The 56731-nt window shown below is 55.7% G+C and carries 53 protein-coding genes, 1 tRNA gene and 1 pseudogene (1 of these 55 cut by a window edge); 24 read left to right on the top strand and 31 right to left on the bottom strand.

Annotated elements, in window-relative coordinates; all coding sequences use genetic code 11:
- Nucleotides 1-818: the 3' portion of a glycosyltransferase gene (locus O2597_RS06755; RefSeq protein WP_269523502.1), read on the top strand. The gene continues 307 nt to the left of window position 1, outside the view; the window shows 818 of its 1125 coding nt (coding positions 308-1125); the start codon falls outside the window, past its left edge; the stop codon is at nucleotides 816-818.
- Between the two features lie 19 nt (nucleotides 819-837).
- On the opposite strand, the gene O2597_RS06750 is transcribed toward O2597_RS06755, so the two are convergent.
- Nucleotides 838-1989, bottom strand: coding sequence for a response regulator (locus O2597_RS06750; protein WP_269523501.1), 1152 nt, complete (start codon nucleotides 1987-1989; stop codon nucleotides 838-840).
- Between the two features lie 252 nt (nucleotides 1990-2241).
- Between O2597_RS06750 and O2597_RS06745 the strand changes: the two genes are divergently transcribed.
- Entirely contained in the window at nucleotides 2242-4197 is a 1956-nt protein-coding gene (locus O2597_RS06745) for a hypothetical protein (RefSeq protein ID WP_269523500.1), read from the top strand.
- Here the strand turns inward: O2597_RS06745 and O2597_RS06740 are convergent.
- The 10 genes from O2597_RS06740 to O2597_RS06695 form a co-directional block, all read right to left on the bottom strand.
- On the bottom strand, nucleotides 4194-6047 hold the full coding sequence (locus tag O2597_RS06740; RefSeq protein WP_269523499.1) for a DNA topoisomerase IV subunit B: 1854 nt from the start codon (nucleotides 6045-6047) through the stop codon (nucleotides 4194-4196). The genes O2597_RS06745 and O2597_RS06740 overlap by 4 nt on opposite strands.
- Before the next feature lie 57 nt (nucleotides 6048-6104).
- On the bottom strand, nucleotides 6105-6542 hold the full coding sequence (locus tag O2597_RS06735) for a TA system VapC family ribonuclease toxin (protein ID WP_269523498.1): 438 nt from the start codon (nucleotides 6540-6542) through the stop codon (nucleotides 6105-6107).
- Nucleotides 6542-6772 carry a hypothetical protein gene (locus O2597_RS06730; protein ID WP_269523497.1) on the bottom strand — a complete coding sequence of 77 codons (231 nt, stop codon included), beginning with the start codon at nucleotides 6770-6772 and terminating at the stop codon, nucleotides 6542-6544. Before O2597_RS06730 ends, O2597_RS06735 begins: the two co-directional genes overlap by 1 nt.
- A gap of 37 nt (nucleotides 6773-6809) precedes the next feature.
- On the bottom strand, nucleotides 6810-7277 hold the full coding sequence (locus tag O2597_RS06725) for a type II toxin-antitoxin system VapC family toxin (RefSeq protein ID WP_269523496.1): 468 nt from the start codon (nucleotides 7275-7277) through the stop codon (nucleotides 6810-6812).
- Entirely contained in the window at nucleotides 7274-7525 is a 252-nt protein-coding gene (locus O2597_RS06720; RefSeq protein ID WP_269523495.1) for an AbrB/MazE/SpoVT family DNA-binding domain-containing protein, read from the bottom strand. Before O2597_RS06720 ends, O2597_RS06725 begins: the two co-directional genes overlap by 4 nt.
- A 49-nt stretch (nucleotides 7526-7574) precedes the next feature.
- Complete coding sequence (locus O2597_RS06715; protein ID WP_269523494.1) at nucleotides 7575-7976, bottom strand: type II toxin-antitoxin system VapC family toxin; 402 nt, start codon at nucleotides 7974-7976, stop codon at nucleotides 7575-7577.
- A complete protein-coding gene (locus O2597_RS06710) occupies nucleotides 7958-8185 on the bottom strand; it encodes a hypothetical protein (RefSeq protein ID WP_269523493.1) in 228 nt (75 codons plus the stop codon). Before O2597_RS06710 ends, O2597_RS06715 begins: the two co-directional genes overlap by 19 nt.
- 145 nt (nucleotides 8186-8330) lie before the next feature.
- Entirely contained in the window at nucleotides 8331-9464 is a 1134-nt protein-coding gene (locus O2597_RS06705) for an SPFH domain-containing protein (protein WP_269523492.1), read from the bottom strand.
- 38 nt (nucleotides 9465-9502) lie between these two features.
- Nucleotides 9503-10639 carry an SPFH domain-containing protein gene (locus O2597_RS06700; protein ID WP_269523491.1) on the bottom strand — a complete coding sequence of 379 codons (1137 nt, stop codon included), beginning with the start codon at nucleotides 10637-10639 and terminating at the stop codon, nucleotides 9503-9505.
- A 28-nt stretch (nucleotides 10640-10667) separates the two neighbouring features.
- Nucleotides 10668-11468: a hypothetical protein gene (locus O2597_RS06695; RefSeq protein ID WP_269523490.1), complete on the bottom strand. Its 801-nt coding sequence runs from the start codon at nucleotides 11466-11468 to the stop codon at nucleotides 10668-10670.
- Nucleotides 11469-11575: 107 nt separating this feature from the next.
- Here O2597_RS06695 and queG point away from each other — a divergent pair, with 107 nt between their 5' ends.
- Nucleotides 11576-12598, top strand: coding sequence for a tRNA epoxyqueuosine(34) reductase QueG (gene queG / locus O2597_RS06690; protein WP_269523489.1), 1023 nt, complete (start codon nucleotides 11576-11578; stop codon nucleotides 12596-12598).
- Between the two features lie 20 nt (nucleotides 12599-12618).
- On the opposite strand, the gene O2597_RS06685 is transcribed toward queG, so the two are convergent.
- Nucleotides 12619-13527 (bottom strand): DMT family transporter, encoded by a 909-nt coding sequence (locus O2597_RS06685; protein ID WP_269523488.1) that lies wholly within the window; start codon nucleotides 13525-13527, stop codon nucleotides 12619-12621.
- A gap of 73 nt (nucleotides 13528-13600) precedes the next feature.
- Here O2597_RS06685 and O2597_RS06680 point away from each other — a divergent pair, with 73 nt between their 5' ends.
- Entirely contained in the window at nucleotides 13601-14092 is a 492-nt protein-coding gene (locus tag O2597_RS06680; protein ID WP_269523487.1) for a nuclear transport factor 2 family protein, read from the top strand.
- Between the two features lie 75 nt (nucleotides 14093-14167).
- Nucleotides 14168-14491, top strand: a complete 324-nt coding sequence (locus O2597_RS06675; RefSeq protein WP_269523486.1) for a DUF805 domain-containing protein — start codon at nucleotides 14168-14170, stop codon at nucleotides 14489-14491.
- Nucleotides 14492-14512: 21 nt separating this feature from the next.
- Here the strand turns inward: O2597_RS06675 and O2597_RS06670 are convergent, their stop codons facing one another.
- Nucleotides 14513-15217 carry a helix-turn-helix domain-containing protein gene (locus tag O2597_RS06670; RefSeq protein ID WP_269523485.1) on the bottom strand — a complete coding sequence of 235 codons (705 nt, stop codon included), beginning with the start codon at nucleotides 15215-15217 and terminating at the stop codon, nucleotides 14513-14515.
- Nucleotides 15218-15438: 221 nt separating this feature from the next.
- On the opposite strand from O2597_RS06670, the gene O2597_RS06665 reads away from it, so the two are divergent.
- Both O2597_RS06665 and O2597_RS06660 read left to right on the top strand, forming a co-directional pair.
- The gene (locus O2597_RS06665; RefSeq protein ID WP_269523484.1) at nucleotides 15439-18321 is read left to right on the top strand and encodes an FAD-dependent oxidoreductase; all 2883 of its coding nucleotides are present in this window, start codon (nucleotides 15439-15441) and stop codon (nucleotides 18319-18321) included.
- Between the two features lie 94 nt (nucleotides 18322-18415).
- Complete coding sequence (locus O2597_RS06660) at nucleotides 18416-19420, top strand: SGNH/GDSL hydrolase family protein (protein WP_269523483.1); 1005 nt, start codon at nucleotides 18416-18418, stop codon at nucleotides 19418-19420.
- A gap of 9 nt (nucleotides 19421-19429) precedes the next feature.
- Here O2597_RS06660 and O2597_RS06655 read toward each other — a convergent pair whose 3' ends face one another.
- Nucleotides 19430-19795: a DciA family protein gene (locus O2597_RS06655; protein WP_269523482.1), complete on the bottom strand. Its 366-nt coding sequence runs from the start codon at nucleotides 19793-19795 to the stop codon at nucleotides 19430-19432.
- A gap of 951 nt (nucleotides 19796-20746) precedes the next feature.
- Nucleotides 20747-21649, bottom strand: coding sequence for an IPT/TIG domain-containing protein (locus O2597_RS06650; protein WP_269523481.1), 903 nt, complete (start codon nucleotides 21647-21649; stop codon nucleotides 20747-20749).
- A 29-nt stretch (nucleotides 21650-21678) separates the two neighbouring features.
- Here O2597_RS06650 and hemW point away from each other — a divergent pair, with 29 nt between their 5' ends.
- Both hemW and O2597_RS06640 read left to right on the top strand, forming a co-directional pair.
- Nucleotides 21679-22851, top strand: coding sequence for a radical SAM family heme chaperone HemW (hemW, locus tag O2597_RS06645; RefSeq protein WP_269523480.1), 1173 nt, complete (start codon nucleotides 21679-21681; stop codon nucleotides 22849-22851).
- Between the two features lie 195 nt (nucleotides 22852-23046).
- On the top strand, nucleotides 23047-23445 hold the full coding sequence (locus tag O2597_RS06640) for a cupin domain-containing protein (protein ID WP_269523479.1): 399 nt from the start codon (nucleotides 23047-23049) through the stop codon (nucleotides 23443-23445).
- Here O2597_RS06640 and rpoN read toward each other — a convergent pair.
- Both rpoN and O2597_RS06630 read right to left on the bottom strand, forming a co-directional pair.
- Entirely contained in the window at nucleotides 23436-24884 is a 1449-nt protein-coding gene (gene rpoN, locus O2597_RS06635) for an RNA polymerase factor sigma-54 (RefSeq protein ID WP_269523478.1), read from the bottom strand. The two genes, O2597_RS06640 and rpoN, sit on opposite strands and share 10 nt — an antisense overlap.
- A gap of 24 nt (nucleotides 24885-24908) precedes the next feature.
- Nucleotides 24909-25910 (bottom strand): serine/threonine protein kinase, encoded by a 1002-nt coding sequence (locus O2597_RS06630; protein WP_269523477.1) that lies wholly within the window; start codon nucleotides 25908-25910, stop codon nucleotides 24909-24911.
- Between the two features lie 141 nt (nucleotides 25911-26051).
- On the opposite strand from O2597_RS06630, the gene erpA reads away from it, so the two are divergent.
- Nucleotides 26052-26369 (top strand): iron-sulfur cluster insertion protein ErpA, encoded by a 318-nt coding sequence (gene erpA / locus O2597_RS06625; protein WP_269523476.1) that lies wholly within the window; start codon nucleotides 26052-26054, stop codon nucleotides 26367-26369.
- 102 nt (nucleotides 26370-26471) lie between these two features.
- Nucleotides 26472-28157 (top strand): fumarate hydratase, encoded by a 1686-nt coding sequence (locus O2597_RS06620; RefSeq protein WP_269523475.1) that lies wholly within the window; start codon nucleotides 26472-26474, stop codon nucleotides 28155-28157.
- 1120 nt (nucleotides 28158-29277) lie between these two features.
- On the opposite strand, the gene O2597_RS06615 is transcribed toward O2597_RS06620, so the two are convergent.
- The 4 genes from O2597_RS06615 to O2597_RS06600 form a co-directional block, all read right to left on the bottom strand.
- Nucleotides 29278-30288, bottom strand: coding sequence for a substrate-binding domain-containing protein (locus tag O2597_RS06615; protein ID WP_269523474.1), 1011 nt, complete (start codon nucleotides 30286-30288; stop codon nucleotides 29278-29280).
- A 41-nt stretch (nucleotides 30289-30329) separates the two neighbouring features.
- Nucleotides 30330-31337, bottom strand: a complete 1008-nt coding sequence (locus tag O2597_RS06610) for an ABC transporter permease (RefSeq protein WP_269523473.1) — start codon at nucleotides 31335-31337, stop codon at nucleotides 30330-30332.
- A gap of 39 nt (nucleotides 31338-31376) precedes the next feature.
- Nucleotides 31377-32867: a sugar ABC transporter ATP-binding protein gene (locus O2597_RS06605; protein ID WP_269523472.1), complete on the bottom strand. Its 1491-nt coding sequence runs from the start codon at nucleotides 32865-32867 to the stop codon at nucleotides 31377-31379.
- Between the two features lie 349 nt (nucleotides 32868-33216).
- A complete protein-coding gene (locus tag O2597_RS06600; RefSeq protein ID WP_269523471.1) occupies nucleotides 33217-34212 on the bottom strand; it encodes a LacI family DNA-binding transcriptional regulator in 996 nt (331 codons plus the stop codon).
- 331 nt (nucleotides 34213-34543) lie between these two features.
- Here O2597_RS06600 and O2597_RS06595 point away from each other — a divergent pair, with 331 nt between their 5' ends.
- A complete protein-coding gene (locus O2597_RS06595) occupies nucleotides 34544-35590 on the top strand; it encodes an NAD(P)-dependent alcohol dehydrogenase (protein WP_269523470.1) in 1047 nt (348 codons plus the stop codon).
- A gap of 141 nt (nucleotides 35591-35731) precedes the next feature.
- On the opposite strand, the gene O2597_RS06590 is transcribed toward O2597_RS06595, so the two are convergent.
- The 7 genes and pseudogenes from O2597_RS06590 to O2597_RS18715 form a co-directional block, all read right to left on the bottom strand.
- Nucleotides 35732-36286, bottom strand: a complete 555-nt coding sequence (locus O2597_RS06590) for a DUF1439 domain-containing protein (RefSeq protein WP_269523469.1) — start codon at nucleotides 36284-36286, stop codon at nucleotides 35732-35734.
- A 17-nt stretch (nucleotides 36287-36303) separates the two neighbouring features.
- Nucleotides 36304-36900 carry a hypothetical protein gene (locus tag O2597_RS06585; RefSeq protein ID WP_269523468.1) on the bottom strand — a complete coding sequence of 199 codons (597 nt, stop codon included), beginning with the start codon at nucleotides 36898-36900 and terminating at the stop codon, nucleotides 36304-36306.
- Between the two features lie 45 nt (nucleotides 36901-36945).
- The gene (locus O2597_RS06580) at nucleotides 36946-37599 is read right to left on the bottom strand and encodes a hypothetical protein (protein WP_269523467.1); all 654 of its coding nucleotides are present in this window, start codon (nucleotides 37597-37599) and stop codon (nucleotides 36946-36948) included.
- A gap of 1102 nt (nucleotides 37600-38701) precedes the next feature.
- A complete protein-coding gene (locus O2597_RS06575; RefSeq protein WP_269523466.1) occupies nucleotides 38702-39676 on the bottom strand; it encodes a hypothetical protein in 975 nt (324 codons plus the stop codon).
- Between the two features lie 23 nt (nucleotides 39677-39699).
- Nucleotides 39700-39990, bottom strand: coding sequence for a transposase (locus O2597_RS18725; protein WP_425603756.1), 291 nt, complete (start codon nucleotides 39988-39990; stop codon nucleotides 39700-39702).
- 75 nt (nucleotides 39991-40065) lie between these two features.
- Entirely contained in the window at nucleotides 40066-40443 is a 378-nt protein-coding gene (locus tag O2597_RS18720; protein WP_425603733.1) for a transposase, read from the bottom strand.
- 238 nt (nucleotides 40444-40681) lie between these two features.
- Nucleotides 40682-41647, bottom strand: a pseudogene (locus O2597_RS18715) (IS481 family transposase); the annotation flags it as partial.
- A gap of 99 nt (nucleotides 41648-41746) precedes the next feature.
- Between O2597_RS18715 and O2597_RS06565 the strand changes: the two are divergent.
- Both O2597_RS06565 and O2597_RS06560 read left to right on the top strand, forming a co-directional pair.
- Nucleotides 41747-42016 (top strand): transposase, encoded by a 270-nt coding sequence (locus tag O2597_RS06565; protein ID WP_269523464.1) that lies wholly within the window; start codon nucleotides 41747-41749, stop codon nucleotides 42014-42016.
- On the top strand, nucleotides 42013-42966 hold the full coding sequence (locus O2597_RS06560; RefSeq protein ID WP_269523463.1) for an IS3 family transposase: 954 nt from the start codon (nucleotides 42013-42015) through the stop codon (nucleotides 42964-42966). The genes O2597_RS06565 and O2597_RS06560 overlap by 4 nt, the downstream gene beginning before the upstream one ends.
- Here O2597_RS06560 and O2597_RS06555 read toward each other — a convergent pair.
- Entirely contained in the window at nucleotides 42878-43321 is a 444-nt protein-coding gene (locus O2597_RS06555) for a hypothetical protein (protein WP_269523462.1), read from the bottom strand. The genes O2597_RS06560 and O2597_RS06555 overlap by 89 nt on opposite strands.
- 227 nt (nucleotides 43322-43548) lie before the next feature.
- Nucleotides 43549-44640 (bottom strand): GntR family transcriptional regulator, encoded by a 1092-nt coding sequence (locus O2597_RS06550; RefSeq protein WP_269523461.1) that lies wholly within the window; start codon nucleotides 44638-44640, stop codon nucleotides 43549-43551.
- 362 nt (nucleotides 44641-45002) lie between these two features.
- Between O2597_RS06550 and O2597_RS06545 the strand changes: the two genes are divergently transcribed.
- The 10 genes from O2597_RS06545 to O2597_RS06505 all read left to right on the top strand — a co-directional run bounded on the left by O2597_RS06545 (nucleotide 45003) and on the right by O2597_RS06505 (nucleotide 55049).
- On the top strand, nucleotides 45003-45962 hold the full coding sequence (locus O2597_RS06545; RefSeq protein WP_269523460.1) for a sugar ABC transporter substrate-binding protein: 960 nt from the start codon (nucleotides 45003-45005) through the stop codon (nucleotides 45960-45962).
- Nucleotides 45963-46062: 100 nt separating this feature from the next.
- Nucleotides 46063-47541 carry a sugar ABC transporter ATP-binding protein gene (locus O2597_RS06540; protein ID WP_269523459.1) on the top strand — a complete coding sequence of 493 codons (1479 nt, stop codon included), beginning with the start codon at nucleotides 46063-46065 and terminating at the stop codon, nucleotides 47539-47541.
- Nucleotides 47542-47553: 12 nt separating this feature from the next.
- On the top strand, nucleotides 47554-48522 hold the full coding sequence (locus O2597_RS06535; protein ID WP_269523458.1) for an ABC transporter permease: 969 nt from the start codon (nucleotides 47554-47556) through the stop codon (nucleotides 48520-48522).
- 26 nt (nucleotides 48523-48548) lie between these two features.
- Nucleotides 48549-49211 (top strand): cytidylate kinase-like family protein, encoded by a 663-nt coding sequence (locus tag O2597_RS06530; RefSeq protein WP_269523457.1) that lies wholly within the window; start codon nucleotides 48549-48551, stop codon nucleotides 49209-49211.
- Nucleotides 49212-49307: 96 nt separating this feature from the next.
- On the top strand, nucleotides 49308-50780 hold the full coding sequence (locus O2597_RS06525) for a mannitol dehydrogenase family protein (RefSeq protein WP_269523456.1): 1473 nt from the start codon (nucleotides 49308-49310) through the stop codon (nucleotides 50778-50780).
- A gap of 23 nt (nucleotides 50781-50803) precedes the next feature.
- Nucleotides 50804-51541 (top strand): SDR family oxidoreductase, encoded by a 738-nt coding sequence (locus O2597_RS06520; RefSeq protein WP_269523455.1) that lies wholly within the window; start codon nucleotides 50804-50806, stop codon nucleotides 51539-51541.
- A 169-nt stretch (nucleotides 51542-51710) separates the two neighbouring features.
- The gene (locus tag O2597_RS06515; protein WP_269523454.1) at nucleotides 51711-52931 is read left to right on the top strand and encodes a carbohydrate porin; all 1221 of its coding nucleotides are present in this window, start codon (nucleotides 51711-51713) and stop codon (nucleotides 52929-52931) included.
- A gap of 68 nt (nucleotides 52932-52999) precedes the next feature.
- Entirely contained in the window at nucleotides 53000-54151 is a 1152-nt protein-coding gene (locus O2597_RS06510) for a PfkB family carbohydrate kinase (RefSeq protein ID WP_269523453.1), read from the top strand.
- Nucleotides 54118-54369, top strand: a complete 252-nt coding sequence (locus O2597_RS18765; protein ID WP_486599002.1) for a golvesin C-terminal-like domain-containing protein — start codon at nucleotides 54118-54120, stop codon at nucleotides 54367-54369. Before O2597_RS06510 ends, O2597_RS18765 begins: the two co-directional genes overlap by 34 nt.
- 604 nt (nucleotides 54370-54973) lie before the next feature.
- Nucleotides 54974-55049 (top strand) — tRNA-Ile (locus O2597_RS06505).
- A gap of 463 nt (nucleotides 55050-55512) precedes the next feature.
- On the opposite strand, the gene O2597_RS06500 is transcribed toward O2597_RS06505, so the two are convergent.
- Nucleotides 55513-56731, bottom strand: a 1219-nt coding sequence (locus tag O2597_RS06500; RefSeq protein WP_269523452.1) for a P-loop ATPase, Sll1717 family, incomplete at its 5' end; no start/stop codon positions are given.

Genomic DNA, 56731 nt, shown 5'->3' with positions numbered 1-56731 from the left:
CTGCGTATCATGAAAGTCCGAACGTCATTAACCGTTTTCGACGCAGTGCGTTTTTTGATGGAGACCCAGGTGTGATGCAACTGTGGCTTAGCCGGGGCGATTTGGTGGTAGCCCCGCACGATATCTATTTTACCGTTGGTGAAACAGTCGGAAAGCCAGGCTGTAAAATTCCAGATGCGGGCTTGGAGTGGCATTTTATGCCGCCCGCGGTGTATCTTCCTTCCTGGCCGGTGGTTCCTGCTCCAGTTGGCGGGCATTACACCACGGTATCCAATTGGTGGTCCCGTGAATGGATCGAATGGGATGGTAAATTCTTGAGTAATGAAAAGCGAACGGCGTTTCTTGAATATATTCAAGTGCCGAAGGAAACGAGTGCGTCGCTTGAGTTATCGCTGACATTAGGCGACTCTGACCATGAAGATGTCGCCCGGTTCGAAGCCAATTGTTGGAATATTCGGCCTATCATTTCGAAAGACTGGACACCGGCGGCGTATCACCGCTATGTGCAGCAATCCCGCGGTGAATTCAGTTGTGCCAAACCGTTTTATGTTCTGCTCGATACGGCTTGGATTGCTGACCGGACACTGCACTACATGGCTAGCGGACGACCCGCCGTTTTGCAGGACACCGGGCCAAGTTCCTTATTGCCGGGGGACGAAGGGGTGATTCGTTTCCGTTCGCCTTCGGAAGCTGCGAAGGCCCTTGAGGCGGTTGAAGCCGATTATGATCGGCACAGCCGCCGTGCCCGGCAACTCGTCGAGGAACATTTCGATGCGACGAAACTCGCTAAGCGAATGCTTGAACGGGCTTTGTCGTAAGCCTCGTTTCGAAGCGGTATTAGGTGCCGAAGCGTTCCGTTTGAAGGAAGAACTCGGAAGCATCAAGCGCCATGATTTCGGCGGTTTGGCTGGCTTCCTTGCCCGTGGTCGATTCTTCGATCAGGGCGTGCAGGCAATCGCTCAGGAGGATCCGTGGTCTGGCCTGCAGAGTGTCATAGACCGCATCGATACTTGAGGGCAAGGTTGCGCTTTCAGGTAAGCCGAACTGCACGAGCTGGGTGGCGATGTGGCGTAGCACGGTTTTGAGGTCGTCGAGCCGCTGGGCAAAATTATGCAGGTTCAGCGTCCATTGGGCGAATTGCATGTAGAGGAGGAGGTAGATGTCCCCGTTGCGGTGTCCCATGTCGAGGGAGGCCACCAGACGGACGTTGTTGAAGTACTCTTTGAAATTGTGGGCGAGCTTCTGCTGGAAGGCTTTGTCCATGGTCTGAATATCGCGCAGGAAGAGCGTGCCCCCGCAGGCATCGTTCAGGGCGGCGTCCAGTATATCCGAAATTTCCTGCCCGGATTCATCCTTCTGACCGGGCAAAGGAAGCCGTTTACAATCCAATTCCACGTATTCCTGCTCCCTTAGGTGTCCCGCTCGGTGTAGGTGACGTGCGATGAGGCTACAGGCCATACTGTCGTCGCTTTCGATCATGAACGGGGTCTCGTACTGCTGATCCAGGGCCAGGCGTATTAATTTGCGGTAATTCAGGGCATCCTGCGAGCGGCCGAGCAGGGGCAGGCAGGTTTCAAGGCGGTCGGTCGGATGACCGTGGTGTCGGTTCGGGGTATTGTATTCCATTTCGGTCAGGGGGATGTCTTTGAAAAGGGTATTCTGGATCGAGTGCATGATCTGCTGGATCTTCACCGGCTTCACGAACAGTTCGCAGTTTTCGGTGACTCTGGCGAACTCCCGGATTGCTTTGTCAGGGAAGCCTGTAAACAGCATGCAGGGGACTTCCGGGGCCAGCTCGCGGATTCGACGGATGACTGCAATCCCGTCTTCCGGTTCCATCTTGTAGTCCGACATGACCAGGGCATGGCGGGTCGGATCGAAGTGTTCCAAGGCTTCGCGTCCGGAACTGACGCAGTCGAGTTCGCAGGGCAGATGTCCGCAGGCTAGATTGAACAGTTCGAGACAGCTTTTGCTGTCGTCGATGATCAAGAGCGTTTTTTTTTTTCATGGCTACGTTAGCTCATAACGTAACTGAGCGAGGTATAAACTTAGCATTTTTTTTACTGTCCGGTCAATTGCAAAAGCAGATCAGCCGCTCGTTTCATCGTCTTTACCATTATACCACATCGAATCGGGACATCGGCGCGAGTCGCTGTACGGGCTAGGGGGGAGGGTGATTTTTAGTTCGTAGTCAAACCTGTATCTCGTACCGTGAGTTTTTTCTGTTGGTTCCCTGTTTGTATGAAACAATCCCTTCATTCTTCTGCCCTACTGGGCGTTCTCTGTGCTGCTTTTCTTGCCTCCTCGCTCTGTGCGGAAACGGCGACGAAATCCGCGGAGGCCTTGTGCCGGGATTTAATACAGTCCCTCAACCTGCGCGAGCCTCAGGCTTCCGGAAATCAGGATTCCCCGCCAGCACTTCGTCGGCCGGCGGCGATCAGCAGTCTGCGGACGGAACTCGAGCAGCGGGTGCTTCCGGATATCCTCAAGGAGGAGTGGAATCAGCCCCGGCTCGTTCTGCAACGGCAGTTGTCGAACCTGAACGACGCCGAATTTCGTGACGCGGTGCAGGCCTTGCTGGATAAGGTTCTTGAGGAAAAGCAGGCTCAGAAAGACCGTTTGATCGAGCGCTTCAAGGCCTTTGAGGCGCAGGTGGCCGCCGGACTCATGGACTATACCGAGGCGGACGAATTGGACGGGCCCATTCAGAAGGTGAACCTTTTGGAGCAGGCAATCGCACGCGTTCCCTATTGGGATTCCGGGGAGCGGCCCGACTCCAGCCGCATGCGGGACCTGTTGATGAATTGGCAGGAGTATCTGTATTACCGCAGTCGTGGTGACATTGCTGAAGTCAAAAACAGGTTGAAACGGTTGGAAAACCTACTTGGCCGCTATCCTCTGATTGCCCGGTCCCAGATCCTGGCCCTGCGGGAAAGGGCCGGTCCGGACCAGCTTGAGAATGAAATCTTCAAGGCGCTGGATACCTGCCTTGCTGAGATGGACGGACCTGAGTCCTATCCCCAAGTCCTGGATGCCTTGCAGCAGTTGTACAAGCAAAGTGAGCGCAACCACAAAGTGTCTTCCTATCTTTCCGTGACCAAAGCCTTTGTTGAAGCCAGGCAGGCGATTGAGGCCAAGAATCCGGAGGCGGCGTTTTCGAAACTGAACGGGACCCGACATGCCGCGGGCTATGGCAACGATCCGGTTCTCGTCCGCGAACGAAGTCGATTGATCCTTGAGGCCTTGGCCATCGGCTTGGAGCCGGAGCTGCGGCCGAAAGCCGATGAATCCATTGCCCTCTATGTAGATCGTGTGGCATCCGCCTTGGGGGGCCAAGCGGCATGGTCTGAACTGTGGCGGTTTTTAGACCGTGTTCAATTGAGTCAGGAATTCATAAACGCTTCGTGGGTCTATAACGAGCGTCGCTTGACGGCCTCGCTGGTGGCCGGTTTGCGTTATGAAGGGATCGGCCAGATGGAGAGCGCTTATCAGTTCTATGCCTCGGTGATCAAACAAGTGTGCCGATTCAACCAGGCGAAGGGCGCTTCGGATGGCATCCAGCGACTGACTGCTCAAGATCCGGAGCTTCCATTCCGAGCAAAGCAGCAGCAGGAACAATTGGATGCCATCCGCGATATGGCCAAGGAAGCCATGCAGCGTAGCCCGGGGCAGCTTCCCCCGCATCTAATGGAGGTCAATGCATTGGAAAAGTGGATCGAATCGACCGCGCGGGAGGTGCTGGCAAAGGAGTTGGCGCCTTCCATGCCAGAGGCGGATCCTTTTGTTCAAGAAAACGTGAGAACTGCGTCGTCTCCGGCAACCGCAACCCGCTTTGAACTGAGCTATTTGGACGATGCTGAGAATGAGGTCACTGCTGTATTTGGCGAGATGACGCAGGATGCCACCCCGAGCCTACGATTGATTCAGCGTCCGCACCTCGATCTGGATCAGGTCCAGTCGATTGAAATTTTAAACACGGTGCCGCTGGAGGTCCTTAAGAACTGGCCGAGCCGCTTTGCCAGCCGCAGTGAAGTGCCCCGCACGAAATTGAAGATCCATCTGCGCGACGGTACGCTGGTCGAGGACGAGATGTACAGCACCTTGTACCTGAGTTTCCGGGACGCGACCAGCAAGCAGCGGATCAAGCTGCACCCTTGCCGGATCTTGAGCGTCAAGCGTGTGCCCCTGCAGGACTAAGCGCTGATCGGTTCGGCCTCGTCCTTCTCGATCTTCAGGTTTTCGATGATGAATTCCTGACGTTCGGGCGTGTTCTTGCCCATGTAGAAGGTCAGCAGGTCCTTGGTGGTCATGCCCTTCGGGATGATGACCGGGTCCAGGCGAATGTTTTTGCCGATAAAGTGGCTGAATTCGTCGGGCGAGATCTCGCCCAGCCCTTTGAAGCGGGTGATCTCGGGCTTCGGGCCGCACTCCTGAATCGCCTTCTGGCGCTCCTCATCGGAGTAGCAGTAGCGGGTGATCTTTTTGTTGCGGACACGGAAGAGGGGGGTCTGAAGGATGTGCAGATGCCCCTGCTTGATCAGTTCCGGGAAGAACTGCAGGAAGAAGGTGATGAGCAGGAGGCGGATGTGCATGCCGTCCACGTCGGCATCGGTGGCGATCACGACGTTGTTGTAGCGCAGCCCGTCGAGCCCGTCCTCGATGTTGAGGGCATCCTGCAGCAAATTGAACTCCTCGTTCTCGTAGACCACCTTCTTGGTCAGGCCAAAGGAATTGAGCGGTTTGCCCTTGAGCGAGAAGACCGCCTGCGAATTCACGTCGCGGGCCTTGGTGATGGAACCGGAGGCGGAGTCACCCTCGGTAATGAAGAGGGTGGAATCGAGGCGGCCGTTCTTATTGGTGTCGAGGTGAACCCGGCAGTCCCGCAGCTTCTTGTTGTGGACCTTCGCCTTGCGGGCGCGTTCGCGGGCGAGCTTCTGGATGCCCTTGAGTTCCTTGCGGTTGCGCTCGGAATCCTGGATCTTGCCCAGCAGTACCTTGGCCGCTTCCGGATTGCGGTGCAGGTAGTTGTCCAGTGCCTGCTTGATGAAATTGTTCATGAAGGTCCGCACGGTCGGCCCATTGGGCCCCATGTCCTGCGAGCCCAACTTCGTCTTGGTCTGGGACTCGAAGACCGGATCCTCGACCTTGACGCTGACTGCGGCACAGATGGAGGTGCGGATGTCGACGGCGTCGAAGTCTTTCTTGTAGAAGTCCTTGATCGTCTTGGCCAGGGCTTCCCGGAAGGCATTCAGGTGGGTGCCCCCCATTGTGGTGTGCTGGCCGTTGACGAAGGAGTAGTAGTCTTCGCCGTAGGATTCGTTATGGGTAAAGGCGATTTCGATATCCTTGTCCGCGAGGTGGATGATCGGGTAGAGCGGGTCGCCATCCAGCTTGTTTTCCAGCAGGTCGCGCAGACCGTTCTCGGATTTGAACTTCTTGCCGTTGTAGACGATGGTCAGCCCGCTGTTCAGATAGGCGTAGTTCCAGAGCATGTCCTCCACGTAGTCCTCGCGGAAGCGGCACTTGCCGAAAATCTCCGGGTCCGGATCGAAGCGCAGGGCGGTGCCGTTCTTGGCATTCGCGACGGATTTGTCCTTCTTGTCCTCGGTCGTGACTTCGCCGCGCACGAACTCGACCGCACGGGTCCTGCCCTCGCGGAAGGCCTCGATCTTGAATTCGGAGGAGAGGGCGTTGACCGCCTTGATCCCCACGCCGTTCAGGCCGACCGATTTCTTGAAGGCCTCGGAGTCGTATTTCGCACCGGTATTGATCTTGGAGGCGCAGTCCTTGAGCTTGCCGAGCGGGATGCCGCGTCCGAAGTCGCGCACGGATACGTGGGTGCCGTCGATATTGACCTCGATGATCTTGCCGTGGCCCATGACAAACTCGTCGATCGAGTTGTCGATGACCTCTTTGAGCAGGATGTAGATGCCGTCGTCGGGCGAGGAGCCGTCGCCCAGTTTCCCGATATACATGCCGGGGCGCAGGCGGATGTGTTCTTTCCAGTCGAGTGACTTGATGTTATCTTCGGTATAATCGGCGGACATTTAAAGAGTGAAAGTGAAGGTGAAGGTGAGGGGAGAGTTTGAAAGTGGGAAAGTGCTCTATTCGATGACGAATAAATTTTTTGGTGAGGCGGCGGGCACGGCCTTGCGGTTGACGCTCTCGTCGAAGGTCGCCAGACAGGCTTCGTGCGCCGTCGCGAGTCCGAGTAGGTAGATGTCGGTGATCTGTTTCGAGCCTAGAATGTAATCCGTCCTGAAAATCGATTCGTCGGCGAGACTGAGGCGGTCTTCAAAAAAGCGATGATCCTGTGCGGCAATAAAATTCTTCAAGCGCCGAATGACTTCGGCCGGTGCCAGGCGGATCTGCTTGCTGTAGCCGGGGTTCGTCAAGATCCGGACCAAGCCGTTTTCGGTCAGCGGGCAGGTGGCGATGCCTTCCGCTGCTTGCGATTCAAGCCAAGCGTGCGCCCGGTCGTTGAAGATATGGTCGGCGTCGAATAGGGCGATTAAGACGTTAACATCCAGCAAGGCGCGCATCAAATCCCTTCCTCATCCATGAGTGCCTGCACCTGATCGAGCGTGACCGGTTCCCCGCGCGCAGGCAGCATTTCGATACCGTTGCGCATCGTTGAACCGGGCTTCGATCCCGGACTCAAGCCACGACGAGCCAGCCGCGAAAGGACCCGCCCCGTCGTCGTATGCTCACGGGCCGCAATCTCTTTGGCGGCTTTGAGCACATCCGCTTCAATATCAAGGGTGGTGCGCATGCATCTGATGTAATCGCATCAGATGCGATTTGGCAAGTCATGAATTTGAATCGAGGCCAGTTAGATATTCCTTCGCCGTGCACACGGGTAGGCCTCGTTTCAAGAAATTTAGGAAGTGTTTTTTGTTTTCGGTGACGATGACGGATGCTTTCGCATCGAGGGCGACGCGTCCAATATGAAAGTCGTAAATCCGGCCTCCCGAAACCGGTTGCTTTGCCGCCTCGATCAATAAGTTGGCGCTGGGTGCCTGCACTCCAACGACTTGCATCCGGTCGAAAATTTCCTTGTGAACCAATTCGGCGGCGAGTTCCGGTGTGAGGCGGTATTCTTCCGGCAACCGCGTTGTCACCGAATAAAATTCCAGACAGCAGTGCCAGGCCGTAAAGGCTTTAGGGATACTGCCTTCGGCGAGCCGGTCTAGCATCTCGATCGAGCTCTCGGATTGAGGTCCGAAGTCGATGAGACCACCTATCAGAATACTGGTGTCGAGAAAAGGCGCGTTCATCCGGGCCAGCGATTGCGTTCCTCTTCGACTTGTGCCGCGATGTCGATCCCTTTGGTCGATGGGCGGGTGGGACGAGCAATGAGCCGGTTGCCCCGTTTTTCGATTTGTGGTGGGGGCACGTCCCGACTGAGGTGGATGGCTCCGTTTTCAAAGCTGACGGCGATGGGGGTTCCCGGTGTCAATCCCGCTCGCCGACGCAGGTCTGCCGGGATGACAACTCTTCCGGCTTTATCGATGGTAATCGGCATGGTAGATAATATGGTAGACTATGTGCCATTAGTCAAACCGGAACCTGGCTTACCAGATTACCTCGACGCAGCCGGATTCTGTGATCAAGCGGTCTTTCGTGATGAGTGGCAACTGATGGTGTCGGGCGGTCGCGACGATGATTCGATCAAACGGGTCGGATTGATCCAGCGGCAGAGTGTAGGCGCTCGCGGCGATGCTGGCATTGATCCGTAGAACGTTAAAATTCATCTCGGCGAGCTCCAGCGTTTTCGCAAGGGGGTGTTTGGAGGGAATGCGGCCTTTGTGCCATAGCATCGCAATTTCCAGCAGACTGACATCTGCAATACCGAGTTCGTTGCGTGCACAGTTTTGGATACAGTCGAGGGCTCTCGGGCTCAACCGACTATCATTTTCGGCAATCCAGATGAGTGCGTGCGTGTCCAGTAAAGCCTTCACAGAGAGGGCTTCCACTCATCGTCCGTAGTTGTGGGGCCGACAATATCATCCGAAACATAGCCGAAGCACCCCTGCATGCAGCCCAGAAGGCTGCCGCCTTTCGGTTTTTCAGCGGTGATCCGCAGGTCGCCCTCGCGGGTGTGGACGATGACATCTTCGCCCGATAAAACAGCTCGCCGGACTTTGGGGAACTCCCGCAGGAGGGTGCTGACGTTGGTTTCCATGGCTTTAATTTGTCAAATAATTTGTCAAATGTCAATGCGCGGTGCCTCTCTAGACCCAACACAGGGTGGATAGAAGCCGCTGTCGCGTCTTCTCTACGGGAGTTCTCTGGCTAAGACACACCAGAGTCGAGGTGAGGATCGAGGCTTACTCGTCGGCATTGGCACCGACTTTCTCAAGTACGCTTTCGACGTCGAGGAAGTCATTGCTCTGGGTGGAAACGGTGATGTCGCCGAGCTTGAGCTGTTGGACGATTTCGAAAGCCACCAGGTTTTCACCGCCCGGGGTGTTCAAGGCGGTGGCCTTGAGGCGTTCGCCTTCGGCCTGTGCTTCCTTCTCGAGCAGAGTGCCCTTTGCCTCGAGTTCGGCCTTGTAGAGGTCGGCATCGGCCTTGAGCTTGGCGGCGGCGAGACGGGCGTCGGCGTTGATCTGGGCGATTTCCTTGTCGGTCTCGGCCTTCATGGTCAACTGCTTGGCCTTCAATTCCTGCTCGATCACGCGGACCTTGGCTTCGGTTTCGGCGGCGATCCGGTTGGTCTCACCCTTCTTTTCCTCGGCCAGAGCGCGTGACTTGTTCAGCTCGACGTCCTGGTCGGCCAGTTTCTTGTCCAGAATCTTACGCTCGTAGGAAGGGTCGAAGGCGATGTCACGGATCAGGATGTCGATCAGGTCGATACTGCTTTCGGCAAGCTCGCTTTTGAGTTGCTTGGTGGCTTCGGTTGTTTTGACCCGGCGCACATCCGGCGCATAGAACTGCTCGGTCAGCATGGTACCGAAGACATCGCGGATGGTCTTTTGCACTTGGTCACGGACGATGCCCTTGTAGCGCAGTTCGGAGCCGAGCTTTTGATAGAGCTTATGCACCTCACCGGGGCTGACACGGTATTTCACCGTGACGTCGAGGCGCACGGTGTAGCCGTCCTTCGACTTCAATTCCACCTGGCCGGGGCCGCCCACGGGCGTGGAGTCGAGGTAGCGCTGCGAAGTGGAGGAGAGGCGGCTGAAAATACTCTTGGTTTCCTGCCGTTCCTGCTCGGTGGTGAACTCGGTGGTCTGGACGGTGGAGTCGAAGACGTTCCAGGTGTCGAGCAGCGGGATGTCCCGGTGCCAGCCGGGGCCGTAGTCCGCTTCGACCACGCCTTTCGCTCCGAAGACGGCATACTGCTGGGTACGGACCCCGGTCTCACCGAGGTCGATGCGGATGAAGAGGAACTTGGCGGCGATGAAAATACCGGCAACGGTCAGAACGATGAGAAGAGAAAGAAGTTTAATAAATTTCATGATGCTAACTGGGTCGGGAGTGTGTGATACGGATACCCTTAGTTGGTCTTCTTTTTGATGGCTGCGGCTTCGTCCTGATAGGTCAGGCGCTCGGTTTTGCTCTCAATTGTAAAGGGCTGGCCGGTGATCGTCATGTCGCCGACTTTTCCGGCGTAGGCACGTTTGACCAGATTGACACCCCCGATGCCCGCGTAGGCTTCGGCCATGGCGGTCAGCGCCTCGCCCTCGGCCTTGGCTTTGACCAGGATGGCCTGCGAGTTCTTGTCGCGCTGGTAGTAGGTGGCATCCGCGCCGAGCTTGGTGTCGATGACATAGGCTTCCGCCTCGCGGACGTCGCGTTCGGCCTTGGCCTTGGCTTCAACCACCAGCTTTTGCATTTCCCCCGCGTAGGAGGCGAGCACGACTTCCTTCTTCTTGGTCGCTTCGACCACACGGAAGATCTGGTTCTGGCGGGCGGCGTTGGCCTTGGAGATTTGCTCCTCCACTTCCTGGTCGGCCAGCTTCTTGGCCCGGATGCGTTCTTCGTATTCCTTGTGGAAGCTGAACTTCTCGGCAATCACACTGGTGACCTCGATGCCGTAGGGGTTGAGCAGTTGATTGAGCTCCTCCATGGCGGTTTGCGCCTTCAGGTTCCGCACGCTGGCGTCATAGAATTCCTCGGTCGTCATTTCGCCAAAGACGGCGCGGCAGACGGAGCGGGAATAGTCGCGCACCCATTTGTACTTGTAGGCATCGTCCAGGCCGGAAGTCCGGACCACCTCTTCGACTTTGTCGCGCTGAAGCTGATAGTTGATCGTCAGATCAAGGAAGACATCCGAGCCGTCGACCGTCTTGATCCGCAGGTCGTCGCGGCCGCTGCGTTCCCCGCGTTTCGGGTCCGCCACCATTTCGAGGCGCTGCACGGTCATGTCGAGCAGGTGGAAAGTGTTGAGCAGTCCGTTGTAGATGTTGGTTCCGGATTCGGCGATCACCTCAACCTTGCCGCTGACGTTGTTCACCTTGATCCCGACTTCTGTCCCTGAGACCCGCTGCACGCGGAAAGAGACCAGGGAGAAGACGGTCAGTGCGATCAGGGCAAGGAGCACCAGGATCATGGAGCCCTTGTAGCCTTGCAGGAGCGAAAAGGCCGGGTTGGAGGGGCGTCGGAATTGGATGGGAGGTGGTTGGTCGTTCATGTGTTGTTTGTACGGGAGCAATCTTGTGTTAGAGCTCAGGCAGCGGCTTGGCCGGCGTTTTCAGGATCTTGAAGAAGCAAAGGACGGCGGCGATCAGGCCACCGAAGAAAAGAATGGGGAAGGGGAGCTTGGCGGTGACGGCGAGAAGCAGGCAGGCCAAAAGGATGGCGAAGGAGGCGGACAGGCCCTTGATCAGGCGCACCTCGAACTCCTCCCGGATGGCACCCGGAAATTGGCGGATGAAGCGGTCATGGCGGTCGTAGGCGGCCTTGGGGTAGCGCAGGCCTGGCAGTTCCCAGCTGTTCAATTCCGGATTAAAGCGCAGGGCGCCTTTTTGGTTCAGTTCCTCCAACCGGAGCTCGACTTTCTTGAACGGCAGGCGTGAGTGTCCGGCAATCTCACTTGTGGTGACCGGCGAGGGGAGATTTTGTGCCAGATAGACCAGTTCGTGCTCCCAGACGGCTTCGGCGGGCCAGACCTCCTGTTCCGCCATCACCGAGAGCTCGTTTTCGACGGTTTTCCGGACTTCCGCACGGATTGCGGTGAATTCCGGCCCTTCCAGCGGCTCGTTCGAATAGACACAGCTTTGAGGGGCAAAGTGCTGCGGGGGCTTGTTGAGCGAGTCCTCAAACACATAGGCGCGGAGCGAGTCTACGTCTTGGCGCGCCACGCGGTCCGAGGCCGATAGTTCTTCAAGGATTCCTTCAACCTGTGTGAGGCTCAGGGGGAGGAAGGGCAGCAATTGTACCGGATACAGGATGCCGCCCTGCGAGGCAGCAAGCTGCTCCGCCAGGTTTTCCGCGACAACCGTCCATATCGGGTGATTCATTGGCCTGACGTTGTAGAGACTGGGGCAGCCTTGTCAGCCGAAAACCGAAATTTCCTTGGCTTTTGGATGCTGGACTCGGCCGCTCATGTCGGGCATAGATCGACCTAATGGCTGACACAGGCACGCAGATACTGGAACGAATCCGGACGGAGGCCGAGGCATTGGGCTTTCATTCCGTGCGCGTGGCGGCCGTGCCGATCGAACTTCGCCGTGAGTACTACCGGCAGTGGATCGATAGCGGTCAACACGGCAGTATGGCATGGATGGAGCGCAATAATGACCGGCGCCTGCATCCGGAAAATGTCCTACCGGAGCTCCGGTCGATCATCGTGCTCGCCCTGAATTATTACCAGCCGGACCCGGATGATCGCCCGTATCGGGTCGCCAAATACGCATTGGGGGACGACTACCACAACTTCATGCTCAAGCGCTTGAAGAAAATCTGCCGTTTCCTGCGCGAGGACTATGGCGGGGAGCAGCGCCCCTATGTCGACACCGGGCCTCTTCTGGAAAAGCCGGTGGCGGCTGCGGCCGGTCTGGGCTGGCAGGGCAAGAGTACGATCCTCATCGAACCGGGGCGGGGAACTTGGTCCTTTCTCGGCAATATCCTCACCACGCTGCAGTTGCCCGCGGATGAACCGGTTCCGGACCGCTGCGGACGCTGTACGCGCTGCATCGACGCCTGCCCGACCGGCGCGATTACCGGTCCCTACCGGCTGGATGCTTCCAAATGTATTTCCTATCTCACGATTGAACATGACGGGGCGATCCCGCTGGAGTTTCGCCGGGTGATCGGTGACCGACTTTACGGCTGTGACGAATGCCTCGATGTCTGCCCTTGGAACAAGTGGGCGCGGATGACGGAGGAGGGGCGCTTTGCGGTGCGCGAGTTGCCGCCCCTGCGCGAGATGCTGGCATGGGATGAGGCTACTTTCGCCGGGCGTATGCAGGGCTCGCCCATGCGCCGTCTCAAGCTGCACCGCCTGAAGCGGAATATCTGTATTGTTCTGGGCAATACGGGCGGCGAGGCGGACCTGCCTGCCTTGCGCGAGCTTTGCCGGTCGGGAGAGCCCGGACTTGTGGAGCAGGCGGGGTGGGCGATCGCGGCGATTCTCGCACGCGGACAGTAAGCTGCGGCGTGCCGACGGCGCTAGTTGCCGCTCTTCATCTTGATCAGTGCCACCCCGAGGAGCAGGACGACGAGGCAGGCCGCTTTCGGTCGGAAATTCTTTTCCTTGTGCAGGAAGATCCCCCCGAGGAATGTCACGATGACCGCACAACGCCGGATCGGGGAGATCACCGCAATCAGGGCGTCCTCCTGTCCGATTGCGGTGAAATAAAGGAAGTCGGCCGCAAGTAGTAGCAGTCCGATGCAGGGGATGCTCCAGCGCCAATGGAAGATGCCCCGTGGCCAGGCGCCCTTCAGCCAGAGGACATAGAAGGGTAACATGACGAGTACGAGGTAGAGCGAGAACCAGGCTTGGACGACGGCCGGTTTCAGTGCGGCGTTTTGCAGGAGGAATTTGTCGTAGATGGCGCTGCAGGCGCCCAGCAAGGTGGCCGCAAGCATGCAGGCGATCCATTTGTCCCGGTGGAAACGGATGCCTTCCAGTTTGCCGACGAAGGAGAATGCGTAGAAGGCCAGCAGGACGACAACAATGCCCAGCCATTGCCACAGGTTTGGCTGTTCGCCCATTAGGAGCACCGCCATGAGGATGGTCCAGAGCGGGCTGGTGGCCCGTACCGGACCTGCGATCGAGAGTGGCAGATGCTTGAGTGCGAAGTAGCCGAAGATCCAGGATGAGGCGACGAGTGCGGATTTGAAGAACAGTAGGAGGTGTTGTCCCGCACCGATGGGCTCCACCAGGAAGGTGTCACTGGGATAGGTTTCCGGTGACAGGCCGGACCAGATGACAAAGGGCAGCCACACCGCCGCGCCGCTGACGATACCGAAGAAGAGCACCGGGAGGACGGCGTTCTCTTTCAGGGCATGTTTCTTGGCGAGATCGTAGAAGCCCAGAAGCAGGGCGGAGAGAATGCTGAGGAGGACCCAGGACACGGATATGCGGGTTTGATGTTGAAAGCTTTGGATTTGGATTGCTGCGGACCAGCCTTCCAGCTACTAAGCGGGCATGTTGACAAAATCCAAGGTGATTTTCGCATCCGTGATCGTGTTGGGCCTTTTGGCCTGGTGGTTGTTTCCCTTCGGAGGGGAGGAAGCGGCGATCAAGAAGCAGTTGAAGGAGATCGTCGCGCTGGTCGAAAAGGAGAATGCGGAATCCATGATCGAGGCCGCCATGCGCAGCCGGAAATTATCCGCCTTTTTTGTCGATGGTGCCCGTATCGAATACCTGCCCGGTCGTTCTGTGCGCGTCGAAGGTGATGTTATGGCCGGTGCTTTTCTACAGGCGCGCGGCATGGCCGAATCTATTTCCATTTGGGTGATGCGGCATGAGGTGGCGTTGGCCGAAGATGCCGCTTCGGCGGTCTCCACGGTGAAAGCCAGTGCCGGGGTCTCCATGCAGGGCGGTGAAACCGAGAGCCAGACCCTGACCCACCAGCTGGACTGGCGCAAGGTCGATGGCGACTGGCGTATCTCGGGAGTGCAGGTCATTTCCGACTGATTGGGCCGCGCAGGATTGTATTGCGCTTTGGCCCGCGATCCCAAAGATCGCTCAAACCTCAACCCTCTACCTACCATGTCGATTGCCTTCTTTAGTTCCGAGGGGCGCCTCGGTCGTGCGCCTTTTATCGTACGCTGTGTGCTGCTCGCAGCCCTGGTCCTCGTTGTCTATGCTGCCTCCCATACTTTTTTTGGGCATTGGCACCATGGTAACCATCAGCCGTTGGGCTATTTCGTGGCCCTCGTTACGGCTCTACTCTGCTGTTTCGTTCTGCTCATGCAGCTGGTCAAGCGCCTGAAGGACGCCGGTAAGCATCCTTTCCTTTCCATTCTGTTGCTGGTGCCCGGTGTGAACTGCCTGCTGGTGCTGTATGCGGCGGCACTTCCCTCAAAGCGATAGGAAGCGGAAGTACCCGGTCGGCTAGTGCGCCTCTGACTGCAGCGCACGCCACTCGGAGGGGGAACGTCCGGTCTGGGTTCGGAACCAGCGTGTCATGTGCGCGGCATCATAGAACTGTAGTTGGGCTGCGATCTCCTTGATCGAGAGTTTTCCCTTGCGAATCTCTTTTTGTGCTTCGTCCAGGCAACGCGAGACCAGCCATTGGTGGAGGCTTAGGCCCGTACCGGACTTGAAGATCCGGTTGATTTGGGGCCGCGAGAGTTGCACGGCCTGTTGCAGCGCGGAAAAATCGATTGGTTGAATGCTGATCCGGTCCCGGTAGTAGTCCATGATCGTGAAGACCCGGGGGTCTTCCAGGCCCAGGCCTGTTTCCGGCGCTTGTCGGTCCCGTAGTTGATGCCAGAGGCTGAGCCATTCGTAGAAGACCGCTTGTTGATGGCAATAGTCTGCCGCCTGTAGGGGGGCGGGCTTGCCTTCCGTGACTTTCGGGTTGAGGCGGCAGAGTTGCCGTGACACCCGTAGCAGTGGTGAATCCGCTTCGTCTTGTTCGACACGCACGGGGATGAGCGGGGGCAGGTAATCGAGGCCGTGCCAGCGAATTTGAAAGCGAATCGATACAATTTCCGACTGGTCCTCGAATCGGTGCGCGCGCGGGCACATCGGATCAAAAAAGATCCAGTTCCCTGACTCTCCGATGATGCGTTCTCCGGATTGCTCGATGAGCACGCGACCCTTATTAATATACCAGCTAGTGTAGTATACTTCCGTGTGGCGGGCTTGTCTGGAGTATGCTGGGTGGACAGGCGCATCATAGGTTGCACCTAATAGATAGTTTGGTTTTTGAAAGCTGCTTTGCGACATGCGATGAGTAGAATATACAATTTTAAGGTGCTTTTGTATAGGTCTTTCTGCTGGTCTGTCCGGTCGATCGTGGACAGCTTGGAGGCATGAACGCTGATTCGTCTGAAAATGCCTCCAACACGCTGCCTTTGATCCAGGATGTGGATGTCCTTGTTATCGGTGGCGCTTCAGCCGCTGTGAGCTTTGCCCGTGAAGCTGCGGCTTCGGGACTCAATGTGTACCTGGTGGCGCCCCGTTCCTACCTGGGAGAAGATATTTGTGGATTGTGCCGTTATTGGCCGGAATCGGCCGCGAGTGCCGAGAAGCTGGTTGCGGATGTGTTTGGCGATGGCAGTCGGCCGCCGCGCCCCTTGCAGGTAAAGCTTGTGTTGGAACAGGCACTGGTCGAAGCCGGAGTCGATTTCCTGTTTAACGCGCAACCGGCCGGTGTGCTTCGGGATGTGGAAGGCTGCGTGACCGGAGCGGTGATTGCCAACCGTGCCGGGCGTCAGGCAATCCGGGCCCGTCTTGTGGTGGATGCATCGGTGGATGGGCAGTTCCTGGCCCAGGCCGGAGTGGATGCATTGCATCGTTTAGAGGGGGTGCAGCAGGTCAATTGGGTGACGCTTTGTGACGGGGAAGGTGGCGCGGTGCCCGGTCTTGAGGTCGAGGAGCTTCCGGGCTACGCTATGGAGGATTATACGCTTTCGGCTCGCCGCTATCGCACGGAGGTTGATTTCGGTACTGGTTCGCCCCAGGCAGTGTCCGCAGTGTTGACTGGCCTGACTCGTGATCTTTGGGTGCCGACGGAATATCGCCACCAAACCATGCTGCGTCCGCAGCTGCCTTGTGTTAGTGCTCGGCCGGTCTTACAGGATCTGATGGTACAGCCCGGCCTCTTGGCTCTATCGGAATCGATGCGCTTGGCGGGCGGCCAGGAAGCGGTCTTTGCCGACCCTGTGGCGGCCATGGAAACAGGCGCGGCTTTGGGATCTCAGGTACTGGCATTCTTGCCCTCTCAGTCGGTCGCTCAAATGTCGTTTTCCCTGTCACAGGCGGAGCCGGTCAGCGAGGGCGCCATCAAATCGCTCGGCCGGGGGCTGCGGGGCTGGGGCGGAGTGGCTGCGGCAGTGAGTTATGAGCCGAATCTGGTTCCCGTTCTTGCCGACTACGACGTGGTGGTCGTAGGCGGCGGTACCGGTGGGGCGCCTGCCGCGATCGGAGCGGCTCGTGCCGGTGCCCGTACTTTGGTGCTCGAAGCCTGTTCGGCGCTCGGTGGTGTGGGCACGGTGGGGCAGATCGCCAAGTACTGGCACGGGAATCGAGTGGGCTTCACCTCGGAGATCGATCAAGGGGTCAATGCCTTGGAGCCTCAGGAGTCGGTTGCCCAGTCGACCGAGATCTGGACGGCTTCGGTCAAGGCGCAGTGGTATTTGAAGACCGGATCGGGCGAGGGGAGCGATTACTGGTTTAATACGATTTGCGTGGGTGCCTGGGTGGTCGATTCGGTGGTCCGCGGTGTGCTTGTGGCCGGGCCTTATGGCTTCGGTCTGGTCAAGGCCGCCTGTGTGGTCGACAGCACCGGCTGTTCGGATATTCCGGCCGCCGCGGGGGCGCCGACCTGTGTGATCAGCAAGGATCACGTGGCGGTCCAAGGCACTGGCTTGGCCGGGATGAAGCCGGGCCGTGAATACCATAACTCGGACCACGGTTTTTCCGATGATACCGATGTGGTTGATGCAACCGCCTTTTTTGTCAGTTCGCGTCTCAAGTTCCCGGATGATTTCGACTCCGGCGAATTGGTGGATTCCCGTGAGCGTCGGCAGATCGTCGGAGACCTCAGCGTGTCTGCGGTGGATATTCTTTTCCAGCGCCGCTTCCCGGATACGATTTGCGTGGCGACATCGAACTTCGACACGCACGGCTTTACGGTGGACCCGAGCTTTATGGTGATTCCGCCGGACAAGACGCCGCTTTGGGCGGACGTACCCTTGCGGGCGCTCCTACCGAAGGGGCTGGAAGGGGTGCTTGTTACCGGCTTGGGGGTGAGTGCCCACCGGGATGCCATTCCCGTCATCCGGATGCAGCCGGATGTTCAGAACCAGGGCTATGCGGCCGGGTATATGGCGGCAATGGCCGCTCGTACGGGCAAGGCGCTTCGGGAACTCGACATCCGGGAAGTGCAGCAGCATCTGGTTGAGACCGGTTGCCTGCCGGAACGGGTTTTGACGGATAGTGACAGTTTTCCGGTCGCGGATTCCGTACTGAAGGAACAGATCGAATCCGGTTGGGATGTGGCCCGCGGGGTTGCACTGATCCTGCACGAGCAGGCCCGCAGTCATGCCTATCTTCGCGAAGCCTATCTTTCGCTCGGAGGACGCCGGGACCGTAAGAGCCTTCGCTATGCCGAACTGTTGGGGCTGATGGGAGATGTTGTCGCCCAGAAAGAGCTGATCGAAGCCATCGATGGCCGCAATTGGGACAAGGGCTGGAACTACACCGGTATGGGGCAGTTTGGCATGAGCATGTCCGAGCTGGATAGTTTGATCGTGGCCTTGGGAACCTGCGCGGATCTCGCTGCCTGGGATTGTCTGCTGCGGAAGATGACCGAGTTGTCTGCCGATTCCGAGTTTTCACATTTTCGTGCGGTCGGTATGGCGTCGGAAGCCTTGTATGCCAAGGCGTCCAAGGATGAAGTGCCGGAGCGCTTGCTGGCCCTGTCCCGTTTGCCCGGTCTGACCGGACACGCCCGCACCCGCTTGATCGATGCGAAGTCGAGCGTGAATGCGAACCTGACTGAAACCGAGGCCCGTAATAACGCCCTGCGTGAGTTGCATGTCGCGCGTGCGCTTTACTGTTGTGGTGACCCGGAAGGTGTAGGGAGTGCGATACTTAAGGCCTACAGCCGTGACCTGCGGGGGCATTTTGCCAAGCATGCGGCTGCGCTCCTTGCCTCTGAAACGGTATCGGCCCTGGCTGAGGCCCGTTAGAACCGGCTACGTTTAACAGTTTGAACGTTTTTTGTGGTGCAAAAGTCTGCGCCGGGATTGTGTTTGTATGCCTAAATCAGATACACCTGCGCTTATGAAGAAAATCCCCGTTACCGAGTCATACTTACAAGGGCATGTCAGCTGCGAGGCGGCTGACGCCGGTTTGCGGCCTTGGCGTTTGCCCGTCGGGGATCTGCCCCTGTATGCCACGCACGGTGAACTGGTGGATAAGGCCGGCCGCACCGCCGGGGTACGCCTGCGCTTTAAGACGACAAGTCCGGAGCTCGAACTTGAGGTGAAGGTGATCTCGGTGCATGAGGCTGCGCCTGTTTTTGATCTTGTCTCTGATGGGCAGTTGCTTGCCACGGTGCCGGTGGATCTGGATGCGGGCGTGGTTCGCTTTACCGGGCTGGAACCGTCTCAGGTCTACGAGATCTGGTTGCCGGTTTTTTCGGAACTCTATCTTCAGTCCTTTGTGGTGCCGGAGGGGGCGAGCGTGGAGCCGGTCGCCGACGAGCGACTGCGCTGGGTGACCTACGGCAGTTCGATCTCTCACTGTGCGGCGGCAACCAGCCCCGCTTTGTCCTGGCCGGCCGTTGCGGCCCGCGCGCATGACCTCCAGTTGACGAATTTGGGCTATGGTGGGAATTGTCATCTTGAGCCCATGCTGGGACGCCTGATTCGCGACCTTCCGGCAGATATCATTACGCTCAAGCTGGGCATTAATGTCTATGGTCGTGCTTCAATGAACGATCGTACTTTTGCCGCGGCGGCGATCGGCTTGGTTCAACTGGTCCGGGAGAAGCACCCCGAAACCCCGGTCGGACTGATTACGCCGATTTTTGCCTGCCACCGCGAAGGCACACCCAATGCTTCAGGTATGACGCTTGAGCAATATCGCGAGCAGCTGCGGCTTGCCTGTGCCGCGTTGAAAAAGCTGGGAGATGAAAAGCTCTTTTTCTTCGAGGGGCGTGAACTCCTGTGGGAAGACGAGGCGGATCTGCTTCCGGATGATCTGCATCCGAATGGTGAGGGCTACCGGCGCATGGGGCAGCGAGTCGCCGAAAAGATCATTCCGGTGCTTTTGCAGGCGCGCTAAGCTTTGGCCCTATCCGCGTGTCACGATGTCAGTAATGTCCGCGCAGTAGTCCAGCTCCTGGATCTTTCTAAGGATACCGCGTTTGCGGAAATTGACTTCCGAGCGCAGGGTGGGGTTGGTCACGGAAATGACCAAGGTCCCGTTCTTGATGCGGACCGGATGACAGCGGGCGGCCAGACTGGGACCAAAAATTGCTTCCCAGTTTTCCACCAGGCTCCGCTCCGGGCTGGGCTTTTCCAGCTTGTACTGCTCTTCCAGCACTACGATCAGGTTTTCCAGGGCGACCGGTACGCGGCGGGACGATGTACTCTCGCCGTCCCGGGGCAGGCCTCGGAAATCGGCAATCATATCGTCGATTTGTTTGGAAAATTTCACCGTGGAAAAGATTTAGGGGGAGAGCTGCTAAAAAAAGTGAACCGGAACCGGATTGGCATGCTTAGTGTTATATAGTACTCAGTTCTTTAGTATTTCTCCCGTGTATGGGAGTTGGGGTAATAAGACAAAGCAGAAAACAGTGTGGCGCGAGGTTTAGGGGTAGGCCTCGCGCCACTTTGCTCCAAAGCTTTGCGAATAAGTGAATCTTATAGGCACTATAAGTGAAGTAAGAAAAAATCACTTTTTCGAAAATAATGCTTGCGAGCCGCAGTTTTATTTTTCTTATTAGCAACATCAACAATTTCTCCCGCAAGGGAGTTTGGGGTAACAGAATAAAGTAGACAATGGTTGGCGCGTTCCTTAGGGGTAGGGAACGCGCCATTTTGTTTCTGGAGTCTGGTAATACCAGACAAATTGAAGTTCCTAGTGCAGCTGCGCTGGGATTTTTTGTTTTTGGAGCCGCGTTTCAGAGCGCTCAGGGCGCGAGCGAGCTCAGCGCGGACTCTCATTTGTGCCGCGTCCGGCGTGAGTCGGATGATGGGCTAATGCCGCTTCTCCAACTTATACCATTTCGAAAAAAAATATGGTAGAATAGGTCGCCCGATGGTAGCGGCGGCTGTCCCTAGCCGCCATTGCGGTGTTGTATGCGGTGCTTTTTATACCACTTCTCGTAATTATTGAGTATATGGTGTAGCTGATTTGCTTCACCTCGCAAGGCGGCCGGTCAGGAATGTACCTAGGTGCTTGTCTGTCCGGCTAACGCCGCGGGAGAAGCATATGAGTGCCTCCAGCAGGGTCTCGACCCAACTGAAGGCGCCCGCCTTGCCAGCAATGAGCTCGCCCTCTGCTATATGCCCAAGAATTATGAGAAGAGGTAGCACAAAGGCCTGTGGCGTGTGGGGACACGCGCCGCTACCAATTTCAATCCTACTAAAACAAATCGAATCGGTATTACTGCACGCGCACGGGGATGCTGAGTTCGCCGTTGTTGCGCTGGCTGCGAATGTAAAGCTCTCCTTTGCCGGGGGTGCCGCCTTCGACCGTGACATTGACGGTGCGCTGTCCTTCGGGGATGAGCACTTCGGGCATAATGACGCTTTGTGGAATATTTGTGGTCACATCGAGGTAGAGGCCTCCGTAGGGAGCGGCATCTTCCAGCGCAAAAACGATCACTTGCTTCTCGCCCGGTTTGAGTTCGAGGCTTTCCGGGATGACTCGAATGGGGAGGCCTTTGTCGACGCGCAACATGCCGGCCGGATCGACGCGGTCGCCACTGTGAATTTCCACATAATAGCTGCCGGGTTGGAGTGCCGGAACCTTAAAGCGCAGGCTGTTGCTGGAAATAAACCGGGTGCTGGCCTCGGTGCCGCCGATGTAGACGATGTCGCCGCTTTTAAATCCGCGGCCGAGTACGGCCAGTTCCGTGCCGACCGGGGCCCGGTCCGCGTCGAGGCTGATGGAGTAGCGGTCGATCAGGTTTAATTCATGTTCCTGGGAAATGAGCTCCCTGAGCTCTCCAGGTTCGCCGTTGAGTGTCTTGAGGCGGTAGTTGACGATGTAGTAAAAGCGGGCGTTCGTGCGCGTGTCGGGGATATCGTAATCGTAGTCAAAAAAGGCGCCGCCCAGCTCGCTGCGGCTCATCATGTGTTTTTCGTCGTCAATGACGACGTAGGCGACCAGGGTGCGTGGATCGATTGCCTTGTTGGCGATGTCCGCCTTGAGGGTGAGGGTGTAGAGCCCGGAGGGGTTCGACGGCACGGTTGCCGGCGTCATGTTGGCCATTCGGACGCTGCAGGCGGAGGTGAGCAGTAGGCTTGAAGTGAGGGCGAGAAGGAAAATGCGCTTGGCTTTCATGGATTCTCTCGGAAGGTAGGCGCCTCGGTATGGACCCGCAAGTAAAAGCGCGATTGAATGAGGTTCCGGCGTCGACCGCGCTCGGATTGTACTGCCATGTCCCGTTTTGTGCGTCCACCTGTGATTTTTGTGCCTTCTATCAGGAAAAGCCGCGCAGGGGCGACCTTGAACGCTATCTTGCCGCGATGGAAATGGAGTTTGCCGGTCTGCCTGAGGGGCGTGTCGTGGAAACGGTCTTTTGGGGCGGCGGTACGCCGGGCTTGTTGGCGGCGGCCGATTTGGAGCGTTTGGGACGATCCATGCTGGCGCGTCTGCCGCGGGCGCCGCAGGAGTGGACGATCGAGATGGCGCCTTCGACGGTCAAGGCGGACAAGCTTCGGGTGCTGCGCGATCTCGGGGTGACCCGTATTTCCATGGGGGTGCAGAGCTTTGATGCGGACCTGCTTGCGTCGCTGGGGAGGTTGCACCGCCCGAATCAGATCTATAAGGCTTGGGATCTGGTGCAGGCTGCCGGGTTTGAGCGGACGAATCTGGACCTGATGTTTGCCATACCAAACCAGACGCTGGACCAATGGGAAGCGGCGATCCGGGAGGCGGCACGTCTCGGTCCCGATCACCTGTCCACCTACTGTCTGACCTTTGAGGAGGATACCGCGCTCTATGTGAAGCTTTCCGAGGGGAAGGTGTGCATTGATGAGGATCGTGAATTGATGTTCTACCGGAAAGGCTGGGAGTGGCTGGAAGCGTTGGGCTACGCTCAGTATGAGATCTCGAATTTCGCGAAGCCCGGCTCAGAATGTATTCATAATATAAATACTTGGCGCATGCAGGAGTGGATCGGTTGCGGACCGTCCGCTGCGAGTCAGTTCTCGGGGGAACGCTACCAGCGACCTGCGAACCTGGATCTATGGGCGTCTTCGGTGGAGGCCGGTCGGCCTGCGCGCGAGGAGGTGGTCGCGCTGGATGACTCGATACTCTATGCCGATGCGATCGTCTTTGGCTTGCGCATGAACGCCGGTGTGGATTTGGCGGTATTGCAAGCGCGCTATCCGGCGGCAGAGGGGCGGGCTCTGGAGGCGCTCTGGTCGCGTCTTGAGTCGGAGGGCCTGTTGGTGTGTGAGGGGAGTCGCATTCGGCTGACCTTGGAGGGGCGCCTGTTGTGTGATGCCGTCGGGAGCGAGGTTCTTGGCTTGGTCGGGTGATTGTCGGGCGTGGGCCCGGGATGTGTCCGGGCTGTTTTTTTTATTTTTGAATAAACGCTGGCTTGTCTAATTTGATAACTGTGTCAAAGAACGTCAGCATCGCTCGGGTGTTCTTGTCCGGGCGATCTATCTACCGATCGTCTTACTATGCTGGCTACCAAAGTTTCTCATGCTACGGCGGACTCCTATCCTGTTATGGGGACGGATACCGCTTTTTTACTGACCTCCGCCGAGACGGGGGGTGCTTTTACGCTTTACCGGGTCACCGCGGTGCCCGGTTCGATTGTGCCGACGCATACGCACGCCCATGAAGATGAAACCTTCATGGTGCATGCCGGCCAACTACAGATCATCGTTCAGGGGGAAGTGATCATGGCTTCGCCGGGGGATGTTGTGTTCGGGCCGCGTGGGATTCCCCATAGTTGGGAATCGGTCGGTGAGGTGCCGGCGGTCTTTGATGTCATGACGACGCCCTCCGCGATGGAAACGATGTTTCGAGAGCTTTCCGTATTGGGGCCTGGAGACGGGATGGAGGCGGTCCTTGAGGTGTGTGCCCGGGCGGGTATTCATTTTGCGCCGATTGCTCAGTCGTAGCGGCGGCGCAGGTTTGTGGGGAGGATGCCGAGCTCTTCCCGGTACTTGGCCACGGTTCGGCGGGCGATCTTGATTTCCTTTTCCTTGAGCAGGTTGACGATGTTCTGGTCGCTGTGCGGTTTGGCCGGGTTCTCCTGTTCAATGATGTGCGAGATCATGTCCTTGATGGTCTTGTTGGAGACGGACTCGCCGTTTGCCGAGGTGAAGCCCGGGGTGAAGAAGTACTTGAAGGGGAAGACGCCGTGCGGGGTCCGGATGTACTTGTTTGCGATGGCCCGGCTGACGGTGGTTTCGTGCACGCCCACGTTCTGTGCGATCGTGTTCATGGTAAGTGGGCGCAGCTTGGAAACGCCCTCGTCGAAAAACTCGCTTTGGAATTGCAGGATCTCGCGTGTGATCCGCTCGATCGTTTGCTGGCGTTGTTCGATTGAGTTGATGAGGAATTTTCCGGATCGCATGCGTTCCAGCATGAAGTCCTTCTCCTGCTTGTTGAGCGTGCCCCGGGCGAGGAGTTCCTTGTAGGTGTTGCTGATGCGCAGGCGCGGGATGTAATCGTTGTTCAGCTCGATCCGCCATTCGTCGTACTCGTCCTTGTAGACCGTCACGTCCGGCTCGATTACGGTATTGGAATCGGGCGCGAAGCGCTTGCCAGGGGCGGGTTCGAGTGTGCCGATTTCGATGATGGCGTCCTGTACGTCATCTGTCGTGGTGCCCGTCTTCCGGCTGATGTCGGGAATCCGCCGGCGGACCAGCAGCTGGAAGTGGTCGCGCAGGATACGTGCGGCCAGCGAGGTGCCCCGGCCCTTGAGCTCGAGCTGGGTGACGAGGCAGTCCTGCAGGTCCTTCGTTCCGATGCCGGCCGGGTCGAAGGTTTTGAGCGTTTGGCTGGCCTTCTGCACGACCCCGTAGGGGATGCGGCTGGTGAGCGCGATGTTGGAGACCGTTTCGGTCAGGTAGCCGTGGTCGTCCAGGCTGCCGATGAGATAGAGTAGTGCGTCGCGTTCCTGGTCGGAACAGTCGGTCATTTCCGCCTGTTCGATCAGGTGTTGCTGGAGGGAGACGCTCTCGGTCAGCGAGTTCATGAAGTGCTCGCGGCGCTCCTCGTCCTCGCTGGTGTAGCTTTTGCCGCTGTTCTCCTGTGAAAACTGCTCGCGCATGTCTTCGGACATGCGTTCGAGCACGCTGTAGTCCTCGGCGTTGAAATCGAGTTCGGTGTCGGCGTCGCGTTCGTTCTCGTTGATCGATTCGCGTTGTTCCTCGATGCTGATCCCGTCGATCGGAAGTTCTTCCAATAAGGGATTGGCCTGGAGTTCCTCCAGAATCGAGGTCCGCAGTTCCATTGCGGGTGCTTGCAGTATCTTTAGTGAATTGCGCAGTTGTGGCGCCAGTACTAGGGACTGCGTTTGTTTTTGTACTTGTTGGAATCCTTGCGAGCTCATGGTCCTCAGGCGTTATGGTCGCTGTTAGTTTGTTTCCTCCTCACCTAGGCCTGGGGTGGTGCCTGAATTCCAGCGATCGGCGGCAAAGTCGCCGTCGTCGCTGTAAAGGTCGCGCATGTAGAGTGCCAGCTTTTCATTGGTCGGGCCGTAGCCGTCGTCATAGATGAATCGCTCCAGGGCGGTCAGCATGCTCTGTGCGCTTTGAAAGCGTTTGTCGCGGTTGCGGGTCAATCCGAGGTGCAGGATGTCGTTCAAGCGTGGGTCGATCTCGGGGCGCATCTCGAAGAAGTCGGGGATGCTCATCTCCAGTATGTTGCGCCGGGTCATTTCCTCGCTTTCGGCCTCGAAGATGTTTTCCCCTAGCAGAAGCTCGGTCAGCACGATGCTGCAGCTGAATAGGTCGGCCCGGGCGTCGGTTACTTCGCGGCGCGCTTGCTCGGGGGAGAGGTATTCGTCCTTCCCGGCGATGACTTCGCCTTCCTCGTTGTACATTAGGTCGAGCGCTTTCGCGATGCCGAAGTCGGTCAGTTTGACGTCGCCTTCCCAGGCAAGCATGATGTTGCGGGGGTTGACGTCGCGGTGTACGATGCTGAGCGACCGGCCTTCCGAGTCGCACTTCTGGTGCGCGTAAGCCAGTCCCCGGCAGATGCGTGAAATGATGAAGGTGGCCAGGTCGGCCGGAACCTCCTGGACGGTTTCATTGTGGCGCTTGATGAAATCCTCCAGATTGACGCCGTCCACGTACTCCATGCTCATGAAGTACTGGCCGCTGATCTCGCCCAGATGGTAGGTCTGTACGATGTTGGTGTGGATCAGGTCGGCTACGAGCCGTGCTTCGCCCACAAAGTTGTTGCGGAATTCCGCGATGCGCGAGTATTCCTCGCGGATCAGTTTGATCGCGATGCGTTTGGTGAATTGGCCGGCGCCGCGTTGGAGGGCCTCGTAAACCACACCCATCCCGCCTTCGGCAATGCAGCGGGTCAGCTCGATATGGAGCTCGTTGAAGATGTGTTTCATCTTGGCCATCGTCGCGTTTTATAGGTGCCTGTGAAAAAAATCGCAAGCCGTTTTCGAAAACTAGCACGAAATCTGCTGTAGCCCGCTTCGGGGCCAGCTTCGTGTCGTGTGCAGATTGACTTTTGGCCCCTCAAGCCTTTCTTCGGGGGCATGATTACATTGACCGAACGCGCGGCAGCGCAAATACAAAAGTTGCAGGCGGAAAAAGCGGCCGGGGATCAGCTCCTCCGTATCTTCGTGGAGGCTGGGGGATGTTCCGGCTTTGAGTACGGCATGTCCTTTGATGCCAAGAAGGAGGATGACCAGCAGTTTGAGAGTCAGGGGGTCGCCTTTCTGGTCGACGCCACGAGCTTCGAATACCTCGACGGCAGCGAGGTCGATTTTGACGATGGCTTGAGCGGCAAGGGCTTTGAGGTGCGCAATCCCAATGCGACCAATACCTGCGGTTGCGGCCGTTCCTTTAATTGAAGCTGGGCGAGCAGCGATTTGCGGAACTGATTCCGGGATTCGCGCTTGCATCTTTTGGTTAATTTTTCTAATTCGAGTTTAAACCAGTATAAGATTTAAGCCATGGCTAAACCACCGCCTCCATTCCACTTCCAGAAGCAATTCCCGGTCGGCCCGGACCAAACCGAATACCGTCTGCTGACGAATGAATTCGTCGAGCAGGTCGATTTCCAGGGCGAGAAGATCCTGAAGGTGGATCCGAAGGCGCTGACTTATCTGGCCCAGACGGCTATGAAGGAGGTCGCCTTCAAGTTGCGGACGGAGCACCTGGAGAAGGTGGCCGCCATTCTGGAGGATCCGGAAGCGACCGAAAACGACCGCACGATTGCGCTGACTATGCTGCGCAACGCCGAGGTCGCAGCCCATGAGGTCCTGCCGTTCTGTCAGGACACGGGCACGGCCATCATTCTCGGCAAGAAGGGACAGCGCGTCTGGACCGGCGGCGGCGACGAGGCAGCGCTTTCCGAGGGGGTCTACAACACCTACACCCAGGAGAACCTGCGCTATTCGCAGACCGTGGCACTTTCCATGTACGAGGAAAAGAATACCGGGTGCAATCTGCCGGCCCAGATCGACATCCTCGCGACCGACAGCGACAAGTATGAGTTCCTCTTCGTGGCGAAGGGTGGGGGCTCGGCCAACAAGACTTTCCTCTTCCAGGAAACCAAGGCACTCTTGAATCCCGCCAATCTGGAAAAGTTCTGTATCGAGAAGATGGGTACGCTGGGGACTTCCGCTTGCCCTCCGTACCACATCGCCATCGTCATCGGCGGCACCTCCGCCGAGACCACGATGAAGACGGTCAAGCTTGCCTCGACCAAGTACTACGACGAGCTTCCGACTGTGGGCAATGAGCACGGTCAGGCCTTCCGTGACAAGGGGCTCGAGGCCAAGTTGCTGGAATACACCCGAAAGATGGGCTACGGCGCCCAGTTCGGCGGCAAGTATTTTGCCCTTGATATCCGGGTGATCCGCCTGCCGCGCCACGGGGCTTCCTGCCCGGTCGGTATCGGTGTCTCCTGCTCGGCCGACCGTAATGCCAAGGCGCGCATCGACAAGGACGGCGTCTGGCTTGAAAAGCTCGAGCAAAACCCGGGCCGCTTTATCCCCGCCGAGGCTGAAATCGCCAAGCCGAAGGAGGCGGTGAAGATCGATCTTAACCGTCCCATGGCGGACATTCTGGCCGAGTTGACCAAATATCCGGTGGCGACGCCGCTTTCCCTGACCGGCACCATCGTGGTGGCCCGTGATATCGCCCATGCCAAGTTGCAGGAGCGTCTGGACCGCGGCGAAGGCATGCCGGAATACATGAAGAACCACCCGGTCTATTATGCCGGTCCGGCCAAGACCCCGGCAGGCAAGCCCTCCGGCTCCTTTGGGCCGACCACGGCGGGCCGCATGGATACCTACGTGGCGCCGTTCCAGGCTGCCGGCGGTTCCATGATCATGCTGGCCAAGGGTAACCGTTCCCAGCAGGTGACCGATGCCTGCAAGGAGCACGGCGGTTTCTATCTCGGCTCGATCGGGGGCCCGGCCGCGCTGTTGGCCGAGCACAACATCAAGAACGTGGAAGTGCTCGAATATCCGGAACTGGGTATGGAAGCCATTTGGAAGATCGAAGTGGAAGATTTCCCCGCCTACATCCTGGTCGATGACAAGGGCAACGACTTCTTCGCGGATGTCCGTGATGCCTGCGCCAAGTGCGCCCTTCAGGCCTACGAGACCGCCAAGGCGGAAATGGTTTCCTAATTAAAACCAGTCTAAATTACTTTCAACGCCACTGTAGCCGTCGGTTGCAGTGGCGTTTTTTTCGCTTCTAAGCGACTCAATATGCTTATTCCAATTCTAAGTAATTCTGGCATTTCGGACGTCATCCGTCTCGCGCCGCTGGTGTTGTAGGGTGTGCGGAGTTGGGCAGGGCAGGATGCCCTGCCTCCTTTGTGTTGTAAGAACGGAGGGGGTGCGTCTCGCGCCGCTCGTGTTGTAGGGTGTGCGGAGTTGGGCAGGGCAGGATGCCCTGCCTCCGTTGTGTTGTAAGGACGGAGGGGGTGCGTCTCGCGCCGCAGGTGTTGTAAGGGTGTGCGGAGTTGGGCAGGGCAGGATGCCCTGCCTCCGTTGTGTTGTAAGAACGGAGGGGGTGCGTCTCGCGCCGCTTGTGTTGTCAGGGTGTGCGGAGTTGGGCAGGGCAGGATGCCCTGCCTCCTTTGGGTTGTAAGAACGGAGGAGGGGGTGCGTCTCGCGCCGCTGGTGTTGTCAGGTGTGCGGAGTTGGGCAGGGCAGGATGCCCTGCCTCCGTTGTGTTGTAAGAACGGAGGGGGTGCGTCTCGCGCCGCTGGTGTTGTAAGGCTGTGCGGAGTTGGGCAGGGCAGGATGCCCTGCCTCCGTTGGGTTGTAAGGACGGAGGGGGTGCGTCTCGTGCCGCTGGTGTTGTAGGGTGTGCGGAGTTGGGCAGGGCAGGATGCCCTGCCTCCTTTGGGTTGTAAGAACGGAGGGGGTGCGTCTCGCGCCGCTGGTGTTGTAGGGTGTGCGGATTTGGGCAGGGCAGGATGCCCAGCCTCCTTTGGGTTGTAAGAACGGAGGCGGTGCGTCTCGCGCCGCTTGTGTTGTCAGGGTGTGCGGAGTTTGGCAGGGCAGGATGCCCAGCCTCCGTTGTGTTGTAAGAACGGAGGCGGTGCGTCTCGCGCCGCTGGTGTTGTCAGGCTGTGCGGAGTTGGGCAGGGCAGGATGTCCAGCCTCCGTTGTGTTGTAAGAACGGAGGCGGTGCGTCTCGCGCCGCTTGTGTTGTAAGGTGTGCGGAGTTTAAAAACGCCCCTTCCTTGCGGAAGAGGCGCTGTTTGATGAATGAACTGTCGATCCGAGGCTCGCCGCCTTACTTGCGCATCTCGAGGAGCTGGTCGGCGTTCTTAGTGGTGACAACGGTCCAGGGGATGTCATAGCGCTTGGACTGGCCGTCATTCCATTCGAGCTGTCCTTCGTATTGCTTCCAGATCTCGGATTGCGGCTTGTAGTCGGCTCCCAGTACGTGGCGCAGTGCGACGTCGAGCGAGCCTTGCATCTGGCCCTTGGCATCTTGGAGGATCGAGGTCATCTTGCCCTCCTTGACTGCGTGGATCGCGTCGGTCACACCGTCGATGCCGGCGATGGCATAGTCGGATACGCTCCCGCCGGTGCCTTCGACGGCTTCGATGGCACCCAGGGCCATTTCATCGTTCTGGCCGATGATGCCGTTGATGCGGCTGCGGTGTTTCATGATCCAGTTTTCCATCAGGGGGAGGGCTTCCGCGCGGGACCAGTTGGCTGTCTTGCGCTCGAGGATCTTGATGGCGCCTTCCGGGTATTCGGCGATCGCTTTCTCGATACCTTGACCGCGTTGGATTTCGCCGGAGCCGCCCTTCGGGCCTTCCAGGATCACGACGCTGCCCTTGCCGCCCATCGCTTCAATCACGGCCTTGCCTTCGAGGTAGCCGCCCTCGACGTCGTCCGAGACGACCTCGGCGGTCATCTTGTCGGTGTTGAGGCGTGCGTTTGTCACGATGACGGGGATGCCGGCATCGTTTGCCATGGTTACCACGTCGATGTTCGCGTTGAAGTCCATCGGGTTGATGATGATGGCGTCATGACCGGTGCGGATTGCGGTTTCGGCCTGGTTGTTTTGGACCAGGGGGTCATAGCGTCCGTCGTAAATGGTGAGTACCACGTCGCCACTCTTCACGCCGGGGAATTCGTGGGCCGCGCGTTCCATGAGTTGGACGAATTCAGCCTTCATGCCGTACATGAGCACTGCGACACGGACGGGGCCGTCTTTGGCGGATACCATGGAGGGGAGTAGGGTAAGCATCGCCAAGGCGGCGAGGCAGAGGGTTTTTATGGTTTTTTTCATAGCTGTATCCTTTGGGTGTTATGATTTTTTTAGGGGTTAAATTAACGGTTCTGCTTGCGGGAGGGGTCCAGCAGGACGGCAAACACGATGAGCGCGCCTTTGATGATTTGCTGGTAGTAGGACTGCACGCCGAGCAGGTCCAAGCCGTTGTTCATGACGCCGATGATCAGGACGCCGAAGAGGGTGCCCATGAGCGTGCCGATGCCCCCGAGCATTGAGGTCCCGCCGATGACGACGGCCGCGATGGCATCCAGTTCGTAGGAGGCGCCGGCATTGGTCTGGGCGGATCCGGTGCGCGCGGTCAGGATCAAGCCGGCGATTCCGGACAGCATGCCGCAGATCGTATAGACGATGACTTTGACGCGGGTGACATTGATGCCGGAGGTTCGGGCGGATTTTTCATTCCCGCCGACCGCGTAGACGTGGCGTCCAAAGATGGTCTTGTTCAATAGGATCCACGCGATGATGAAGATCGCGATGAAGATGATGACGGGGATCGGGATGGTGAGGATCCGTCCGTTCCCGATTTCGCGGAAGGTGGAGTTCAGCGACGAGACGGGATTGCCCCCGGTCGTCAATAGGGTGGCGCCCCGGGCGGCCGAGAGCATGCCCATGGTTACGATGAAGGCCTGTAACCTGAACTTTGCGATGATGAAGCCGTTGATGAATCCGCAGATCGCACCGATGCCGACCACGATCAGGACCGGGGTGAGGATCGGGTGCGCGCCTTCGCCGACGGCGAGGTTCGAGGCATTGGTCACGAACCTGGCCGCGACGATTCCCGCGAGCGCCAGCACGGATCCGACGGAAAGGTCGACCCCGGCGATCAGGATGACATAGGTCATGCCGATCGCGAGTATCCCGTTAATGGATACTTGGCGAAGAACGATGATGAAGTTCTCCTTGCTTAGGAAGTAGTTGGAGTACCAATCCCCGCTTTTCACCATGATCTCACCGATGATGGAGATAATGATACATAGGGCGAAGAAGGCGAAAATGATGCCGTATTTTCGCAGGTCTATATTTTTGAGGTGGCTGACTGGATTCATGGTCGAAGGGAATTGGATGATTTTTAGGGAAATTGGGGCTTAGGAGGCCATGTTCAGGAGTGCCTTCTGGCTGGCTTCTTCTTGTTTGAGCTCGCCGACGATGCGGCCTTTTTTGAAAACGAGAATACGGTCGCTCATGCCTATGATTTCGGGTAGCTCGGACGAGACCATGACGATGCATTTCCCGGACAGGGCTTGTTCGGACATGTAGCGGTAGATTTCCTTTTTCGCGCCGACATCAATCCCGCGTGTCGGCTCATCCAGCAGCAGGACTTCCGGATTGGTCAGCGACCAGTGGGCGAGGATGACCTTCTGTTGGTTGCCGCCGGAGAGGTTTTGCACGAGTTGGTCGGCGTTTGGCGTTTTGACGTTGAATGCCTTGACCTTTGCGTCGATGTCGGTGCGCTCGCGCTTGCCGTTGATGAAGCCCAGTTTCGAGTAGTCGCTTAAGGACGAAATGGATACGTTGTCCGCAACCGATCCACAGAGGACCAGGCCGGTTTCTTTCCGGTCTTCCGTGACGTAGGCCAGGCCGGTGGCGATTGATTTCTTGCTGGTGTGCTTGTGTAGCTTTGTTTCGCCGATCTGGATCGTTCCGTCCGTGATGGGGGCGATTCCGAAAATGGCGTCCAGCAGCTTGGAGCGGCCGGCCCCGACCAGTCCGTAGAGTCCCACGATCTCGCCTTTGTTGACTTGGAACGAGACCTCCTTGAAGTCCGGTTCCGCGGTCAGGTTTTCGATCTTCAGGTAGGCTTCGTCGGTCGGCTTGTTGAACTTGGCGAATTCCTCGTCCAGCTCGCCGCCGATGATCTCTTCGATCAGCTTTTCGCGGCTGATGTCGCTGATATCGCCGTCGCAGATGTGTGCGCCGTCGCGAAAGACCGTGTAGCGGTTGCAGATTTCGAAAATTTCCGACATCCGGTGTGAGACATAGACCACGCCTTTGCCTTTCTCGGAAAGCCTGCGGATTGCCTTGAACAGCTTCATGCTGTCCTTCTCGCCGATGGTCGAGGTGGGCTCGTCGAAGAAGACGATATCCGCGTTCGAGTGGGAGAGCGCCTTGGCGATCTCCACCAGTTGCTGTTCGGCCACGCTGAGGGTTCGGGTCAGCCGGGTGACGTCGATGTCGAATTCCAGTTCGTCCAGAAGCTCGCGGGCCTGCTGGTTGAGCTTTTTGAAGTCCACGAAACCGCCGACTCGGCGGGGTTCCTGTCCCAGGAAAATATTTTCCGCAACACTCAGGTCCGGGATCATGCTCAGTTCCTGCTGCACCATGGTCACGCCGGCTTTCAGGGCCAGTTTTGGATTGGCGAACAGGGCCTTTTCGCCGCGTATCTCGATTTCGCCGGCGTCGGGCTTGAGGTAGCCCATGACGATGCTCAGGAAGGTGCTCTTCCCGGCACCGTTGCCACCGCAGAGCGCATGGATTTCTCCGGGCATCAGGGTGAAATCGATATGATTGAGGGCTTTGACTTTACCGAACGATTTCCGGAGTCCTCGGACGCTCAGTAGTGGAGTATTGGATGGCATAGTGTGAACGGGGGATGGATGTTCAGAATGTAAAGTAAGTAGGCTGAGGCACTTTCTGCGCTGCTCAGGGCAGTCTGCGGCGCTGGGGGTGCCGGACGGACTGACTTAAATGGGGCTGGAGGGGAGTGGCCCGGTTCTGGGGGCGTTCTTGCGTGGGGAGTTGATTCCGTTTCCGGACTGACTTTCGAGTAGGTAGGTGGAGGGGGTCGTCTTGCGGGTCTGCTTTCGGGGGAAGTGCAGCATGTTATAATAGATGCTCAAAAAGCTGCGGCGGTCAATTTTATTATAAAAATTTGCGCAAAAGTTTTTCGCTGCGTTGGGGCGGGTGTGTCTTCGCGGGTGAGTTGGCTCATCGCTCCTTGATGGAGTAGTCGAGGTAGATCTTCCTTTTGATGGAGGACGGCTTTTCGATCCGGTCGACGACCATGTCGATCGCCTCGCTGGCGATTTCGCCGGTCGGCTGGATGATGCTGGTGATCGGAATGTTCAGGAAGTCGAACCACTTGTTGTCGTCATAAGTGACGACTTGGATGTCCCGGGGGACGGCTCGTTTCATGTTCTGGAACGCGCTGACCGCCTCGAAGCAGATGGAGGAGGTGCCGCAAATAATTCCGTCGATCTGCTTGTGCTTTTTCAGGAAGCTGAGCAGCTCGTTCGGGTTCAGGCCCTTTTTGCTGCCGTCTTGAAAGTACTCGATTTCCTGTACGATTTCCTTGTCGCCGAGGCCGGCCGACATGAGTGCGTAGCGGTAACCGCTGATGCGTTCGACCATGGTGTAGATCTTGTCGTGGTGGCCGAGGAAGCAGATGTTTTTACAGCCGTTGTCGATCAGCAGGCGGGTGGCCGCTTCGGCGCTCCGGGCGTTGTCGATGCCGACGAAATCGGCTGAAAGGTGCTCATTGTAGCGGTCTACAAGGACTGTCGGGATGTTTGTCTCGGTCAGCGATTCGTGTTTTTCGGTGGTGTCGACCGGTGCCATGATGATGCCGCTGACGCCCTTGCTGATCATGGTGTTGAGGTGGAATTGTTCCTTGTCCAGGCTCTCCTGGGAGTCGCAGAGTAGGAGGCTGTAGCCGCGCTCCATGGCGCGTGCCTCGAGGGCGGTGACGAGTTCCGTGTAGAAGTCTTCGCGGATGTCCGCGATGATCGCTCCGATCGTCCGGTCCGCGGTTTTGTTGATGTTCCGGATCAGGGTGTTCGGAACGTAGTTCAGTTCCTGCATCGCCTTGATGATCTTGCGCCGGGTCGTGCTCTCGACGTTGCGGGTTTTATTGATGACGTGGGATACAGTGGAGATGGAAAAGCCCGTATGCTTTGCCACATCCTTCATGGTGACGTTTTTCATGGATCGATTGGGTCTGGGGACCTCGCTGCGATTTCTGAGTGGACGCTCGCTGGATAGGTCGGGGTTTAGGGAAAAATCTGAAGTAGGTCTGCGCAAGTAAATTGCGCGATGGTTTAGCCTATAGGGACTTATTCCTGGCATGAAATCAATAGGAAAACGCCGAAATTCGTAAAAAGTTTGCGCAAAACTTTTGATTGGGTTTGACATGGCAGGGCTTGTGCAGGACACTGCTTGCATGAAAGCGGCTGCTTTTACCCGAGCCTATTCCGCCTTCTGAGTTCGTGTGCCGGATGGGCGCGCGATGTCCTTTCACCCCATAAAAAATCAAATCATGAAGGCACTAGTCCTTGAGAAGAAAAACGAGTTATCCCTGCGCGATATCGCGCTTGAACAAGATTTAGGTCCGGATGATGTCCGGATTGCTCCCAAGCGTGTCGGTATCTGCGGGAGCGACGTTCATTATTACGAACATGGTGCCATCGGCCAGTTTGTGGTCCGTGAGCCGATGGTCTTGGGGCATGAGGCCGCCGGTGTGATCACTGAAGTCGGGTCCAATGTAAAACATCTCCAGGCTGGAGACCGTGTCTGCATGGAGCCGGGGATCCCCCAGAAGTGGAGCAGCGAAGTGATGGCGGGCAACTACAACCTGGATCCGGAAGTTCAGTTCTGGGCCACGCCGCCGGTGCACGGCTGCACTTGTGAGAGTGTGGTGCACCCCTCATCATTGACTTTCAAGCTTCCGGACAACGTCAGTCTGGAGGAGGGCGCTCTGGTCGAACCGCTGGCCGTGGGTGTTTTCTCGGCCAAGCGGGCGCAAGTCGTCCCCGGGGATGTCGCGCTGGTTTTCGGTGCGGGCACCATTGGGATCGTCACGGCACTTTCCGCCCTGGCTGCCGGCTGCTCGCATGTGATCATCGCCGATATCAAGCAGGCCAAGCTGGATTTCATTCAAAACAAACTGGATGTGGCGATCACGACGGTGAATTCCATGAAGGAGGACCTGGCTGCTGTTGTCAGTGAGAAGACCGCCGGAAAGGGCGTGAATCTTGTCTTCGAAGCCAGTGGCAGCGAGAAGGTGATCGAGACAATGATGGCTTACCTGGCGCCGGCAGGCCGTGTGGTTCTGGTCGGTATGCCGCAAAAACCGGCAGCGATCGACATCGTCGCCGCACAGGTGAAGGGCGTCGATTTCTTCACGGTCTTCCGTTATGCCAATGTCTATGACCGCGTGATTAGCTACATCGCTTCCGGCCAGCTCAAGGTCGCACCGCTGGTGACGCACCGCTTCGATGGGGTCGACAGTATCAAAGCCTACGAATTTGCCGCCAGCTATCCGGAAGACGCGGTCAAGATCATGCTTAATTTGGAGAATTTCTAAGCTAAGGCGGGCGGTGGACCAGCCAGTCCGCACTCAATCTTTATAGTTAGTTAAAGTCAGGTTGTTAGTATAAAGGGCCGGGGTTGCAGGATTCCATGATGAATGCAACTCCGGTTTCTTTTATTCGGTATGCCGGCGCGTTCAGATGCCGAGTGTGAGATGGATTGCCTGCTCGCGTACCTCGAAATTCTTCAGCAGCAGCTTGGCCGTTGCGGTTTTGGCGTCTTTGGCTTCGAGTCGGTACACCGGACTGGAGTCGATAAATTCCCGGGCAGCCTTGGCGGCAAATGTGGTCACCTGATCCAGCCACTTCTCGGGAATTCCCTGGACCTCCAGTCGGTCAAATTCGGCATCATCCAGATAGAACGACTGTGTCCCGCCCTCATAACGCACTGCGGTTGTGAGCGTTGCTCCGCCGCCGAGGTGCTTTGCTTCCCCGTTGATTCGGATGTTCAGGGTGGCGTCCAGCCCGATTTGGATGCGGTCGCTCGTTTCGAGGAGCGTCACTTGGGGATTGGAATAGTGGATCTCGAAAACCAACAGGTACGCTTTTGACATGGGGAACTGCTCGGCCAAGGCCAAATCGATCGTCTCCTGGGGGATGACGACCTGGTAGCGCTTGCCCTTGAAGTAGAAGTAGCTGCCAATTAGTAATACGAAGGCGAGGATCGTTGCGAAGATTAGGGCTCGTTTCATGGAATAGAGGTTTTGCGCTAACGGCGTTGCCACTCTCGCAACAAACGCTGACTCTCTCCGTTGAATTTGGAGAACGGGACCTCTACAGTTTGCCCACTTTGGGTCTGCAGTCTGGCCTTACCATCGGCGACGCTGAGGACTTTGAATTGTGACGATCTGCCGTTGTGGCTGGTCAGGGTTATGAAACCGTCCAGATCTTTAAATGGGCTGACTCTGCCGAGGTAATAGTAGAGTTTTCCATCGTGGCGGATTAACGTAGCCTTTAGCCGCTGCGCCTTCCATCCGCTTCGGTTTCCAGTACCGATCTCATTTTCATCGACTCGTTGATATCCTTCCGGTGCATTGTACTTCTTATAGAAGCGCTCGGCGTCTTTTGTATCGACAAGTATATGTGCAGTGCCGGCCAGCTCGAGATCATCAAATGTGGCTGATGTGAATTCTGTGACACTGGCGCCTGGGTGCGGACCGACTAGGTTGATGTCTTCGATCCAGAGTTGCACGATTTTACCGAGGTATTCGTTCGCGTGCAGGGTATAGTAATCGGCTGTCTCATTGGGGACTTGGGCTGTGGCTATAGTGGAGACTGAGAGCAATAGAGGGATTAGTCTTTTCATTGTACTACCTTGGATTTCGTTAGGCTGGCTTTTTTATTAGCATGATCAGATCAGTATGGCTTTGATAGACTCAGCATGGCTGATATTGAAAGCCGACCCGCTGTTAATCTGTTCGATGGCGCGGATTGCTTTTTTTAGGTCGAATAAAAGACGGTTGAAGTCAGTTCTGTAGGAGACTTGGTCAAATTCATCGTAGGCATCATTCCACTGCTTGATGAGCTTGCGCTTTGCGCTTTCTGGGATTTCCCACTTCTTGGCCTTATACAAATCTTTCTTGGTTAAGACCGTAGTCAGCGGAGCTGTCACTGGAACTTCGTTGTCGTAGTAAATCGTCACTTCCGGTACATCCTTCTTAAGCAAGGCTTTTGCAGCATCAAAGTCGGCGAAGTGTGGTCCTAGCTCCATACTCACGGTTTGGCCGCCTGAAGCCTTTTGGTATGCGGAATTGATTTCCGGGTATGAAGTCAGGCTATTCAGGTCGATATGCTCCCACTTGACAGTAATCGTCGCTAGTTTGCGTGAACCTATCAGTGGCCCGTCTGGCATCGGGGATAATTCGAGCCCTTCAGGACTAGCTTCATAGACAGCGACAACCTTAACGGTCCTCCCATTTGTGGACTTTAGTAACACTGGGTCATATTCGCCAGCATTGAGGGCATAACTAAGTATTACGAAAATTAAGAAAGTTAATTTATTCATGGTCAGTCTATTCTTAGTAACGCAAAATAAAAACAGCAAGTGTGGATGAGTTTCGCTTGATTTGAGTGAACGGATGTTCGCTAAGCCATTGCGCGCAATGGCTCCAAACGCTTCTAGTGGCCGTCCCGGAGCCTATTGTGACCGCAAAATCGCCCGGATCGGTCAATGATACAGTGGTGAGTCAGCGTGGAGCGGCGTTGTTTTCAGCCTTGTTCGTATAGACAACGGCGCTCCTAATAATAACGTGGAAGAGCAATTTCAAACCTAAAGGAATTCGAGGGGGAGTTGCCTCAATTTCCGGGACAGTTATTGACTGTGTAAACAAGGAAATGGCCTTTGGGGCGCGCAGTGTTGGATTGCCGTAATCCGAATCAGTCAGGCTGTGCGTCAACTCAGTGAATTTTCAGTCTTGAGTCTTCCGCCGAATTGGGAATTCTCTGCCGTTTCGCCCGTTTCCGGCGCGTGTCGTTTGCCTCATAAGTGTGCGCGGGGTTTGCGCATAAGTTTGCAGTTTGAGGCTAAAAAACAGGTGTTTTTACACCGATTACTTCATGCCTTTTGCTCATAAGTGTGCGCGAAACGGCATTTTTGCGCATAAGTCTGCAGTGAGTTTTTTGCACATAAGTCTGCACTAATTGACAGTTTCTTGGGGAGATTCGAGGTATTTTTACCTGCTCAAATCGCTGCGTTTGGGCTTCCTTGACACAATCCTATAACTATTCTGACTCCCAGCATTGGAAGTGTCATTGTTTGTAAAATAAGTCGCTTTTTTCATGAAGATCCTAGTCATTCCAGATATCCACGAGGACTTTGGTTTCTTGAACCGCATCCTACGAGGTGAAGATCTTTCTGTATACGATCAGGTGGTCTTTCTGGGGGATTACTCCATTAGTCGAAAGTTTGTATTCCTATGTCTCTAGACTTGCCGAAGCGAATCGAGTTACGATGTGGGACCTGATGAGTCTCGTTGATGAGGCGTCAGGTGACCGCTTACGAAATGCAATGTCCGGGGGCTTGAATTGGGTTGGCGCGTTGAACTCATTTGATCAAAGAGCTCAAGTTATCATTGCTGTGCCGTCTCGCAGTTAATGAGCTCATAAGTTCAAAAAACAGGGTAACAGTTTTTGGGTTTCCGGATGGTGATGAGATGGTTCATGTGTAACCATGATTGAACGGCCGTGCGCCAAGCACGGGCGGAGTTATGACCGAACCGGTCAATGAGTTCAAGCGTTAGTTCTTTGATCTCTTCGATAGCTTCCTTTCGTTGTCTTCGGTTGAGTTTGAGTTTGTCCCGCCCGTTGAAGACGGCACAGGGGGTGCGCCCGTTGAGTATTCTCCGGGGGCGATGATTGACATCGTGCGCCGCCAGTGAGCAGCGCAGGTCCATGTAGTCTGCCTTGTCGGGCAGTTGCCTGTCCCAGTCACGCTGGGCGTTTTCAATGGCACCGTTGTATTGCGGGTAAGCTGCGGGGCTGTTTAGTGGTATGACCAGCCAATCGCCCAGGAGCTGATTGATCGCATCATGGTTGAGGTTGCTGCCGTTATCCCGCTTCAGGACCAGAGGCGCTCCATGCACCCGGAACAGGTCTTCCAGATGCCCGGCGATCTGCTCACCATGAGCCAGAGGGCCCGTGATGGGAGCGAGGGTGAAGCGTGAAGCGAGGTCGCGGATCGTATGGATCCACCCGCGGGCGGATGACAGCTTGGTATCATCAATGGCCCATGCCAGATTAGCACAGCTCCAGCAGATCCGGTGGCTGTGGGCCTGTTGACGGTGCAACCGCTCCCGGCGGGCGTTGCCGATCAGGGCATTCAGATTCCGGCGGGAGAGCTTCGCACCATGACGCCGGTGCAGTGCTCCACTGCCGAGGCTTCGCTTTTTACGGTGCTGCAATGAGTCGATCTCCAGGCTCAGTTCGGCCATGTCCACCGAACCGGTCTTCTTCGGTCCCGGCACCTCGATGACGGGATACCCGCGGCGCATACGACTGCGCCAGCGCTTCAGGCTGGAGTAGGCATAGCCACTGAGGCGGGAGATTTGAAGAAGACTGATCCGGTGGTGCTGCATGATATGCATGATCCCTGTGATCACATGGCCGATTATCCGTTTTTTTTAGAGCTTCGGCTGCTCGGTGGGTGGTCCGTGGACGAAGCGTCCATCTCCTGCATTGCCTGGCGGATCTCCAGACGCTGCTTCAGCAGGCTGTTCTCGATCTCCAGGCGGGTATTGGTCTGCTGCATCTGCGTGATCGCAGGGTCGGGCCTCGTCGATGGGCGTCCCCCGGTCCCGTCCTCCAGGGCTCCCATCATCGCTTCCAGCGCCTTCTTCTCCCACTGGTAATACGTCTTGCGGGAGACCCCCAGCTGCCTGGCCGCATCGGTTGCGCTCATCAGTCCACTGCGGACTTTGAAGATGGCTTCGGCTCGTTGCAGTTTCTTCGGGGGATTGGATCGGGACATGGGGATTTAGCTTTTGGGGTTGGAGGGCACTGGAGCTGGCTTCTTTGCCGGCTCCTTCCCATCCTGCAACTCGCTCAACCTGCGGACAAGCTTCGAGACCGGCTCGATCTTGACCTGCCTGTTGAGGATCTTCTCGATCCGGGGAGGCAGCGGTGCCCGCGCTTCCGGCCCCTGGCGCGGTTCCATCGCGGTCAGGATCGCCTCCATCGCTTTCTTCTGCCACAGGTCCAGCAGGGCTGCCGTAATCGTCAGCTCCCGGCACACATCCGCCGGTTTGCGCCGTTCCGTCCAGATCGACAGGACCGCGCGGGTCTTCTCTTCCGCGCTGAACGAGCGCTTCGTGCGTTTCTTCGGGGCGGGTTTCGTTGCTGTTGTCGTCGTCATTGTCATTTCCTTCCATCTTGTATGTGAGTTCCTGTTCGCTGCCGTCGGCCATGCCGTCGACGAGCATGCGCACCTTGCCTTTCTCCGCACGGATCACCACCGACTGGTCTCCCATGCGCCCAACCATGTAGAACGGATGCTGGGGGCGTCCCCGCAGGGCCGTCTCCAGGATGTTGTCCTCGATCCCGCTCTGCAGCGTCTGCTTGAGCTGGTGATTGATTTCGAAGAAGCGGTCCGCCGGACACAGCCCCCCGATGCCCTGGTGCGGGCGCTTGTGGTTGTAGTATTTGACCCACAACGCAATCCGCTCACGGGCCTGCTCAAAGTCCTCGAACTTCGCCCGGTCAAGGAACTCGTCGAGGATCGTCTTCCAGAAGCGCTCGATCTTTCCGAGGGTCATCGGGTGATGCGGCTGACTGCGAAGATGGTGGATGCGGTCCTTTTGCATCTCCTTCTGGAAGCGCGTCTGACCCCGCCAGTTCGCATACTGCCGACCGTTGTCCGTGAGCATTTCCTTCGGGGGATTGTAATCACCGGCAGCACGCCGATAGGTCTCCAGCACGTTTTCGGCGGTCTGGGCCCGGTAAAGCCCCAAGCCGACGATGTAGCGGGAGTAATCGTCGATATAGCCGATCAGATACACCGCTTTGCCTCCCATACGGAAGCTCATGATGTCACTCTGCCAGAGCTGGTTCGGGGTGCTGCGCTCGAAGAAGCGGGGCTTGCCCGGGTTCCGCTTGCGCCGCGGCTGGGTCGGGGGATCGTTCAGGTCCTCTTCCTTGAGCGTGCGGTGCACCGTGCTCGGCGCGGCTTTGATCAGGAAGAAGCGACGAAGCACGTCACTGATCCGGCGCACGCCATAGCTCGGGTTCTTCCGCTTCAACTCAGCGATCTTCGCTTTGGTCTCGGCGCTCTTCCCTTCAGGGGAGGCACGCCGGACGGCAGTTGAGAGGCGGCGTTCCCTCAAGCCTTCCTCGCCGTGGGTTTGATAACAGCGCAGCCAGCGATGGACGCTGTCTACCGTGCAGCCCATTTCCTTGTGGATCAGGCTGACGGGATAGCCTTCTTCCAGATGCAGCTTCACTGCCTTCAGGCGGAAGCTAAAAGGATAACTTCCGCGCCGCCCCCCATGGGGGGCTGTTCCCTTCCTAGCAGAGGAGCCCTGCAGGGCTCCTCTGCTATGCTTACTTGTTCTTGTTTTCATTGTAACACTTCAGGATGAATCTTATGGATTTTGATCATCCGGAGTGTTACCCCGTTTCCGATTTATGACGGGCTCATTATCTGGCGATTAGGACAGACAATGAAAGGGAAAAGATACAGCACCGAACAGAAGATCCGCATCCTGCGCGAAGCGGACAGCAGTGATAAAACGATCCAGGACGTTTGTCGTGAGCGTCAGATCAGCGAGCAGACCTTCCATCGCTGGAAGCGTGAGATGGGGATGCTGGAGGTTGATCAGGCCAAGCAGTTGAAGGAGTTACAGCGTGAGAACGCTCGGCTCAAACGGATGCTGGCTGATGAGATGCTGGGGAAGGAACTGCTGAAGGAGGCACTGGAAAAAAAGTTATGAGCCCCGGACACAAGCGACAGATTATTGAAGAGCTTGTCTCCGGGGGCCGGTGCACGGCATGTGCGGCCTGTCGTCACTTCGGACTACACCGCAGCACCTTTGCCTACAAGGCGAAGGAACCCGATGCCTGGCTGGCTCGTCTGAAGGCGGCCTTGCGCAGGATGTCGAACCAACATCCCGAGATGGGCTACCCGAAGATTACGAAGTTACTCAAGGACGAAGGCTGGAAGGTCGGCACACGCATGGTGCAGCGGCTACGCCGCGAACTCGGCTTGGCTGTTCCTTCGAAAAAGCCGAAGAAACGTCGTCAAGGCGTGTCCACGGGCCTGCCGACAAAGGCAACGCAACGGGGCCATGTCTGGACTTGGGACTTCGTGCACGATACGACGATGCGCGGCGGCAAACTGCGCATGTTCAATGTGATCGATGAGTATACCCGTGAGTGCCTGTGCATCCACGTGGACCGCCGGATCAATGCCCGCAAGGTGCGCCGCATCCTCTCTAAGCTGGTCGACCTCCACGGCGCTCCGGAGCATATCCGCAGCGACAACGGCTCGGAGTTCATCGAACGGGGCCTGCGTGAATGGTTCGCCGTCAATCAGATCAAAACGCTCTACATCGATCCGGGCAGCCCATGGCAGAACGGTTACATCGAAAGCTTCAATGCCCGCCTTCGGGAAGAATGCCTGAACCGGGAACAACTCTGGACCTTAACTGAGGCCAGGGTTGTGATCGAGGACTGGCGCTGGAAGTATAACAATATGCGTCCACACCGCTCACTCGGCTACATCACGCCCCTTCAGTTCGCTCAACAAGAGATTGAAGAAGAACCACCAACACAATGCTGGGCCTCCGGTCTGGCTACGCGTCGTCGTCGAGCATCGCATTCAAAAGACCCAGGCTCGCTTCATAGGTACGCATGTAACGGTCGTAGTCCTTCACGTAGCTGACGATCAGCTTGTCCACCGAGTACCGCTTCAGGTCGTTGCCCAGCTGCTCGATCGCAAGATAGTGAAGCTTGAACCGCTCGTCCGGTTGACCCGCACGGTCGTAGTCCTTCGCCTCGAACAACTTGTCCCCCTCGACCAAGAGCGTGATGCTGAACTTCGGGTCGAAGATCGCCTCGTAGTTCCCCGTCAAATACCGAAGGTACGGCACGATCTTCTCGGATTCCCCGTTTGCCAGATACCCCTGAAGCAGCCACGCCGCCGCCGCCGCACGCAGCTCCGGGTCCAGCACCGACACGCTGAACACCTCCTGGAAAATCGGGATCCCCTCCCCCGCTCGGTCCGTGCGGATGTACAAACGGCACAGCTTGTCACGCGCCTCAGTGCGAAGCGCCGCGTTCATACTACGACGGCACAGCTCCGTGTACTGGTGGTCTGCGCTGACGCGGCCGATGACTGAGTGGCAAACCTCATCCGGAAGCTCGTAGCCAATGTCACGTCCGCCCGCGCGTCAGGCGATCTGGCTCAGTCGCTCGGTGTTGAGCATCAAGCCATCCATATCGAAAATTACAGCCTTTATTTCTTTCATAGTTTCGGAGTGGAGGATTGCCGGACGACCAAAGTGCCGTGGAGGGCAATGTGGTGGGGTGGTCGCTCCGGGTGTTTGATTCGGTTGACCATTGTTTCGACAGCGAGGCGGCCCATGACTTGGCAGGGTTGTCGATAGCTGGTCAGAGGCACGCTGAGGAGGGAGGCGTATTTCACATCATCGAAGCCACAGACTTTTATTTGTTCCGGAATCTTCGCACCGAGGTCGAGGAGGGCGCGTAGGATGACGGCGGCAACTGCATCATTGGCGCAGACAATGCCATCCACTTTTGAATCGATGAGCTTTGCAGCTGCTTTGCCGGGATCTTCATGGTCGTATACGACAGAGAGGAGGCTGCGGGCGGAGAAGCCGTTTTGGATGAGTGCTTCGCGGCTGCCGATAATTCGGTGCCCCACGGTCATTGCTGGGTTTTCCGGTGAGACGAAGGCGAGTTGCTTGCAGCCGTTTTCCAGAAGGTGATTTGCCATCGTGAAGCCTGCCTCGATGTTTCCGATGCAGATCATATCGAAGGGGGCTTGTTGGGGCCATGGATGGATATCGCGATCCAGTAGCACGACCTGAATCCCTTTTTCAGTAAAGCGTTCGACGATGCCGAGATTGAAGGCTTCTGAGTCTACGATATTTTCCAGGGGGGCGAAAAAGACGCCGTTGACTTTCTTTTTGATAAATTGCTCGGCCTGGGAGAGCGCCATGGCTTTACGATCCTGTGGCCGATTCAATTCATACGGCTGTGCAATCTGTAGCTCAAATGAGGGGGCGGTGTCGATTATGCTGTCAACGATGGGTCTGAAAATTTCAACATCGGCGATTTCGGGGACGAGCAAGCCTGCCGACAATCCGGATAGGTCGGGTGTCAGCACCTGTGTGCCGAATCCAGCCCGGCGATGAACCAGTTTGGCGTCGCAAAGCATCTTGATTGCCTTGGCCACGGTAGGACGGGAGGCGCTGTATTGCTCGCAAATCGTCTTCTCGCTGGGGAGTAGGTCGCCGGGGGCATAACTTTGATTTCGAATCGAAGTGTGAAGGTCTTCGTAGATTTGCAGATACAATGGTTTCGAGGTGCTCATGATTTAAATGTAATAGAAATGTAACTATAAAAGATGTCAAATGTAATTTACGTAGTTTACATATTAATTCTTTTATGAATTCTTAGATGCAGTCAGCACCCCCTCAGAATTTCCGATTCGCTGACGATTATTGTTACTATGAACCCCGCATTTAAAGTCGTCGGTATTGGTGAATTCCTGTTGGAGATGTTTTCAAGACGTCAACGCCGCGGTGGTGCACCTCTCGTCTTTACTTCCATTCCACCGATCAGCCGCGCGCATAATATTAGACCCGTTAGTTGCTGATTGAGGACAAGTGAATTCACTAATGAACGTTTTGTTCAGCTCAAAATAATACACCCAAAAAACGAACCCCTAAAACTATGAAAAAGAAACTAATTGGATTCCTCCTTTGCATCTCCGCGCTTTCCATTGTCGGTTGCGGTGGAAGTAAGGACGGATCGGATGAGACAAATGCCAAGGTTAAGGTTGGCATGACTGTGCAAACCCTAAGCAACCCGACTTGGGCCGGATACTGCCAGGCGATCGAGAAAAAAATCAAAGCCGAAGGCGGCGGCATGAATTACGTGGCCTGCGATAGCAATGCCGGCAAACAGATCACACAAATCGAGAACTTCATCTCCAGCGGTATGGATGTTATTATCGTCCACCCGGCGGATCCTGAAGGTGTCGAGTTTGCTCTAAAACAAGCCCGTCAGGCCGGGATCAAGGTCCTTGCCTGGGATGACAACTTGAAGAATGCCGACCTCGCCTGGTTGATCAATAATCACGATTTAGGTTACACGATCGGCACGCATGCAGCCAAGTGGATCAACGAAAAGCTTGAGGGTAAAGCCGAGGTGGCCATTCTTAACTACCCGCAACTACCTATTTTACTCGAACGTGGTAATGGTATTCGTGATGCAATCGTCGAACTGGCTCCAAATGCCAAAATCGTGGCTGAAAGTAGCGCGATCGATACCAAAGAAGGGATCGCTAAGATGGAAACGATCTTCCAATCCAACCCGAATGTGAAAGTCGTTTGCTCGATCGGTGGCGGCGGTTCGGTCGGTGCCAACGAAGCGGCCAAGGCTGCTGCTAAAATCACCGACGACTTCGGTATCTTCGCCGCGGATGCGACCCAGCCTGAGTTGGCTGCCATCAAGAACAATGAAGGTGTTCGCATGTCTGTCACGATTACCGGGACCAATCAGGATATCGCCGACGAGATCTGGAAGATGGTGTCCTTGCTGCACTCCGGAGAGCCGATTGAGACAAAGGAAATTTACCGCGAGTTCATTCCCGTCACGAAAGACAACGTGGATGAATACTTAGGTAAGTAAGTTTTCTACCCTATCCTGAAATCCGGCTTGGCGTATGGGCCGAGTCGCTCTGCGCCAAGCTGGATCTCAATACTTTATACTAACCCCAGCCCCAAGAAGAATGAATATTCTAGAGCTACGGAATATCACGAAGAAATACCCCGGTGTGATCGCACTGAACGACGTCAGTATCGAGTTTGTCAAAGGGGAAGCGCATGCCCTGGTCGGTGAAAACGGTGCAGGTAAGTCGACCTTGATTAAAAGCTGCACGGGGGCGGTGAAGCCGAATTCCGGTAGTATCGTGATCGAAGGTGAAACATTTACCTCGCTCACTCCGCAGCTTTCCGAGTCACACGGAATCGGCGTGATCTATCAGGAATTCAATTTGGTCGGAGAGCTCTCCGTTGCGGAAAACATTTTCCTCGGCCGGGCCATTCGCAAAGGCCTGTTCATCGATAAGAAGGCCATGGTCCGCGAGGCGGCTGCGATCTTCGAGCAGTTTAATATTGATATCGATCCGCATACCTTGGTGAGTCATTTGACTGTGGGCTACCAGCAGCTTGTCGAGATCGCAAAGGCCTTGTCGCAGAAGGCCCGGATATTGATCATGGACGAACCTTCCGCTCCACTCACTTCGGCCGAAGCGGAACGTCTTTACCAAGTGGTGGAAAAACTGAAAGCCAAAGGGGTGACGATTATCTACATCTCGCACCGGATGGAGGAAATTTTCCGTCTCACCGATCGGATTACTGTTCTGAGGGATGGTCAGAAGATCGATACCGTCAAGACCCGCGAGACCAACATGGACGACCTTGTGAAACTCATGGTGGGGCGCGAATTGAAGGAGACCTATCCCCAGCGTAAGGCATGTATATCCGATGAGGTGCTGCTCGATGTGGAGAATCTTTCGGGTAACGGCGTCAGCGACATCAGCTTTCAAATTAAGAAGGGCGAAGTGCTCGGCTTTGCCGGCCTGATCGGTGCCGGTCGGACCGAAACAGCGGAGCTTCTTTTTGGCGCGGCGAAAAGGACCGGCGGCACCGTTCGTCTAAATGGTAAGGAGGTCCATCCGAAGACACCCAGGGATGCGATCGATAGTGGCATCGCACTCGTGCCTGAAGACCGGAAAGGCAAGGGTGCCTTGCTGGATATGACGATCCGAAGCAATACCAGTATGGCTGTGTTGGAGCGGATCTCCAAGTGCTTCACCATCGATAGAAAGGAAGAAAAGCGGCTCGCGAACGAGTATAAGGAATCGATCCGGATTAAAACCCCCTCGATTGAGCAGAAGATCAAGAACCTCAGTGGAGGAAATCAGCAAAAAGTGATCATCGCCCGCTGGCTCGCGTCCGAACCCGAACTTGTGATCTTCGACGAACCCACCCGTGGGATCGATGTCGGGGCCAAGTCCGAGATTTACACACTGGTGAACTCGCTCGTCGAAGAGGGGAAGTCCGTGCTGATGATCTCCTCTGAGATGGAGGAAGTTATGGGTATGTCCGACCGGATCGTTGTCCTGTGCGACGGCAAGATTTCGGGCAGCTTGGACCGCAAGGACTTTAATCAAGAAAGCATCATGAACTTGGCATCTCAAAAATAGGAGGACACGAAAATGGGACACTTTGAAAATTTAAAAGGCGCGGCCAAAGCCGTTGATTTCGCAAAACAGAACGGCATCTACATCGTGTTGTTCGCACTCGTTGGGTTCTTCTCATTTGCTTCGGAGAACTTTCTTGTCAGCAACAATCTCATGAACGTGGCACGTCAGGTCTCGATGCTTGGCATCGCGGCGGTTGGCTTCGCATTCGTCCTGCTGTTGGGGGGGATCGACCTCTCCGTGGGATCGAATATCACTCTGGTCAATGTGGTCTGCGGTTGGTTCATGGTGAATGCGGGGATGAATCCAATTTTGGCGATTGTTATAACCCTCGTCATGGCGACTTTGATCGGCTTCGCCAACGGCTGGATCATCGCCAATATTGAAATGCCCCCGCTCATTGTGACCCTCGCGATGATGATCATTATCGAGGGCGTGGCCTACCTCGTCAGCAAGGGTCTGCCTATCTATGGATTTTCCGAGTCTTTTGCTGTTATAGGGCAGGGCTACCTCGGACCGATACCGATACCTGTGGTCATCATGGTGGTGATTTTGGCAATCGGCGCCTTCATCCTGAATAAGACCTACTTCGGGCGCTATTTCTACGCCGTGGGCGGCAACGAGGAAGCCGCCAAGCTCTCCGGAATCAAGGTGAAGAACGTCAAGTATCTCGTATATTCGCTTTCCGGATTCTTCGCCGGCGTGGCGGGCATCGTGATTCTTTCTAGAACGAACTCAGCCACTGTAACCGCAGGCAAGGCCTTAGAGTTTGAAATCCTGACTGCCTGTGTGCTCGGTGGTGTCAGCGTGACCGGTGGTGTCGGGCGCATCTCCAATGTGGTGGCCGGGGTCTTGATCCTTGGTGTGCTCAGCAACGGCATGGTCTTGATGAATGTAACGGAGTTCACGCAAATGGTAATTAAGGGCTCTGTTCTCTTGATCGCTGTTGCCTTCGATTGCCTGCAGCATCGCAAGGCAAGTTAAACGATAACCAACAGGAGGGGATCCTTATGAATACGATCGCAATTTCCAGACTGGTTGGCAGCGAGGCCGGCGAAATCGCAAAACGCTTGGCTGAGTCTTTAGGCTACGATTTGGTCGATAAAGCGGTGCTGCAGGGGACACTGCAGCAATACGGACTGACACGCTTCGGCGAGCTTTATACTTCACCTCCCAATCTTTGGGATCTGGCCAATTCGAAGAATCTGGAAATCGTTTCGATGTTAAACGACACGATGCAGGCTCTGGCCCATCGCGGACGCACGGTTATTCTTGCACGAGGTGGCTATATGGCACTGAACCAATATAGCGACGTTCTCAAAGTTCGGCTTCATGCACCATTTCCTGTAAGAGTCGATCGTGTGATGGCACGCGAGGGGTTTGTGGAACGTTCTGAGGCAGAACAACGCGTTCTAGCAGATGACAAGGCTCGGATCAAATTCGTCGAACGCTTTTATGGTAAGAAATGGCATGACGAAAGCCACTTTGATTTGGTCCTCAATACGGACATTATCCCTCTGGAAACCATTCAAACATGGATGACTGAGGCCGTTCGCGTGCTTGAGTCCAAGAAACCACGTGCCGATAGCAAAGTGGCGCAACAGTGCAAGGTCGACCCGCTTTTACTGAGTGCAATCGACCAGGCTTTGGAACGGCGCATCTCATCATGGTGATGACTGCTTCGAGTTCAGAGGCAATTTAACCGTAATAGCAACGGATCCATGCCTGATTCAGGATATTACATTCATCAACCCCCAACTTATTCTCCAATGACGACTATATTAAACAATGCAAACCTCGGCAAGCTGGATTCTCGAATTCAAGTTCCGAGCTACGAAAGACAAGCAGTCAAGCAATCCATCATGCACGTGGGGGTGGGCGGTTTTCACCGGGCCCATCAGGCGGTCTATGCCGATGACTTACTAAGTCAGGGCGGTGACAAGTCTTGGGGCTATTGTGGAGTGGGCTTGCTCAAACATGATGCTCGTATGGATGAAGTCATGCGTGCGCAGGATTGTCTCTATACGCTGGTTGAACGGGGCCCGGAAGGTAACTCGGCACGAGTGATTGGTTCGATTGGTGAATTTCTTTATGCTCCGGATCACCGGGAAGCGGTGCTCGAGCAAATGGCATCACCGAAAACTCGTATCGTTTCGATGACAATTACCGAGGGTGGCTACTATTTCGCCTCGAACGGGGAGTTGGATGCGGAGCACCCCGACTTACTTCAAGACCTCAAGGATGCGCATGCGCCGTCGTGTTCGTTCGGATTCTTGCTTGAGGCTTTGGACCGGAGACGCCAACGCGGACTTGCTCCGTTCACCATCATGTCTTGCGATAATGTCCAGGGGAATGGCGATGTCGCCAAGAAAATGCTGACCGCCTACGCGGAGTTGAGAGACCCTTCGTTGAGAAACTGGATGGATACGAATTGCCTGTTCCCCAACAGCATGGTCGATCGCATCACCCCGGCCACGACCGATGAGCTTCGGACGCTGGTCCGCGAGGAATTTGGCATCGAAGACGGCTGGCCGGTGATGACCGAGCCCTTCAAGCAATGGGTTATCGAGGATCATTTTATCGATGGACGTCCGCGATGGGAAGACGTCGGTGCGCAGATGACCGAAGATGTGCTTCCTTATGAATTGATGAAACTCCGACTGCTCAACGGCACGCACCAGGCGCTCTGCTATATCGGTATGCTACTCGGTAAAGAGCTGGTTCATGAAACCATGGAAGATTCAGAAATCCGCACACTCTGTCGTCGAATGATGGATGAAGAGGCAACGCCGACCTTGTCGCCTGTTCCCGGCATCGACCTGACCGCATACAAGGACTCGGTGATCGAACGCTTCGCGAATCCGGCGATCCGTGATCAACTCTCCCGGATTGGTATCTACGGGTCCTCGGGCATTCCAAAGTTTGTGCTGCCAACTATCGCCGAGCAACTGAAACGGGGCGGCTCCATCAAGCTGCTCAGCTTTGTCATCGCATCCTGGTTCCGCTTCCTCAACGGCTTGGATGAATCGGGTAAGGAAATGCCGATGCTCGATCCCATGGCTGGGAAACTCCGGGAACGTGCCAAAGCGGCAGGAAGCGACGCGGGCCCGCTGCTGGCCATGCGGGAAGTGTTTAGCGAAGAGTTGGCCAATGCGCCGCTCTTTGTCGAAACGGTATCCGCCATACTAAAGAGCTTTTATGACAAGGGAGCCGCTGCGACCTTGAAGGACTGCATCAGTTGAACCGGCAAATCCATCCAATTAACATGAGTCAGAAAAATACTACACTTGAAGGTAAAATCGCCGCCGTTACCGGAGGCGCATCCGGGATCGGGCTTGCCAGCACGAAAGGGATGGTTGAGGCCGGTGCCCAAGTCGTTGTGATTGATCGCGACGAAGCGGCTCTGGCCTCACTGAACCAAGAGTTTGGGGATCGCATTATCCCTCTGAGCATCGATCTTCTCGATCCTGTCAGTTGCGCGTCGATGTTGCCGAGAATATTAGGGAAGGTGGATCACCTTGACATTTTTCACGCAAACGCGGGTCTCTATGTTGGTGGCGACTTGGTCGATGCCAGTTCGGAAGCGATTGATCGCATGCTGAACCTCAACGTGAACGTCGTGATGAAAAACGTGCATGACGTGTTGCCTCACATGATCGAACGCGGAACCGGAGACATCATTGTGACGAGTTCGTTGGCCGCTCACTATCCGACACCATGGGAGCCGGTTTACGCATCCTCCAAGTGGGCAATCAATTGCTTCGTGCAGGTGGTCCGCCGCCAGGTTTTCAAGCACGGCATTCGTGTCGGGTCGATCTCGCCCGGACCGGTTGTCACGAACCTCGTCTCCGGGTGGCCGGAAGACAAACTTAAAGAGGCGATCGCAACCGGAAGCCTGATCGAGCCCGAAGAAATTTCCGATGTTGTCATGTTCATGCTCTCCCGACCACGCAACGTCACTATCCGCGACGTTGTCTTGATGCCCACGAACTTCGATCTCTAGAGGGTCTGGCAGCCGTGCTTTAAGCACAAAATACATACCTCAGTAATACACTAAATTGAATCTCTAAAGGCACCCCTAGGCGGACATGCTCTGCTACCGCTCACGCTGGTGACTCGAACAGACTAAATATAAATAAGCAAAAAAGTTAACCTCAAACAAGAATACTACAATGAATACGATGAAAACACCCTTACTTGTCACATCCTTGTGCCTTGCGACGTCAAGTATCACTCTGGCAGATTATGTCGACTCCGGCCCCATTCTTGAACGTGATCGTTTGACCGGCGATTGGGGCGGTGCCCGCAGCAGCCTTGAAGAATCCGGCATCAAACCCTTCCTCTACTATGATGCCATTGTCGGCGCCAATGTCTCCGGTGGCATCCAAGACGACGAGGAATTCACCGGTCAGGTTTACGCCGGACTGGATTTCGATCTGGAGAAGCTCTTTGGTTGGGATCGCACGACCATGAAGCTTTCGATGGTCAATCGCCATGGAGACAGTGTATCCTCAAATGTTGGAGGAATTTACGATCCGATGACGATCTACGGCGGCCCCGACGGTCAAAAGACCATCCTGTATCAAATCGCGATTGATACCTATCTGACCGATAATCTCTCCTTGAAATTCGGACGCGACAGTCAGGACTCGGATTTCGCCAATGATGACCTGTATCGTTATTCGCTGAGCACCTCTATTAACGGTCCGATCCGTGCGATGATGTTGAATCAGCCTCAAATCGTATCCTTCCCACTTGGATTGTGGCATGCGCGGCTCAAGTATGAGCATAGCGAAGAGCACACATTCAAATTCGGTGTTTACCAGAATAGTCAGGATATCTGGGAAAACATCCCCGGGACGGACTTTGGTTGGGACGATGATGAAGGCCTGACCTTCATGGCTCAATACGACTGGACGCCAACCATCTATGATCGTCCGGCCCAACTGTATGTCGGCATTGCTCATGCGGAAGTGGATTATACTAAATTCAGTGGCGGCGATGCCAACAGCTCTTCGCGTATTTACGGCCACTTCGACTTTCAACCGGTCGAGGATCTCACTCTGTTCGTCTTTGGTGCTTACACGGATCAGGACGATCTTGCCATGTTGCCCCTTCAAGTGAGCGCCGGCGCCAACTACAGGGGCCTCATCCCCGGGCGTGACGATGACCGCACCGTGGCCTTCGTTACCTATGGTCAACTCAGCGATGAATACGGTGATTCTATCGGCCAAGACCTTGACTACGAAATGGTCTATGAAGTCGGTCACCGCATCCAACTGACACCTGCCTTCTACATCCAGCCTGCGATCCAATACATCCAAAATCCGGGCGGCACCGGTGATATCGACGACGCTGTCGTTCTGGGGGCCTGGATCGGCGCATCCTTCTAAAAACTCGATTTAGCGATTCCAGCGTAGCGCTAGCCATTCCATTCAGTCTCTCAACACGAAATCTACCCATGAACTCTAGAATCTATTCCGACGTCTCCGAACTCACGCAACTGAGCGAGGCGATTTCGATCGCCGGACGAAAGTCTGTGAGTCGGGTCCTCTCGGGAATCTGCGGGTTTGACGGGTTCATCGATACCTTCATCCGCATGGAGTCTCCGGGGAGTATGGCTGAATTTGGCCCAAAGGTTCTGGCCGCCGCTGGAATCGCTGCCTCCTATACCGTGCAGCACAAAGGCGATAAATTCGGGGGCAACGGACCCTTGCTGACGGCAGCGCTGAATGATCTCCATCAGGGTGCGATTGATCTTCAGTATATCGGCGCCTTGGGCGATCCGGAAGTTCTGCCGATTTACAAGGAAGCCTTGGGGGACAAAACGAAACAGCTCTATACGCTCGCCGAACCGGCCCATAGTGACTGTTTGGAGTTTACCGACGGTAAAGTGATGCTCTGCGATTTGCGCACTTGCAGTGACATCACTTGGGAGCGGCTGATGGACCGGGTTGGTCTGGCTGCGATCGACGACATGCTTCGATCCGCGGATTTTATCGCCGCAGTCAATTGGGGGAAATTACCGAATGTTGGCGGCATTTGGAAGCAGTTGGCCTTACGCCACCAATCGCTGGGGCTTTCAGCCAAGAAGCTCGTCTTCTTCATGGACTTGGCCGAGTTTGAGCAGCGACCGTTGGAAGACCGGCTGGAATTGATCGAGCTCGTCTCTGAAATCTCCGAACACTGCAGCACGATGCTTAGTCTTAACCTGAAGGAAGCTTGGCAACTAGCCGACAGTTTTGGCGGTCATTTTCATGGGCAGAAGAAACCCGAAGAAGTGGCTGATCTGGCGGGCTTTCTCCGAGTAAATATTCAAGCCGACCGGATTATAATTCACCCGAACGACGGGGCGGCTTGTGCCTCCTCTGAGGGTGTTGTCTTCGTGCCCGGGCCCTACTGCCGAGAACCTCTGATCTCGACCGGAGCTGGTGACAATTTCGGAGCGGGATGCATAGCTGGAGCGCTCATGGGCTTGGATGATGCCGGCATGCTGCTAGTCGGTAACTCTACGAGTGGCTATTTCGTTCGCTCGGGCAGGACACCCTCAATGCCGCATATTGCTCAATTCCTACAGGCTTGGCAATCAAACCGATTGCAGGAACGACTTTAGAGTCATCGCCATGCCTTCGGATTGGCAGGTCTACTGAGGGGGATTGGTATGCCGGAACATTGAGCGAAGGTATGTGGGGAAGCAGTTATCTCCATAACAGCAACGAAGGGCAGGGAACGAAGAGCATGCCTTTCACCCCCAACTTGCCTGAGGCCGGTGAATACGAGGTCTATATCTGGGCGTGGCGCATTTTAACCGCGCGGATAACGTGCCGGTAGATGTCGTCCACTCCTTCTGCCACTCCATTAGTCGAAAGTTTGTATTCCTATGTCTCAAGACTTGCCGAAGCGAATCGAGTTACGATGGGGGACCTGATGAGTCTCGTTGATGAGGCGTCAGGTGATCGCTTACGAAAAGCAATGTCTGGGGGCTTGAATTGGGTTGGCGCGTTGAACTCATTTGATCAAAGAGCTCAAATTATCATTGCGGTGCTGGAGGAACTGACAGGAAGGGACGATTTGGCCGGCTTGGTTTCGCCTTCCCATTGATCCTACAACGTCTTTAGCTCTGAAATTAGCTATTATTGTCGGCTGTTCGGGAATACACGCGGCATTTTTCATTATCTACGTCAATCAGGCAGCTGTTTACGAAGCTGATCAAGTTTATGCACGTCAGCTAATAACCAGCTGCGAGACTTTGTACTAGGTCTAGAATGGAAGTCCTGGTTGGCATCGGCAGGGGCTTTGTCCTTGGAGTTATAAAATCCAAGCTTGCTCTGTCTATCCTGTTTGGCTTTTCTCCAGCGCTTGTGTTTTTAGAGTCCCTAGAATCATCAGCTAGGACTTCGGTCTAGTCGATTTTTCGGAGGGCGAAATTCTGTAAGGGCCTGTAGCTCAGCGGTTAGAGCAGAGGACTCATAATCCTTTGGTCGCGGGTTCGAATCCCGCCGGGCCCACCAGAAGTTCAATGATTTGGCCCAGATCGAGGGTTCCGATTACTACAGCAGTTTGAAGAGCTGTCCCATTTTTCCTCATTCCAAGAATTATCGGCATTATAAGTTGGTGAATTTGAGTGCCGCATAAGTTGGCGATAATTATAGGCACCAAAAGTTGGTGGAGGCCGTTTGGCATCATAAGTTGACTTTTTCGCTCAACTTATGGGGTAATTACCAGCAGTGAAATGGGCCTGTAGCTCAGCGGTTAGAGCAGGGGACTCATAACGCAAGACATTGAAAATTAGTAATTTGCGTGAATCTCATGGAGTTCTCTAGTGTCACGTAATCAGGCACTTAGAAGATTTTCTTATCTTGGTCCTTCATCCTGAATGATCCCGAAAAATCCCAAATTTTGGAATTGGGTTACAAAAGGGGTTACAGGTTTAGCGCAAGGGGGAGGAAGTCCTGCGCGTAACTAAGTTTCAAGCTACCTTCTAGTTGGCTTTGTTTTAATGGGCTTCCCTAAGTTGAGAGCACTTTTCAATCCGTAGTGGATCTCATACTCTGAGTCAGTTCTAACTTTCGGAGATATGTTAGAATAACTTCGCTCGCGAAAACACCACCTTATATACTTCTGGCCGTCCTCAGCTTCTTCTTTAAATGAAATAATGTTTAGAGTGTAGAGAAATTGTAGGAAATCTTGCGCAGTCCTTAAGAAGAAAGGTGAGCGCTTCTTTGATTTCCTAACATATATTCGGATATTCTCATACGCCAAAATAAATTCTTCATAGTTGAATTTTGGTCTACCTCCTAGGTATTCAAAAAATCTCAAGAATAGTTCATACTCATCTGGTCTATAATAAAACAATATCTGATCTTTTACCTCACCCAGCAGATAAAGGGCATATTTTGATCTGAAGTCCGGGTGGTTGAAGTCTGCATCTTCAATGAAGTGTTTATTGTGTCGTCCTTTATCGATCGCATCCTCTTGCAAGAGAGACAGCATTGTAATGATATCACGAGGTCTGTGTAGTGAATACCTAAGAAATCCAATGAATGAGGTTAGGTTTTTCATCTCTGTATTCACATTCGATGCGTTGTATGGAAAGTAATAGTCCCACGCATCCCCATCATTCAGCTTTTCTCCCTGATCGTCACCAAGGATGCGATCCGCAGCTTCAAAAATTGTGGAGCTACGGTGTTCCGCGTAAGAAGTTCTCCAGTCAAGCAAGATTGAGTTGTCTCTCAATTTTGTATTCTGATTCTGAAGGCCGAGTGAATCAAAAATATCAGGCCGAACCAGAAGGACGATTCGCATCCTTCCCTTTGTGTCTCTGAATTGTGAGAAGATATCCTGATTTATCGACCATACCGCATTAGCTAAACCTTTTATGCAATCTAGATAATGCTTATGTCCTATGTCGGGAGGGCGAATGTCGATTCCGTCAATGAATACCAAGTGGTTCTTCTGAAGTTTTAGCTGCCCCAAAGCTGATTCGAACTTCATCTGGATGTATCTTAGATTTTGTTGGAAGCGCGTTTCTGAAAAAGAAATCTGCTCCTTCTCGGAACCCGAGATATGAAGTGGACCCGAACCTTGGACAGGTTGCAGTGATTGTTTAGATGTAGTCCAGTGGAGCTTCGGATGGAAGTCCAGACTGGAAGGTTGTTGGATGTTGTTATTGGTGGTGGGCAGCTGCCTTCGC

It is taken from the genome of Coraliomargarita parva, from assembly GCF_027257905.1.
In the GTDB taxonomy this organism is placed as follows: Bacteria; Verrucomicrobiota; Verrucomicrobiia; order Opitutales; family Coraliomargaritaceae; genus Coraliomargarita_A; species Coraliomargarita_A parva.
Note: the sequence above shows the minus strand (reverse complement) of the source record. Positions and strands in the feature narration are given on the sequence as shown.

What these genes read in the sequence shown, in the direction of transcription:
- O2597_RS06745 (WP_269523500.1), top strand. Translation starts at nt 2,242, where the DNA reads ATGAAACAATCCCTTCATTCTTCTGCCCTACTGGGCGTTCTCTGTGCT.
- O2597_RS06740 (WP_269523499.1), bottom strand. Translation starts at nt 6,047, where the DNA reads ATGTCCGCCGATTATACCGAAGATAACATCAAGTCACTCGACTGGAAA.
- O2597_RS06735 (WP_269523498.1), bottom strand. Translation starts at nt 6,542, where the DNA reads ATGCGCGCCTTGCTGGATGTTAACGTCTTAATCGCCCTATTCGACGCC.
- O2597_RS06730 (WP_269523497.1), bottom strand. Translation starts at nt 6,772, where the DNA reads ATGCGCACCACCCTTGATATTGAAGCGGATGTGCTCAAAGCCGCCAAA.
- O2597_RS06725 (WP_269523496.1), bottom strand. Translation starts at nt 7,277, where the DNA reads ATGAACGCGCCTTTTCTCGACACCAGTATTCTGATAGGTGGTCTCATC.
- O2597_RS06720 (WP_269523495.1), bottom strand. Translation starts at nt 7,525, where the DNA reads ATGCCGATTACCATCGATAAAGCCGGAAGAGTTGTCATCCCGGCAGAC.
- O2597_RS06710 (WP_269523493.1), bottom strand. Translation starts at nt 8,185, where the DNA reads ATGGAAACCAACGTCAGCACCCTCCTGCGGGAGTTCCCCAAAGTCCGG.
- O2597_RS06705 (WP_269523492.1), bottom strand. Translation starts at nt 9,464, where the DNA reads ATGAAATTTATTAAACTTCTTTCTCTTCTCATCGTTCTGACCGTTGCC.
- O2597_RS06700 (WP_269523491.1), bottom strand. Translation starts at nt 10,639, where the DNA reads ATGAACGACCAACCACCTCCCATCCAATTCCGACGCCCCTCCAACCCG.
- O2597_RS06695 (WP_269523490.1), bottom strand. Translation starts at nt 11,468, where the DNA reads ATGAATCACCCGATATGGACGGTTGTCGCGGAAAACCTGGCGGAGCAG.
- queG (WP_269523489.1), top strand. Translation starts at nt 11,576, where the DNA reads ATGGCTGACACAGGCACGCAGATACTGGAACGAATCCGGACGGAGGCC.
- O2597_RS06680 (WP_269523487.1), top strand. Translation starts at nt 13,601, where the DNA reads ATGTTGACAAAATCCAAGGTGATTTTCGCATCCGTGATCGTGTTGGGC.
- O2597_RS06675 (WP_269523486.1), top strand. Translation starts at nt 14,168, where the DNA reads ATGTCGATTGCCTTCTTTAGTTCCGAGGGGCGCCTCGGTCGTGCGCCT.
- O2597_RS06665 (WP_269523484.1), top strand. Translation starts at nt 15,439, where the DNA reads ATGAACGCTGATTCGTCTGAAAATGCCTCCAACACGCTGCCTTTGATC.
- O2597_RS06660 (WP_269523483.1), top strand. Translation starts at nt 18,416, where the DNA reads ATGAAGAAAATCCCCGTTACCGAGTCATACTTACAAGGGCATGTCAGC.
- O2597_RS06650 (WP_269523481.1), bottom strand. Translation starts at nt 21,649, where the DNA reads ATGAAAGCCAAGCGCATTTTCCTTCTCGCCCTCACTTCAAGCCTACTG.
- hemW (WP_269523480.1), top strand. Translation starts at nt 21,679, where the DNA reads ATGGACCCGCAAGTAAAAGCGCGATTGAATGAGGTTCCGGCGTCGACC.
- O2597_RS06640 (WP_269523479.1), top strand. Translation starts at nt 23,047, where the DNA reads ATGGGGACGGATACCGCTTTTTTACTGACCTCCGCCGAGACGGGGGGT.
- rpoN (WP_269523478.1), bottom strand. Translation starts at nt 24,884, where the DNA reads ATGAGCTCGCAAGGATTCCAACAAGTACAAAAACAAACGCAGTCCCTA.
- O2597_RS06630 (WP_269523477.1), bottom strand. Translation starts at nt 25,910, where the DNA reads ATGGCCAAGATGAAACACATCTTCAACGAGCTCCATATCGAGCTGACC.
- erpA (WP_269523476.1), top strand. Translation starts at nt 26,052, where the DNA reads ATGATTACATTGACCGAACGCGCGGCAGCGCAAATACAAAAGTTGCAG.
- O2597_RS06620 (WP_269523475.1), top strand. Translation starts at nt 26,472, where the DNA reads ATGGCTAAACCACCGCCTCCATTCCACTTCCAGAAGCAATTCCCGGTC.
- O2597_RS06615 (WP_269523474.1), bottom strand. Translation starts at nt 30,288, where the DNA reads ATGAAAAAAACCATAAAAACCCTCTGCCTCGCCGCCTTGGCGATGCTT.
- O2597_RS06610 (WP_269523473.1), bottom strand. Translation starts at nt 31,337, where the DNA reads ATGAATCCAGTCAGCCACCTCAAAAATATAGACCTGCGAAAATACGGC.
- O2597_RS06605 (WP_269523472.1), bottom strand. Translation starts at nt 32,867, where the DNA reads ATGCCATCCAATACTCCACTACTGAGCGTCCGAGGACTCCGGAAATCG.
- O2597_RS06600 (WP_269523471.1), bottom strand. Translation starts at nt 34,212, where the DNA reads ATGAAAAACGTCACCATGAAGGATGTGGCAAAGCATACGGGCTTTTCC.
- O2597_RS06595 (WP_269523470.1), top strand. Translation starts at nt 34,544, where the DNA reads ATGAAGGCACTAGTCCTTGAGAAGAAAAACGAGTTATCCCTGCGCGAT.
- O2597_RS06590 (WP_269523469.1), bottom strand. Translation starts at nt 36,286, where the DNA reads ATGAAACGAGCCCTAATCTTCGCAACGATCCTCGCCTTCGTATTACTA.
- O2597_RS06585 (WP_269523468.1), bottom strand. Translation starts at nt 36,900, where the DNA reads ATGAAAAGACTAATCCCTCTATTGCTCTCAGTCTCCACTATAGCCACA.
- O2597_RS06580 (WP_269523467.1), bottom strand. Translation starts at nt 37,599, where the DNA reads ATGAATAAATTAACTTTCTTAATTTTCGTAATACTTAGTTATGCCCTC.
- O2597_RS06575 (WP_269523466.1), bottom strand. Translation starts at nt 39,676, where the DNA reads ATGCATATCATGCAGCACCACCGGATCAGTCTTCTTCAAATCTCCCGC.
- O2597_RS18725 (WP_425603756.1), bottom strand. Translation starts at nt 39,990, where the DNA reads ATGAGCGCAACCGATGCGGCCAGGCAGCTGGGGGTCTCCCGCAAGACG.
- O2597_RS18720 (WP_425603733.1), bottom strand. Translation starts at nt 40,443, where the DNA reads ATGACGACGACAACAGCAACGAAACCCGCCCCGAAGAAACGCACGAAG.
- O2597_RS06565 (WP_269523464.1), top strand. Translation starts at nt 41,747, where the DNA reads ATGAAAGGGAAAAGATACAGCACCGAACAGAAGATCCGCATCCTGCGC.
- O2597_RS06560 (WP_269523463.1), top strand. Translation starts at nt 42,013, where the DNA reads ATGAGCCCCGGACACAAGCGACAGATTATTGAAGAGCTTGTCTCCGGG.
- O2597_RS06550 (WP_269523461.1), bottom strand. Translation starts at nt 44,640, where the DNA reads ATGAGCACCTCGAAACCATTGTATCTGCAAATCTACGAAGACCTTCAC.
- O2597_RS06545 (WP_269523460.1), top strand. Translation starts at nt 45,003, where the DNA reads ATGAAAAAGAAACTAATTGGATTCCTCCTTTGCATCTCCGCGCTTTCC.
- O2597_RS06540 (WP_269523459.1), top strand. Translation starts at nt 46,063, where the DNA reads ATGAATATTCTAGAGCTACGGAATATCACGAAGAAATACCCCGGTGTG.
- O2597_RS06535 (WP_269523458.1), top strand. Translation starts at nt 47,554, where the DNA reads ATGGGACACTTTGAAAATTTAAAAGGCGCGGCCAAAGCCGTTGATTTC.
- O2597_RS06530 (WP_269523457.1), top strand. Translation starts at nt 48,549, where the DNA reads ATGAATACGATCGCAATTTCCAGACTGGTTGGCAGCGAGGCCGGCGAA.
- O2597_RS06525 (WP_269523456.1), top strand. Translation starts at nt 49,308, where the DNA reads ATGACGACTATATTAAACAATGCAAACCTCGGCAAGCTGGATTCTCGA.
- O2597_RS06520 (WP_269523455.1), top strand. Translation starts at nt 50,804, where the DNA reads ATGAGTCAGAAAAATACTACACTTGAAGGTAAAATCGCCGCCGTTACC.
- O2597_RS06515 (WP_269523454.1), top strand. Translation starts at nt 51,711, where the DNA reads ATGAATACGATGAAAACACCCTTACTTGTCACATCCTTGTGCCTTGCG.
- O2597_RS06510 (WP_269523453.1), top strand. Translation starts at nt 53,000, where the DNA reads ATGAACTCTAGAATCTATTCCGACGTCTCCGAACTCACGCAACTGAGC.